The sequence below is a fragment of the Sphingomonas sp. NFR04 genome (assembly GCF_900114095.1).
In the GTDB taxonomy this organism is placed as follows: domain Bacteria; phylum Pseudomonadota; class Alphaproteobacteria; order Sphingomonadales; family Sphingomonadaceae; genus Sphingomonas.
Map to the genome: position 1 here is coordinate 171,077 of NZ_FORV01000009.1, position 57,671 is coordinate 228,747.

Consider the following 57,671-nt stretch of genomic DNA (forward strand, 5'->3'; position numbering starts at 1 on the left):
ATCAACTCCTGCTCGATCCGCTTGCGTTCGCTGATGTCGAACATGAAGCCGATCAGGCTGTCCACCTCTCCATCGGCGTTGCGAACCACGTGGACGACATCGCGAATCCAGACGAACCCCCGGTCCTGCGTGAGCGCGCGATAATCCGCCTCGTGATCGAGCCCCGCAATGGACTGCGCCACACAATAATTGACGATATGCTCCCGCTCGTCCGGGTGTATGCGAGATGCCCAGTCTTCCACCGAGACCCAGCTGTCCTGCGGCCAGCCGAGCAGTGATTCGATCTGCGGCCCGATATATTCGAACCGCATGGTGGCCCAGTCGATTTTCCACGGGATCGCGCGCGTGGATTCGAGGAGGGTACGGTAAACGGCGTTCTCTGCGCTCGCGCCCGTCCGCGCCGATGCGTCTCCACTGAGGTTTTCCGAAAGATCGATATGCGGTTTTTGCTGGGCCATGGGAACAGTCCTGGAAGAGATACGGTACGCCTGAGCGGAGGGTCGTATGCTCTAGCTGCGCCATGAGGGTTAGAGAACCGTAACCGGCGACAGCGCTGCGCGCGATCGCAGGTCGATCGGCGATGTACAACAGGGCCGGACGTTCAGCGGGAATGGGAGGAACGACCGGATGTGGTCGACTGCGCTAGCGGACCGAAGCGCAACGCAACCAAGTCACTTGGTCGGCAGCGCCTGGGCGCAACAGCGGGAGATTTCTTTGAGTTCCGCATGCAATCCGTGAAGATTGCGCCGAGCAGCTTCCAGCACGGCCACGCTCGCGCGATTTTGCTTCTGCTCGCCATCGGGGGTGAACAGGTCTGCTGGCGCCTTCGCGTTCCTGCGGCTGGCATGTTCCACCGCTGCCCTTTCGGCGCGTGTCAGCGAAAGCCCGAAATGTGGGGCTATTCTATCCGTCAGCGCGTCCGGCAGGTCATCATAGTCGATCACCATGCCATGCGGCTTGGCAAGCGCGTGGATCGCGGCCTCGTGATGCCTCGCAAAGATGCGAGCGCACAGATCCTCGGGGCCAGCCAGATCTTCGCCTATGCCGTACAGCCCGCTCGGCACCAGCGAAGGCACGGTCTGATACCCCCGCATCCGCATCTGCGAGACGAGCACCTCCGCCGGTTCCCGGAACAAATACACCCATGGTACGCGCGGCATGGCGGCATGGATCAGCGGGAACGCGAGGATGTGCCAGCTGTCCAGTTTGATGAAACATTGCCGTTCCCCGTTTCGCGCCCGCGCTAATGCCGATAGCATCGCGCGAAGCAATGCGGTGCCGCGCTCGCTCCCGAGGTCGGCCCTGGCCAGGGCGAGACGCACTGCTGCGTCGAAGGGTCCGGGTTCGGACAAGGACAGTGTTGCAGGAAGTGCACCCAGCATCTGCGCGACCAGCGTCGAGCCACAGCGCGACATGTGAAAGACGAGCCCGCGCAACGGAATCGCTTCCTCGCGCGGCGCGTTGTCGATGAAGTCGTCGAGCCTGGTAGCGTGGCGGAAAACGCGATTGAACGGCCGCGCCAACGCGCGCTGCACCGAATCTTCGAAAAAGCTGTCCTTCAGCGGATCGTCGCCGAAATAGGCCCAGTCGATCAAGGGCCCGTCATCGGACTCGATGATTCGCACGGGCAGCCAGTCCGGCGGTGGCCAGGCCGGGGTTGGCGTGACCGGCGCAGCGCGGCTGCGGGGAGCCAATGCGTCCGGTGGCACGCTCAGTCCCAACTGACCGGCCGCCGCGGTAGCGCGTGCCAGGAAGATTTCGTGGCGCTCGCACGTCCCGAGCTGCCGTTGCAGCCCGGAGTCCGCCATCACTGCCTGTTGAAAGGCGTGCAATGCGTTGCGCATTCTTCTCCCCCGTTTCATGATCGCACGCGCCGGCGCTTTTGCAAGCGGCGCCGCGCATTGCCGGGAGGGGATCGTCGGGTGGAAGCGGAAGTGCGCTACGTCTATCCCGATCAGGTGCGGTTGCCGCTGGCGTTCGATCCGGCGCGGCTCCGCGCCGACCTCGCGGCGCTCGCCCCGGAAGCATGGACACCTCATTTCGTGCCGCAAAATCACAGCGGCGAATGGGATGTGATGCCGCTCCGCGCGCCCGTCGGCGCCAACCATCCCATTTCGATGATCGCCGCGCATCCGGACGCGCGCGACTTTGTCGATGCGCCACCCTTGTACCGCGCGCCCTATCTGCGCGCGGTGCTCGCCCAGTTCGACTGCGTGTTGCGCTCCGTGCGCCTGATGCGGCTGGGCCCTCGATCTTGCATCCGGGAGCATCGCGACCTGGACCTTTGCGCAGAGGACGGGCTGGCGCGGCTGCACCTGCCCATCGTCACCAACCCCCAGGTGCGCTTCGAGGTCAATCGCCGCCCCGTGGTCATGTCGCCGGGAGAGGTCTGGTATCTTCGGCTGAGCGATCCGCACCTCGTCGACAATGCCGGCGATACCGCGCGTATCCATCTGGTGATCGACGCGGAAATGAGCCCCTGGCTTGCAGCGCAGCTAGGCGGGAAAGGCTGAAGGCACACGCCACCGCATTGGCTGGTGGAGGCCGTCGCCTGCGTCCGCGTCGCGAAAGCCAAGGCGTGCATAGAGCGCGTGCGCACCGCGGTTGTCGACCGCGACCGCCAGCGCGATGTCGCGTGCACCGGCGGAGGCCGCGCTCTGCTGGACCCAGGTGATCAGCCCTGTACCGACTCCCTGACCGCGCCAAGCGGGGGCGAGCAGGATGTCGACGATGCGCCATTCTGGCCTGCTGCGATCGAGATACAGGCGGCCGATCGGCGCGTCCTCACGCAGCACGATCCAGAAGTCCGCACGCGGATGGCGCCGAACGAAATGACAATGCTGGAGGCAGAACTGCTCGTCGACAAAGGCTTGTTTTTGCGCCTGCGGCCAAGGGTGAAACAATAGTTCCGGCATGCGAAGCTGTGTGTACAAACTGGCGAGCGCGGGAAGGTCCTCCGGCGAGGCGGCGCGCAGCGTGATTCCGCAGCATTGCAGCGCGCTGGTGTCGATCGCCACACGACGATGGCGCGGAAAGGGTGGAAGGCGTAGAAGTGTACTGGTCAACGCCGCGCCCCTGTTACGAAATTCAGCCGTTCTTGTACTTCACACCGACTACGCTTCACGGCAGGATAGTATCGCTCTCGCAAAAAGAGCTGACAGAGGAGAGGAAATTGATGCGCCTGCTCACACCGCAAGACTTTGCGCCTTGGCTTGGCCAGAAGGTGCGCGTGGCGACGCTTCCGGAGCCTGTAGAAATCACGCTCGAGCGTATCGAACGGCGCAGCCCTATGCGCGGCTTCGATATGCGCGAACCCTTCTCGCTGTTCTTCGAATCGCCGCTACACGTCTTCTTGATCGACGGCACCTATGATCTCGATTGCGGCAAGGGCGGCCCGCACTTCATCCTGCTGACGCAGCTGCAACCTGCCGACCGTCGCTTCTACGAAGCCGTTTTTGCCTGACGGCGAAGATCCGGCCCTGGCCATCCCACCCCCGCGCCGAGGCAATTGATCCATCGGATCAATTGCGTGCGGGATAGATGCCCCTCAGCGCGATGTTGGTCTGTACGGCCAGGAAGGGGCTCATGATCGAAAATGGGGTGTTACTTCCCGTTACTCCGACTTGAACGGCCCCTTGCGGCGTGAAGGTGCCGCCCGTGATGTTGACGCCGCCGAGGTTCACCGGGGTGCCGGTGGTGCCCGCCGGCACGTAAATTTTCACCTGGCTTGGGCCCGCATTGGCGCAATTTGCGAGGAACGAGCCATCCCCAGGCGTACTCACCTGCGCCGTGGTTTGCCCGGTATACGCCTGCAACGAGCCGGTCGCCGTTGTCTGCCCCGCGGTGCCGGTGAAGGTAGCGCTGTGATTGTGTTGAGGCAGGTTGGCGGTGGTCAACGTCTCTTCCTCGGCGCCCCCGACCTCGCCCGCGACATAGGTCTGGCCGCTCGCCGTACTCAGTCCGAGCCCAAGAAACGACCGGCCCGCAGCGTTGGGCAAGGCGAAGGTGCTCACGCCGTTGCCACCAAAGGTGGTTCCCAGCAGCGCGAACAACGCATTGTTCTGGCTGATCGCGAGGATCTGACCGTTGCATGACGACCAGCCGGCCGGCGCAAAATTAAAGCCGGTGTGCATGATTTGACCAACAAATGGATCAGACAAGGCTCCACCCCCCAGACTTTTATTATTACGGGTTCGTATCAATCATGATCGAACTTACGGTAATAATGTAGATACGCGATCAGCAAGATTCGCAAGCGCATTTTTCATGCGCCACTCACGCGGCGAAAAGGGTAGCACCTTTCACCGATGAAACGCCCACGATCAGGCTGCCTCGTCTCCGATAGACAAATGGTGCAACGCACAATTGTCTACGGCTTCTTGCGGTTGATTCACCTTAAATGACTTTATCATAACGAGAGTTTTACCTTTTTAGGATATTCGGTTGCAGGCAAATAAATTGTTAGATAATAATTTGGCGCCCTGCAGGGGCAGCTGGGGGTTTTGTACATGGTTTGGGGCTTGGAGAAGCTGCAGTCCGCCTGTGGTCGAGTCGCGGCTGCTGTTTTCAGCGATATGCATGGCAAGGGGGCTTCAGAAGCGCCTCGTGGTAGCGCACGTCCATACCGGATAACGCAGCGACAACTTCATTCCATGGCCGCGGGCGGCCTTTTTCTCTTCGCGCCCGCCCAGGCATTTGCCGCATCGGCTGCGTGCAACGAGATAAACACCTTCAGCCGCACCTACACGGTCGATACTGCCGGCAATAGCGACTACAGCTTTACTACCCAGCCGCTCATTAATGGGGAGACCGTCACCTTCTCTTGGACGGGCAACACCCAGGGCGCGCATGTCTTCGTGATCTACACGCAGAATGGCGGCTCCACGATCGCCCCCGACTCGTTACCGGACTCCACCGCATCGAGCGGGAGTGGCTCGTTCACCTTCACCGGCACCAGCGGGGATGATTTTTTGCAAATGGGCGCGGCGAGCTATGCGCCCTATGGCAATAACACGACGCCCGTGCCCTTCGGCAATGCCAGAAACATCCAGATCACGGTAAGCTGTTCGGCGAGTACCTCGCTGGCCGTTACGATGAACCATAGCGGCAATGCCATTCAGGGCGGTTCGCTCGCGTACACCATCGTTCCCAGTGTGTCGGGCGGCGCCACGACCAGCGCGACGCTCACCGCCGCCTTCACCCTGCCGAGCGGGATGACCTATTCAAGCGCTTCCGGCTCGGGGTGGAGCTGCAGCGGATCGGGCCAGACCGGGTCGTGCACGCGTACGAGCGGCTTCAGCGCCGGCGCGGGGCCGTCGATCACGTTGAACGCCAATTTCGCCAGTAACGCTACCAGTCCGCTCACCCCGTCGGTCCAGCTTTCCGGCGGCGGTGCATCGAACACCGCCAGCGCATCCGATGCCACGGTGGTGCTGGCCACCCCGACGGTGACCTCGATCACGCCCACCTCCGGATCCGCGGCGGGCGGGACCAGCGTCGTGATCACCGGCACGAACCTGAGCGGCGCGACCGGCGTCGCCTTCGGGGCGACGGCGGCGAGCTACACCGTCAACAGCGCCACGCAGATCACGGCGACGGCACCAGCCGGCACCGGCACGGTCGATGTACGGGTCACGACCGCGAGCGGCACGAGCCCTGCCACCGCGGCGGACCAATTCACCTACGTGACGGCACCCACGGCGTCCTCCTACACCGCTCCGGCCGTTGCTTATGGTGCAACGGGGGCGACCTTCAGTCTCGCGGGGCAGGTGTCAAACAGCCCCACCAGCTTCGCGGTCGGATCGGCGACCACCGCCAATGGTGGCACGGTTTCGATCAACAATGCGGGCCTCGTCACTTATTCGGCACCGGCCGGATATCGCGGGAACGACAGCTTCACCTACACCGCCAGCAATGGCGGCGGCACCTCGGCGCCGGCCACGGTCACGGTACCGGTCAGCAACCCCACGCTTTCCACCAGCCTGACCGGCAGCGGCACGCGCGGCACGGCGCTGAGCGGCGTGCAGATCGTCGCAACCGGCGGCACCGCGCCCTATAACTGCAGCACCACGCTCGCCTCGGGCGCGCTTCCCGCCGGAACGCAGCTCAATACTAATTGTACGATTACCGGCACGCCGACGTCGAGCGGCACGTTCAGCTTCACCGCGAACGTGACGGACAGCTCGGTGCCGTCCGGCTTCACCCAGGCGACCGGCAGCCTTTCGCTCGTCATCGCCTCGCCAGCCCTGACGCTGTCGCCGGCGGCCGGTGCGCTTCCCGCCGCTACCGATGGCACGAGCTATTCGCAAAGCTTCACTGCCGGTGGCGGCACTGCGCCCTATACCTATGGCATCACTGCGGGCACACTCCCCACAGGGCTGCTCCTTTCCGGGAGCACGGTCGCCGGCACCCCGACCCAGACCGGCACGTTCAACTTCACCGTCACGGCGACGGACAGCGCCTCCGCCGGCAGCGGCGGACCTTATTCGGTGTCGAATAGCTATTCGATCACCGTCGGCGGCCAGGCGGCACCCACCGTCGCGAACCGCAGCGGCGTGGCCATCCCGTATAACAGCGGCGGCACCCCGATCGACCTCTCGGCGTCGATTTCGGGTACCCACAGCAGCATCGCCGTCGCGACGCCTCCCGCGCACGGCACGACGAGCGTGGCGGGTGACGTGGTCACCTACACGCCGGCTGCCGGCTATCAGGGTGCGGACAGCTTCACCTATACGGCCACCGGCCCGGGCGGCACCTCGTCCGCCGCAACGGTGAGCGTGGTTGTCGCAACGCCCACAGCACCGACAGCCGCCGATCGCAGCGGGGTCACGGTACCGAGTGGCGGAACCGGTACCGCTATCGATCTCAGCAGTTCGATCACGGGCGTGCACACCAGCATCGCCGTCGCGACGCCTCCCGCGCACGGCACCACGAGCGTGGCGGGTGACGTGGTCACCTATACGCCAGCCACGGGCTATTCCGGGACGGACAGCTTCACCTACACGGCCACGGGCCCGGGCGGCACCTCGGCGCCGGGAACGGTGAGCATCACCGTTGCTGCGCCCGCGCCGCCAACTGCGGCCGATCGCAGCGGCGTGGCGGTGGACTTCAACAGCCCCGGCACGCCGATCGATCTTACGACGTCCGTGACCGGCGTTTACTCCAGCATCGCGGTCGCCGGCGCGCCGGCCCATGGCACCACGACCGTGTCGGGCAGCGTGATCACCTATATTCCGGCGAAGGACTCGTTCGGAGCGGACAGCTTTACCTACACGGCGACCGGGCCCGGGGGCACATCGGCGCCCGCTACGGTCTCCGTGAGCGTCGCGACACCGCCTCCGCCGGCCGCAGAACCGGGCAGCAGCACCGTTCCGGCGGCTACGGCGGTGCAGCCCGGCAGCAATGCCGAGATCAATCTGTCCGCGCTGGTCAACGGCAGCTTCACCTCGATCGAGATCCAGACGCCGCCGGCCCATGGCACGCTGACGTTGCGGACCATCGGTGCTTCGCCGGCCGGCGGCGTACGCCCGCTTGCGGTAGCGGCCGTCACGGCGATCTACACGCCGAACACGAACTATGTCGGCGCCGACAGCTTCAGCTTTGTCGCGGTCGGCCCGGGCGGCCGGTCTGCCCCCGCTGAGGTGACGATCCAGGTGGTTGGCGCCGTGCCGCAGGCGTTGCCGAAGACCGCGGAGACCGGTGACGGCCAGCGCGTCTCGGTCGACCTGACCGCCGGCGCCGTCAACGGGCCGTTCACCGGCGCGGCGGTGGTGGGAATGACGCCGGCAGACGCGGCGGTGACCCAGGTGGTCGCCATTGGCTCGGGCCCGAGCCAAGCCTATCGCCTCGACATCGTCCCGGCGGCCCGCTTCGGCGGCAAGATCGTCATCCAATATACGTTGAGCAACGCCGTCGGCACCTCGGCGCCGGCGACGATCACGGTGACGGTCACGGCACGCCCCGATCCGACGCTCGACCCGATTGTGCGCGGCGTCAGCGACGCACAGGCGGAAGCGGCGCGGCGCTTCGGACGGGCGCAAGTGGCGAACTTCATGCGCCGGACGGAGCAGCTGCATAACGGCGGCGGTTCGAGCAAGCCGCAGATGGGCGTCAGCCTCGCCTCGCGCGACCAGCGCCCGGTGATGCGCAACAACCCCGCCTTCGATGCGTACGCCGCGACCATCACCGAGCGGATGCGCATCTCGGGTGAGGATCCCGCGCTGGGCACCATCGCTCGTGGCAGGCCTTCAGCCCTGAACGGCGACGGTGCGCTCGACACGGCTCCTGAAAATCCGCGGCGGGCGGCGATGGCCGGCTCGTCGGCGGCAACCGCTCCCACGGCTGGCAGGACTGCCCGAGCCAGGGACGATGCGAACGATGGTGACGGCACGCGCCGCAAGGGCTCGGTGGCCCTTTGGAGCGGCGGGGCCATCGATATCGGCACCCAGGATGCGACCAGCGATCGTGCGAAGATTACCGCCACCACCTCCGGCCTGAGCACAGGCGTCGACCTCAAGGTGGCGGAAGGCGTCCTCATCGGCATCGGCGGCGGCTACAGCAACGATGTCAGCCGTATTGGCGGCAGCAAGGCACGGGTGCGCAGCGAGAGTCGATTGGCCGCTGCCTATGCCAGCCTGATGCCCGCGCAGGGCGCCTTCGTCGACGGCATGGTGGGCTTCGGCGATCTGAGCTTCAACACCCGCCGGCTGGAGGGGACGACGAATGCCACCGCGCTCGGCAGTCGCGACGGCAACTTCACCCTTGGCGCGCTGGCGCTCGGAATCGATCAAGAAGGTGGGCCGCTGCGGTGGTCGCTCTATGCGCGCGGGGAATTCGTCAGGGCCAATCTCGACGGCTATACGGAGAGCGGCGCCGGGCGCATGGATCTGCGGTTCGACAGTCGCGAGGTCCATTCGCTGACGGGCACGCTCGGCGCGCGGCTCGAGACGGAACGCCGCTATGGCGACGTCACGATGACGCCGAGACTTCGCTTCGAATGGAACCACGAGCTGCAGGATGCCGCTGCGCAGCGGCTGGATTATGCCGACATCCCAGGCCAGGCACTCTACAGCATCAGCACCTTTGGCTGGTCGCGCAACCAGTACCAGCTCACCTTGGGCACGCGCATGCTGCTGCCGCGCAGCTGGACGGTCGATTTGGAAGGCGGCTATCGCGGCGGCGGGCACGAGACCGCGGGCACGCTACGGGTTCTGGTCGGGAAGGAGTTCTGAAGCGGTATCCCGCTTCCCGATCAACGCGCCGATGCGCCGACTGCCAGCATGGCCGGTCGGCCTGGGCTGCACCTGGCTACCGGGCAGGGGATTCAGCCACTCCCCTGCCCCCTTGCTCGCCTTTTCAAAACAGATGTGGGGGCAATGGCCAGATTGCTCGGGTCCGCGCTCGCGAATTGCCAAGGCGCGTAGCCGGCGGCGTCTGAATACGAGGGTGCCGGCAGTGCCAGACCAAGTTGTCGGCTACAGGGCAGCACCAGTATCTTTCGGGGTCCTCGCCACCGTGTTCAGTTATGACGAAAGTGACGCATGGAAGGCTAGTCGCCCGCGAAACGACAGGAATCCACTCGCTCAGGTACGACGTGAACCCTCAAGCTCACCGTTACGTCTCGACCGACAATGAGCGGATATGCCGTCATCCCGAATTGGGTCCGATCCAGCTGCATCTCTCCCCTGATGTCGAGGGTATCCGCGCGCCGGACCGCGACAATCTGCTTCGAAAAAGTGAGCTTCAGCGTGACCGGCCTGGACACGCCTCGCGCGGTGAGGGTGCCGACGACCTGCGCAGCGCTCGCTCCGGTTCGGACGAAGTTCTCGCCATGCAACCTGACCTCCGGAAACTGCTCAACATCAAAGAAGCTGACGCCCCTCAGCCGGGCAGTTGTCAACCCATCTGCCGCTTTCAGCATCGATGCATCGATGCATCGATCGCGACGTCTAGACGGATGCCGTCGGAGCGTCCGTTTGGGAGGATGATTCGACCGGCCACCATCGGGAAGGATGCTGTCTTCGTTGCGAATCCGAAGAACCTCACTTTTGCTGCAACGTGGCTTTGGCTTGAGTCGATCAGGAAGATCTCGTCGGCAGCATCGGCCTGGCAGCTGCTTCCGAAAGCTGCGGACGGAAACGCCCCGGTGGCTACCATGATTGTCATGATCGAGAAGCACCAGGCGGCGGCTGCACCGCTCAGGCTTCCCAAGCTCGAAAATGGACGGCGAAATTCGCGCACGGAGCTAATCCTCTCGATGGCTTAGTGCCTATGTTCGAGGCTTCGGTTCACTTCCGAATCTGCGCGGCGCTCGCCCATGCTTCAGCGGTCGGGAGGCTGTGCCAATGCGGCGGCAGTGGACTTTGCGACCCGCGAACCCCTCCCTCTCGACACGGACTGAAACCGGCACAACGTCGGCTGCACGATTTCAGCGCACCCCCGTGCCGCCGCGTGCGAGATCCGGCGCCGTGCCTTCCGCATAGCGCGAGCGAGACGTTCGAATCGCGTCGTGACTATGTTCTGCCCAGGCAATCAGCGCAGCCAGGGGCGCAAGCATCGACCGCCCCAGGGGAGACAGTCGGTATTCGACCGACGGCGGCTTGGTGGGAAACACGTGGCGCGTGAGAATGCCGTCTTCTTCGAGGTTGCGTAGCGCCTGCGCCAGCGATCGCTTCGAAATATCCGGAACCAGCCGCTGCAGGTCGCTGAACCGTCGCGGGCGTTCCGCGAGTGCCATGATGAGCAGGGTCGCCCATTTCTGGCCCAGTCGATCCAGCACATCCCGCACCGGGCACCGGGCCTGTTCGACCGGCATGGCGACCCAGCGTCGGAAGCTGTCGACCACGTCGTCGGCTGGCTCCTTCATCAAACCCTCCACTATCAGGTAACGAATGTAGACCTTCTATCGGCTTGATACCACCCCGGGGCAGGTGCAGCCGAGGTTACCAAGCGCAGGAAATCTCCCTCCTTACGCGCTCCACGGGCGGTCTCTATATGAGACCATGTAGCAAGTGGAGAGTTCATGCAGCGTCCATCCATCCTGGTAACCGGCGCAAGCGGTGCCCTCGGCAGCCTCGTCGTACGCGCGCTCGGTGACGGAACCGCGCGGGTCATCCCGGGCTCCCGTACGCCAGCCCCTGATGACGGGCGCCGCATCGACTTCGATGATCCCGCATCGCTTCGCGTCGGCTTCGCGGGCATCGATCGGCTGCTGCTGGTCTCGACGGACGAACTGGCCGTCCCTGGCAAGCGGGAGCAACAGCACCGCGCGGCAATCGAGGCAGCCCATCGGGCCGGGATCGGCTATGTCGCCTACACCTCGATGCCGAACCCCGCGACGAGCCCGGCGATCTTCTTCGCCGCCGACCATGTCGCGACCGAACGGATGCTGGCGGAAAGCCGCATCCCCACCGGCATCCTCCGCAACGGGTGGTACCAGGAAAACCTGCTGGCGTATCTGCCCCACATCATCGCCGATGGTAGCTGGTTCACGGCAGCGGGTGCCGGCCGCATTCCGCATGTCGCCCGCGAGGACGCGGCACGTGCCGCTGCGTCGCTGCTGCAGAGCGCCGAACCCGGCATCTTCGACATTGCCGGACCGCATCCCCTGACCATCGAGGAGATCGCCACCGCCGTCGAAACGGTGCTCGGTCGCGCGCTGCGCGTGGTCCAGGTCGACAGCGTCCGCCTTGCGGTGGAACTCGCCCGCCAGGGTGTCGCCGCATCGATGATCCCGATGGTGGTGGCGACCGAGCAGAACCAGCACGCCGGTCGCTTCGAGATCGGCCCGGAAACGACCCGCAGGCTGATCGGCCGCGCGCCCCGGCCGCTCCACGATTTCCTTCGAAACTATGCCGAGGCGCTGCTCGCCCTCGTCCGCTAGCCCTTCCCCACGAAGAAAGAACGTCCAATGTCCGATATTCTGTTCAGCCCGTTCACGATCAACGGCCTTACCCTCCCGAACCGCATCGCCATGTCCGCAATGACCCGCGGCTTCAGTACGGGCGGCGTGCCCGGCCCCGACGTCGCCGCCTATTATCGGGCGCGCGCCACGGGCGGCGTCGGGCTGATCATCACCGAGGCGGTGGCCGTCGATCGACCCGGTGCGTCCGAGCTGCCGGGTATTCCCACCTTCCACGCGCCCGGCGCCGTTGCTGGCTGGAAGGCCGTCGTCACCGCGGTGCACGAGGCCGGCGGCAGGATCGCGGCGCAGCTCCATCATGCCGGCGCCCTCCGAAAGGCCGAAACCTCGGCGCACCCGGACGCGCTCAACGACGAGCCTGCGACCATGTCCGAAACCGATATCGCGGATACGATTGCGGCGTTCGGCACCGCCGCAGCGGCGGCGCGCCGCCTGGGTTTCGACGGACTCGAGATCCACGGCGCCAATGGCAACCTGATCAACCAGTTCCTGTGGAGCGGCCGCAATACGCGCAGTGACGCCTGGGGCGGCGACGTCGAGCGCCGCACCCGCTTCGCCGTCGCGGTGACGCAAGCCGTCCGTGCGGCGGTGGGTCCGGACTTTCCGATCCTGTTCCGCATCTCGCAGTTCAGCCAGGAGGACTATGCCGCCAAGATCGCCGAAACGCCGGACGAACTCGCCACCATCCTGCGAGCGCTGGTCGATGCCGGCGCCGACGCGTTCCACGCCTCGCAGCGCCGCTTCTGGGAGCCGCAGTTCGCAGGCTCCGATCTGAACCTCGCGGGCTGGGCAAAGAAGCTTTCCGGCAAGCCCGCCATCACGGTCGGCTCGGTCGGTCTGAAGGGACCGGATGTCGGCGACCTCATCGCCGGCCAGGGCGGCAATGCAGGACCTGCCGGCCTTTCCGAATTGCGGGCGCGGATCGAGCGCGGCGAGTTCGACATGATCGCGGTCGGCCGCGCGTTGCTGACCGACCCGCAATGGCCGAACAAGGTACGCGAGGACCGGCTGGACGAACTGCGCGGCTTCGACCTCGCCTCGCTCGGGCGCCTCGTGATCGAGGATGCACCGGCAACGGCTGCGGCCTGATTTCAGCAAGGAAAGACGGACATGACCGTACCTCAGCGACATCCTTTCCTCGACGACCTCGCCGAAGACGTCGTCCTCCATTCCAGCATCCTGCCCGCGCCGGTTTCCGGCCGGGCAGAGGTACTCCGCGTCGTCAAGGCAGGCGGCAGCCTGTATCGACGGCAGATTCCCACCTTTCTCGGCAACATCGAGGGCCGGGGGATCTTCGAGTACGATATCGAACTCACCGACGGATCGGCGGCGCGCGGCCTAGTGTCGATGGTCCGCAACGGCAGCGGCGAGGTGACCCAGCTGCACATCACCTTCAGCCCGCAGGGCGCCGTGCTGGCAATGGCGCAGGCACTGGCGGCGCCGCCTGTCCTTCCCTGAAAAGAACGGCGCGAGGTGGAGTCCGGGCGCGACCTGGATTTCACCCGCAGCCAGGGCGGGTGCTTGAAGGGCGTTCAGCCCCGGACCTGTGCACGCACCCGGATCAAGACGTCCGCCAGCTGTACGACATCGCTATCCTCGGTCCGCCACGAAGACAGGCTCAGGCGAAACGCCGGACGCCCCTGCCAGACCGTAGGGCCGAACCAGACTTCGCCGGACCGTTCGGCGCCGAGGCGGATCGCGGCGGTCTCGGCATCGTCGCGGCCGCGCACGACCAGCTGGTTCAGCACGACCCGGTTGAGCACCTCGAACCCCTCGCCTCGCAGGCGGTCCGCGAGCCACTGCGCCTGCGCGACATGCCGCTCCACCATCGCGGCGACGCCGTCGCGTCCCAGCGTCCGCAGCGCCGCCCAGACCGGAATGCCACGCGCGCGGCGGGAGAATTCAAGCGTCAGGTTCTTCTGCGCGTGCCGGGATCCTTCGGCATAGGCGGCATCGCTGTTCATCGCGCGCGCCAGCGCCTCGGGATCGCGGCAGATCGCCATGGCACAATCATAGGGCGTGTTGAGCCATTTGTGTCCGTCGACGGTCCAGCTGTCCGCCCCCTCGATACCCTCGGTCAGGTCGCGATGTGCCGAGGCGCGTGCCCAGAGTCCGAAGGCGCCGTCGACATGGACCCAGGCACCCGCGGCCTTTGCCAGCGGGATGATCTCGGCGAAGCGATCGAACTCGCCGGTGTTTACCTCGCCGGCCTGAATGATCACAAGCGTGCGCGCATCGAGCGGCGGCAGTGCCGCGGGATCGATCCGCCCATGGGCATCGGTCGCCGCACGGACCAATTGTTCCGTGCCGAAGCCGAGGACACGCAGCGCCTTGAGGATGGTCACATGCACCGTTTCCGGCACCACGACGCGGATGGGCGGCGCACCGAAGACACCGCGCGCGGCGACGTCCCACCCCGCGTTCGCGAGCAGGCGATCCCGTGCAGCCGTGAGCAGGGTCAGGCTGCATGCGGTGGCCGAGGTGCCGAAGCCGACCGCGCTCCCACGCGGGAGATCGAGAATGTCGAGCAGCCATTCGGCCGCGACCTGCTCGATCCTCGCAGCCGCCGGCGAGGTCATGGCGAGCGCGGCGCCTTGGTCCCAGGCGAGCATCAGCCGCTCGGCGGCCGCCGCCACCGGCAGCGCCGCGCCCACGACGAAGCCAAAATAGCGTGGTCCGTTGGTCGCGACGGTCGCCGGCGTGCCCGCCTCGTCCAACAGCGCGAGCGTCTCGGTGCCGGGCCTTCCATAGTCGGGAATCCGCTCGTCGAAGCGTTCCAGCCCGTCCAGCGCCCGTTGATCCGGATAGACCCGGCGCTGTTCGATGCCGCGCAGATAGTCGGTCGCGCGCCGGTCCGCATCCGCGACGAGCGCGGCTTCTTCCACGTCCATGGTAACCTCGTCAAAAGGGATCGTTGGTGGGCTCGAAGCGCCAGAAGGGAGCGGTGAGCCCCACCGCCTCGAAGATCGCCGCGGCTTGCGCGCCGGTCCATTTCTGCCAGTCCGGATCGGCATGGCGGGCATACCAGCGGCGGCCCAGCTCCCACGCCTGCCGTATCGGAATCGCTTCGCCGCGGGGAAGCGCATGGCGGGCGGACCAGCGGTCCACATCCGCCGCACTGCGGAACGGCAGCACCGTGCTGCAGAAGCGGTGCACGTTGTTCCAGGCATTGCGCGGTGGAAGGGCGAAATGCACCTGGAGATCGTCCTCGATCACGTTCCCCTCCGTGACGTGGATCGTGATCGGCTCGGCCTCGCCGCCCAGACGGGTGTGCACGGCCGCGCTGCCGCCGATCAGCCCGACGATACCGGACGCACACCAGAGGCACGGCGCCCACCATCCGCGCTCGTCCTGCGCCACCCAGGTTCCCGTCGGCGTAAGCGAGAAGGGATGCAGCACCCATGGTTCGCCGCTATGCGGGTCGAGCACGGCGCCATGGGTGGCTTCAAGCGCGGCAAGCGCGGTGTCGACCCGTGCCACGTCCACCGCCAAGGCAGCGGCGACCTCCATCCGCGTTGGCGCCTTGCCCTGCCGCAGCAGCGGATCGACGAAGGCGTGGTGCACGCAACCCATGCCGCGTGGCGTGGCATCGGTCATTGCATCGCTTCCAAGGCGAGGGCGATGCCCTGACCGCCGCCGATGCACAAAGTCACGATGCCGCGCCGCACGCCGTCCCGCCGCATCGCGTGCAGCAGGCGCGTGACCAGCACCGCACCGGTGGCACCGATCGGATGGCCATGCGCGATCGCGCCGCCCTCGACATTGACGATGTCGAGCGGCAGCCCGAGCCCCTGCGCGACCGCCAGCGGCACCACGGCAAAGGCCTCGTTGATCTCGACCCGCTCGATATCCCCCAGCGTCCAGCCGGCACGCTCGAGCGCCTGCGTTACCGCCGGGACGGGCGCCATTCCGAAGCGTGCCGGTTCGACCGCGCACAGTCCGTGCGCGACAAGGCGGCCGATCGGCGCCAGCCCGGCAGCCTCGGCGGCCCTGCGATCGGCGACCAGCATCGCCGCCGCACCGCTGTTAAGGCCGGGCGCGTTGCCGGCGGTGATCGTGCCATCCGGCCGGAAGGCGGGCTTCAATCGCGCCAGCGCCTCGATCGTTGTCGCAGGCCGCGGCGCCTCGTCCCAGTCGAAGCGGGTGACGCCCTTGCGGCCGGCAACCTCCACGGCGACGATCTCGGCGTCGAAGCGCCCGGCGCCTTGCGCGGCTGCGAACCTTGCCTGCGAACGGGCCGCCCAGGCGTCCTGCGCCTCGCGGTCGACCTCGGCCTCGCGCGCCAGATCCTTAGTGTGCCAGCCCGAATGCTCGCCTGAAAAGGCGTCGACCAGGCCGTCGCGCAGCATCGCGTCGTAGATCTCCGCCGGACCCATCCGATAGCCCCAGCGTCCGCCGTCCATCAGGTAGGGCGCGCGGTCCATATTCTCCATTCCGCCGGCGATGGCGAAGGCGTGGCGGCCAAGCAGGATGTCGTCCGCGGCGGAGACGATGGCCTGCGCCCCGGATCCGCAGACCCGGTTGACGGTCAGCGCCGGGACCGCGACCGGCAGGCCGCCGCCGATCGCCGCCTGGCGGGCCGGATTCATGCGATTGCCGGCCTGGATGACGTTGCCCAGCACGACCGCCCCGACCCGCGCGGGATCGAGCGCCGTGCGGCGCAGCGTTTCGCAGACGACAGCGGCGCCAAGCTCCGTCGCGGGCACCTCCTTCAACGAACCGCCATAGCTGCCGATCGCGGTCCGGACCGGCTCGCAGATCACGATGTCTCGTGGCATTGCCTTTGCTCCACCATCGAATTCTGAAAGCTGACAGCGGCCGGCAGCGCGGATATGCGCGGCGGCCGCTGCGATCCTTTAGTTCAGGCCGCGACGCTCTCCGCGCTCGCCCGATAGCGCGGGGCCACCTCGCGGCTGGAAAGTTCGGACGCCATGGCGAGCCGCGCATCCTGCATCGCCTGCCACTTGCCCTCGTCCGCCAGCGGCGGGATAGTGACGGTCTCGCCACGATCGAAGCCGACCAGCGCGGCATCGACCAGGTCGCCCGCGTCCATCACCCACTCGGCCGGGAAGGAGTCGACGTCCTTGCCCGAACGTGCCCAGATCTCGGTGCGGGTCGCGCCCGGCAGCACCGCCTGAACGCGGATGCCCTTGCCGCCGACTTCCTTGGCGAGACCCTGGGTGAGGTTGAGGACGAAAGCCTTGGTGGCGCTGTAGGTGCCGTCGAACATCTCGGGCGCGAGCGCCAGCACCGACGACAGGTTGATGATGCCGCCCTTGCCGCGCGGCGCGAACGCGCGCACCGCGGCCCCTGCCAGCAGCGTCGGCGCGGTGACGTTGATCGCGATCAGCTGCTCGATCGTCGCCACCGGCGTGTCGATCAGCGTGCCTTCCAGCGAAATGCCAGCATTGTTGACGAGCAGGGTCAGCGTCTCGTCGGCGGCGATCCGCGCCTCCACCTTGGCGAGTTGCGCGCGATCGCTCAGGTCGGCAGGCAGCACGTCGACGCGCACGCCGGCTTCTGCGCGGAGGCGCGTGGCGAGCGCGTCGAGCCGGGCCACATCGCGCGCGACGAGCACGAGGTCATAGCCGCGACGGGCGAGGCGATCGGCATAGATCGCGCCGATGCCGGTCGAGGCGCCGGTGATGAGGGCAGTTCCGTGGGACATTGCTAATCTCCTTGTTTGAAGCGGGATCAGTGGGACAGCCGCACCTTGGCGGTGACGGACAGGCCGGGGCGCAGCGCCTGATCGATGGCCTGGCCGGGGTCGAAGCGGATGCGCACGGGCACGCGCTGGACGATCTTGGTGAAATTGCCGGTGCCGGGCTCGAACGGCAGCAGCGAGAAGCTGGAGCCCGTGCCCGGCGCGAAGCTCTCGACATGGCCGGTCAGCGGATGGTCGAGCGCGTCGATGCGGATCGTTGCGCGTTGGCCGACCCGCATGTCGCGGGTCTGCGTCTCCTTGAAATTCGCGGTGACGTAGAGCGCGTGCATCGGCACCAGCGTGAGCAGCCGTGAGCCGGGCTGGACATAGTCTCCCACCCGCACCTGCCGGTTGCCCACCACGCCGTCCACCGCCGCGCGGATCAGCGCATGCCCCTGGTCCTGCCGGGCGAGATCGAGCGCTGCGACCGCGCGCAGCCGCGCTGCCTCCGCCTGTTCGAGCGTGGCCAGCAAGCCGGGCCGACGCGCCGCCGTGACCGCCGCCTGCTGCTGCGCCACGGCGAGCAGGGCCTGCGCCTTCGCCGCCTCCTGGGCGCCACCAATGGCTCTGGTGCGGTAGGTCTCGGCATCGCGAGCGGCCACCGCGCCGGTTGCGACCAGTGCATCGTAGCGGCGACCATCGGCTTCGGCGCGCGCCGCCTCGGCCGCGGTCGAGCGGATCGTGGTGCGCGCAGCGGTCACCTGCGCCGCGGCGAGCCGCTCTTCCGCATCCAGGCTCGAGAGCGCCGCACGCGCCGCGGCGATGTTGGCATCGGCATCGGCCAGATCGGCGCGAGCGCTCGCCGCCTTGGCGTCGAACTCCTCCGGGTCGATCCGCACCAGCGGATCGCCGGCATGCACAAGCTGATTGTCGCGCACATACACCGCGCCGACCAAGCCGCGGACCTTGGGTGCAACGGTGGTCGAATCGGCCGCCACGTAGGCATCGTCGGTCGCTTCGACGGAGGGGGTGGCCGTGATCCACAGCGCGCCGCCGCCCGCAACAACCAGTGCGAGCGCCGATACGAAGAGCACGCGCCTGCCGGGCAGGCGCCGACTCCGACGGTTGGCAGATGCCGACGATGCTTCCGCCGGTCCGCTTGCCATGTCCGGGCGCCGCAGCTCCACCACCTGTTCCCCGATCGGCTCTGCGCTCATCTCGCGCCTCCTTGCAGAAATGCCTTGCCCATATGACGATCATCATATTATATGACGTCCATCATATGTCGAGTCCCAATTTTGCCGGATCGAAAGGAATCGCGTTGGCCGGATGGTTGCAGGCACTGGGGCAGGACTGGTCGGCAGACCCGTCGGCCATGCCGACCGCGCGCAAGTTCCTGATCTTCGGCGTGATGGCGTTCGGCCAGTTCATGGCGCTGTTCGACATCCAGATCGTCTCCGCGTCCCTCAGCGACGTCCAGGCGGGACTCGCCGCCGGGCCGGACGAAGTCAGCTGGGTGCAGACGGCCTATCTGATGGCCGAGCTCGTGATGATTCCGCTCTCCGGCTATCTCGCCGGCGCGATGTCGACGCGGTGGCTGTTCGTCCTGTCGGCCGGCATGTTCACCTTCTCCAGCCTGATGTGCGGGCTGTCGTGGAACATGGAATCGATGATCGCCTTCCGCGCGCTGCAGGGCTTTACCGGCGGCGCGATGGTGCCGCTGGTCTTCGCTGTCGGCTTCACGATCTTTTCCGGCAAGCAGCGCGCGCTGATCCCCGCCATCCTCGGCACGGTGAGCGTGCTGGCGCCCACGCTGGGGCCGAGCGCGGGCGGCGCGATCACCCAGGCGCTCGACTGGCGCTGGCTGTTCTTCATCAACATCCTGCCCGGGGTGATCGTGACGCTGCTCGCCTCGCAGATCCTGCGGGTCGACCGGGCGACGCCGTCGATGTTCGCCCGAATCGACTGGAGCCATTTCGTCGCGATGGCGGTGTTCCTGGCCGGCCTCGAATATGTGCTGGAGGAAGGGCCGCGAAAGGACTGGTTCGGCGATCCGGGGATCGCCGTGGCGGCGTGGTGCTCGGCGGTGGCGTTCGTGCTGTTCCTCGAGCGGTCCTTCCGCTCGACCAACCCGCTGGTGCGGCTGCAGCCCTTCCGCCGCCCGACCTTCGCCTTTGCCTGCACCTTCAACTTCGTGATCGGCATCGGCATGTATTCGGCGATCTATCTGGTGCCGGTCTATCTCGCCCGCATCCGAGGCTATGACTCGCTCCAGATCGGCACCACGGTATTCGTCGTCGGCATCACCCAGCTGCTCAGCGTGGTTATCAGCGCCTATCTGAGCCAGCGGGTCGACATGCGCTGGATGATCACCGTCGGCCTGTCGCTCTTCGCCTGGAGCCTGTGGCTCACCTCCAGCATGACGAGCAGCTGGGGCTTCTGGGAGTTCTTCGTGCCGCAGGCGGTGCGGGGGCTGGCGCTGATGCTGTGCATCGTACCCAGCGTGACCATGGCGCTGGCCGGTTTCCCGCCGGCCGAGCTGCGCTACGCCTCCGGCCTGTTCAACCTGATGCGCAACCTGGGCGGGGCGATCGGCATCGCCGTCGTCAACACGCTGCTGCGCGACCATGCCCGCATCGCCTCGACGCGGCTTGGCGAGTCGCTCGGCACGCACCCAGGCGCCGCGACCGACGCAGTGGCGACCATCGCGCGCCGCCTCGGCCAGATCGCCCCCGATCCGCGCGAAGCCGCGGCGATGGCGCAGGGCCTGTTCGCCCAGCTGGTGGGCCGAGAGGCACTGACGATCGCCTTCGACGACGTGTTTCGCCTGCTTGCCTGGATGTTCATCGCCGCGCTGGTGATGGTGCCCTTCTGCCGCCCGCCCGCCAATGCCGCCCCGCCGCCGCCGGATGCGGCGCACTGAGGAGTCCGCGCCATGCGCCTTGCCCCTGCCCTGCTCGCCGTCTCCACGCTATCCGGCTGCGCCGCCGGACGGGACTATACCCGCCCCGAGATCGCGCTGTCCGCCACCTATCACGCGCCCGTGCCCATCGCCGCGTCCGACGCGCAGTGGTGGCGCCGCTTCGGCGATCCCGTCCTCGATACGCTGGTGGAAGCGGCACTGGCGCAGAATCTCGACATCGCCGCCGCCGCCGCGCGCGTGGAGCAGGCCCGCGCAGCCGCGGGCGCAAGCGGTGCCGCCCTGCTGCCCCAGCTGGACCTCGCCGCCTCAGGCGAGCGGACCCGCCAATCGCTGCGCACCCCCGTCGGCACGGTGGCGGACCGGCTGGATCTGCCGCGCGACTATTCGCTCTACACGGTCGGGCCGCAGGCATCCTGGGAACTGGACCTGTTCGGCGGGCTACGGCGCGGGCGCGAAGCAGCACGCGCCGACTATGCCGCGAGTGCTGCGGACGCGGCCGCGGTGCGGCTGAGCGTGGCCGCGGAAGCCGCCGACGCCTATCTGCAGCTCCGCGGCCTGCAGGCCCGATACGAGGTGGTCACGCAACAGCTGGAAACGGAACGCCAACTGGCCGCGCTGGTCCGCCTGCAGGCCGAGCAGGGCCTGGTCGCAGAGCGCGAACTGCACCGCGTGCTGGGCGAAAGCGCCGGGATCGAGGCCAGCCTCGCCCCGCTGCGCGCCGCGATCGCCGGGCAGATCCATCGCCTCGACGTGCTGACCGGGCTGCAGGCAGGATCGGACCCGCTCCATCTGGCCACCGCCAGGGCGACGCCCGACGCGCCTGATCCCGGCGGCAGTGCCGTGCCGGGCGAACTGATGCGTCGTCGCCCGGATCTCGTAGCCGCGGAACGCCGGCTCGCCGCGAGTAGTGCGCGGACCGGGGCCGCCCTCGCCGACTATTACCCCCATCTGGCGCTGAACGGGCTGCTCGGCTTCGCCAGCATCGGCACGGGCGGCCTCTTTACCAGCGCCGGCCTGCAGGCGAGCGGCGGGGCAGGACTTCGCTGGCGTCTGTTCGACTTCGGTCGGGTGGATGCCGAAGTAGCGCAGGCTCGCGGTCGCGAGGCGGAGGCGCTGGCCCAGTTCCGCGGGTCGGTGCTACGGGCCACGGAAGACGTGGAAACCGCGATCACCCGCCTTGCCGAAGCGCGGGCGGAGATTACCTTGCGCGAACAGCAGGTCGCGTCGCTCACCCGCGCGCGCGACCAGGCACGGCAGGGCTATGCGGGCGGCGCGCTGGCGCTGGTCGACGTGCTAGATGCAGACCGTGCGCTGCTGGAGGCCCAGGATCGCCTCGCCGGTGCTCGCGCCGATGCCGCCCGCGCATCCGTCGCGGCGGTTCGTGCATTGGGCGGAGGATGGGAAACGAGGAGTTGATGAGCGAAGCGATGACCCCCAAGGAGCGCACGCGCGCCCGCATCCTCGACGAGGCGGCGAAGGCGATGCGCGAAAAAGGCGCCGACGGCATCGGCGTCGCCGCGCTGATGAAGCGGGCAGGCCTGACGCATGGCGGGTTCTACGCTCATTTCGAGAATCGCGACGATCTGGTGGCGCATGCCGTCGACCGGATGTTCCAAGACAGCGCGTTCGTGCTGCAGCGTCATCTCGGCGGGAATGCGGCGGCCAAGGGCCTGTCCGAACTCATCGACTATTATCTGTCCGAAGACACGCGGAGGCGCACCGACGGCGGCTGCCCGCTGCCCAGCCTGGGTGGCGAAGCATGCCGGATGCCCGCCGCAGCGCGCGCGCGCTTTGCCGACGGCATCACCGCGTTCCGTGCAGCCTTGGCCAAGGCGCTCACCGCGTTCGGTGCACCGGACCCGGAGGCGTTGGCAGCCTCGGTCCTGGCCGAGATGGTCGGCGCGATGACGCTGGCTCGTGCCCTTGATGACGATGCCGCAAAGGATGCGTTGCATGCATCGAGGGCGCAATTGAAGCGCCGGATTGGCCTGCCCACTCCCTCCTGACGAGATGCGACAGATCGTTGGGAAAGCGGTTGCAGCCCGGGGCGCCGCTCTCCGGCGGAGGGACACCGGGCAACCTGAAGGGGCTGGTATCGGACGCTAATGGTCCGGTGTCGCCTCTCCACCCTGCTCGTCAAGGCGGGATCACCCGCAAGCGCGGTGGGTGCAGGCCGAGGGTGCCGATGCGTGCCGCTCTCGCTCCACGCGTTGTTACAAAGGGGCGGGTTAGCTGCTATGGCACCGTTCGATGCACCGGCTGTCCGCCCTGTTCCTCTGTCTCCTGCTTGCGCTGTCGCTCGGGCTGGGATCGGTCGCGCACGCGACCGAGGGCGTCGCGTGCGTCGATGGCACCGAGGCCAGCGCGCTCGAACACAGCGATGGGGACGCTGACCAGGTGCAGGGAGACGGTGACAAGGCCTACCCGCATCATCATGGCGGCTGTCATGGGCACCATATCGGCATTCCATTCATGGCCGATGCCGGCGCACCTTTAGGCAGGCTGCACATGGCGCCCCTGGCATGGAGCCATGACCCGATGGCGCCTGTGCCGTCCGACCCGGCACTACGGCCTCCACAAGCCTGACGAACGCCTAGCGCCGCCGGGACCCCTCCCCGTGCGGGTTCTTGCCGTTCGTCAGGAGTATGTTTCCCATGCACCGTTTCATCGCGGCCCTTCTTGCCGTGGCGTCGTGCGCGTCGATCGCGCAGGCGCAGTCGTCCGTCCCGACATCAACCAATCCACCACTCACGCTCGAGCAGGCGTTGACCCTTGCCGGTGCGACCGCCCCCAGCATCGAAGCGGCGACAGCGGGCATTCGCGCGGCCGAGGCAAGTCGTACTGTCGCGGGCTATCGCCCCAACCCCTCTATCGTTGCCGAAATCGAGAACATCGCCGGGAATGGGCAGTATCGCGGCATCCGCAGCGCCGAGACGACGGCAGGCCTTGCCTTTCCAATCGAGCTGGGTGGCAAGCGTTCGGCGCGCATCGCCGTCGCCAATGCCGTGACCGACCGGGCGCGGATCGACACGGCGCTGGCCGAGGCCGATCTGCGGCTTGCCATCACCCGACTCTACATCGAGGCGGCAGCGGCCGAGCGCCGATTCGTGACGGCGCGAGAGCAGGCCGCAACAGCCGGCGAAGCGGTACGCGCGGCCGGCATAAGGGTGCAGGCGGGACGTGCCTCGCCGCTGGAGCAGCAGCGCGCGGACGTGCTGCGCATCAACGCGGAAGCAGCCGTTGCGCGGGCCCAGCGCCTCGCCGAGGTTTCGCGCGCCAATCTCGCGCGGCGCATCGGGCGGCCCATAACCGGATCGCTCGACCTTGCCTGGTACGATCGCGTGGAGGGCTATGGTCCGGCCCGGCCGATTGAGCCGGCCGGCACGCTCGCGCTGGCAGCGGCGCGCGCGGACGTGACCACGGCCGAGGCACAGGTGCGGCTCGCCCGCTCCCAGCGGGTTCCCGACGTGACGCTCAGCGCCAGCGCGCGTCGGCTTGAGGCCACCAACGACGTGGCTGCGGTGTTCGGTGTTTCAGTGCCCTTTCCGCTGTTCAACAACGGCAAGGCTGCCATCTCGCAGGCGCGCGCCCGGAGCGATCAGGCCCAGGCCCTGCGCCGAGCCGCCGAGCTGGACAGCGCACAGGCGATTGCCAGCGCCCAGGCTGAGGTAGCGAACGCCGCCACGACCGCGCGCAACGCGAGCGGCCCGGCACTGGCCTCCGCGACGGAGGCCGCTCGCATCGCCCGGATCGGCTACCGCGAGGGCAAGTTCGGCCAACTCGACCTGCTCGATGCCGAGCGCACCCTTTCCGAGACGCGCACCGCCGCGATCGACGCGCTCGCCACCTATCACGACGCCAAGGCACGCCTGGACCGGCTCGTCGCCGCGGCGCCCTCGTCCGAGGACAATGATCAATGAAGAAGACCATCATGCGCGCGCTTGCGCCCGTGACCCTGGCCGCCCTCCTAGCCGGCTGCGGCCGAGGAGCCGGCAGCGAGAAGGCCGGAGCGGAGAAGACCGAAGCGGCCGAAGGCGGCGAAACCAGGCAAGGCCCGAAGGATATCGTCACGGTTTCCGAGCAGCAGATCGCCGATGCCGGCATCGAGGTGACGCGCCCGACGATGGGCGGGGTTGCCGGTGCGATCGAGTTGTCGGCGACGATCGAGGGCGATCCGCAGGGCGTGCAGGTGGTGTCGGCTGCCGTGGGTGGCCGGCTCGTTTCCCTGACCCGCAATCTCGGTCAATCGATCGGGCGTGGCGACCCGCTTGCCATCATCGAGAGCCGGGAAGCGGCTTCCCTCAAGGCGGAAGTGGAGGCCGCCCGCGCGCGCGCCGCGCTCGCGCAATCCAACCTGCGCCGCGAACAGCGCCTGTTCGCCGAGCGTGTGTCGCCCGAACAGGATCTGGTCGCCGCCCGAACCGCCGCCGCGGAAGCCGGCATCGCTCTGCGCCTGGCGCAGCAGCAATTGTCGGCGACCGGAAGCGGCGGCGGATCGCTCAACCGCATCGCGGTACGCTCCCCGATCGCCGGGCAGGTCGTCGCGCGTTCGGCAACGCTCGGGCAGACGGTCGCGGCCGATGCCGAGCTGTTCCGCGTCGCGAATTTGTCGAAGGTGACGGTAACGACGTCGCTTGTTCCGTCCGATGCAGGTCGGGTCAGGCCCGGCGCTCGCGTGGAGGTCACGGCTGCCGGTCGCCGTCAGGAGGGTCGCGTCACCTTCGTCTCGCCGGTTCTGGACGAAACCACCCGGTTGGTGCCGGTGATCGTCAGCCTCGACAATGCCGGTGCCCCATGGCGCATCGGCGAGACGGTCAACCTATCGATCCTTGTTCCGGCGAGCGGCGACCGAACCGTCGCAGTGCCATCGGCCGCGGTCCAGATGATCGAGGACAAGCCTTTCGTCTTCGTGCGTACCGCGACCGGTTTCCGCGCCACTCCGGTGACGCTTGGCCGCACCAACGGCGGTCAGGTCGTCGTCACGTCCGGCCTTGGCGGGCCCGAACGGATCGCCTCCACCAACAGCTTCACGCTCAAGGCCGAACTCGGCAAGGGTGAGGGTGGGGATGAGGACTGAGCCATGATCGGTCGCATCGTCACCCTGTCCGTCGAGAAACGCTGGCTGGTCCTGCTTCTCACGCTCGCCGCGGCGCTGGTCGGGGCCGGCGCGCTGCGCCAGCTCCCGATCGACGCCGTTCCCGACATCACCAACAACCAGGTGCAGATCAACATCGTCGCGCCCGCCCTCCCCCCCGATCAGGTCGAGAAGCAGGTCGCGTTCACCGTCGAAACTGCGCTCGCCGGTATCCCCGGCCTTGAATACACGCGCTCGCTCAGCCGCAACGGCTTCGCCCAAGTCACCGCCGTCTTCACCGAGAAGACCGATATCTACTTTGCCAGGGCGCAGGTCGCAGAGCGGCTGCGGACCGCGGAGGAAGACCTGCCGGAAGGCGTGAACCCGGAAATGGGGCCGATCGCGACCGGGCTCGGCGATATCTTCATGTGGACCGTCGAATACCGCGAGCTGGACCAGGTAAACCACCGCAACGGCGAACCGGGCCTGCAACGTGACGGCAGTTACATCACGCCCGAAGGCGATCACCTCGTCGGCGCGGCCGACAAGGCAACCTATCTGCGCACGGTCCAGGACTGGATCGTCACGCCCCAGCTCAAGAGTACCGAAGGGCTGGCGGGGGTCGATTCCCTTGGCGGCTACACCAAGGAGTATCTCGTCGTCCCCGACCTGCAGCGCATGGCGGCGATGCGCCTCACGCTTCAGGACCTCGCCACGGCATTGGAGCGCAACAACACCAGCGCAGGGGCGGGCGTCGTCAACCGTAACGGCGAGGGGCTGGCGGTGCGCGCCGATGGCCGCGTCCGCAATGCCGACGAGCTGGCACGGACGGTCGTCGCAACCCGCGAGGGCGTGCCGATCCTGCTCAACCAGATCGCGACCGTGCGCACGGGTCAGGCGCTGCGCATGGGATCGGCATCGGAGAACGGGCATGAGGTGGTGGTCGGCACCGCCGTCATGCGGATCGGCGAGAACAGTCGCACCGTTTCCACCGGGGTTGCAGAGCGCCTCACACAAATCGGCCGCTCGTTGCCGGTGGATGTCATCGTCAAGCCGGTGCTCAACCGCACCGAACTGGTGAACGCCACCATCTCGACGGTCGCCCGCAATCTCGCCGAGGGCGCGGTGCTGGTCATCGTCGTCCTGTTCGCGTTGCTCGGGAACTTCCGCGCCGCGCTGATCGCCGCTTTCGTGATCCCGATCACCATGCTCCTCACCAGCATCGGCATGCTGAAGGCCGGCGTCTCGGCCAACCTCATGAGCCTTGGCGCGCTCGACTTCGGCCTGATCGTCGACGGCGCGGTCATCATCGTGGAGAATGCCCTGCGTCGTCTCGCCCAGGCACAGCATGGCCGTGAGGACGCGCTGACCTTGCAACAGCGGCTCGGTCTGGTTGCTGCGTCCGCGCGCGAGATGATCCGCCCCTCGGTCTATGGGTAGGCGATTATCATCCTCGTCTATGCGCCACTGCTCACCTTCACCGGCACCGAGGGCAAGATGTTCGAGCCGATGGCGCTCACCGTCATCATCGCCCTCGTGTTCGCCTTCATCCTGTCGCTGACCTTCGTGCCGGCGGCGATCGCCATCGCGCTCAGCAAGCGGGTCGAGGAGAAGGAGAGCTGGGCGGTGACGTTCCTGCGGCAACGCTACGGACCGGGCCTGGACAAGGCGATGCGTCGCCCCAGCCTCACCATTGGCGTCGCGATCGGCGCGCTGGCCCTTGCCGCGGCCGCCTTCAGCACCTTGGGCCAGGAGTTCTTGCCCCAGCTCGACGAGGGCAACGTGCTTGTCCAGGCGGTGCGCATCCCGGGCACATCGGTCGATCAGAGCCAAGCGATGCAGTTCCAGGTGGAAAAGGCACTCGCCAAGGCGCCCGAGGTCCGCTTCGCCTTCTCGCGCACCGGTACGTCGGAGATCGCGTCCGACCCGATGCCAGCGAATGCCACGGACACGTTCGTCATCCTGAAGCCGAAAAGGGAATGGCCCGATCCTGGCCTGAGCAAGGAGGAACTGGTGGAGCGGCTGGAGAAGCGTCTCTCCTCGCTGCCCGGCAACACCTATGAAATCACCCAGCCCATCCAGATGCGATTCAACGAGCTGATCGCGGGCGTGCGGGGCGACATCGCCATCAAGGTGTTCGGCGACGACTTCGGCGAGATGAACGCAACCGCCGAGCGCATCGCGGCCATTCTCCGCAAGACCCGGGGCGCGGCCGATGTGAGGGTCGAGCAGACCGCGGGCTTGCCGATGCTCGACATCCGCCCGAACCGCACCGCCATGGCCCGGGTTGGGGTGACGGCCGGCGACGTGCAGGACACGGTCGCCGCGGCGATCGGGGGCCGGCAGGCGGGCGTCATCTTCGAGGGCGACCGACGCTTTCCCGTCGTGATCCGGATGGCCGAGAGCGCGCGATCGAACCCGACGGCAGTCGGTCAGGTGCCGGTGCCGCTCGCGGGCGGTGGCTTCGTGCCGCTATCGACCGTGGCGGACATCGCGGTGGTGGACGGGCCGAACCAGATCAGCCGCGAGAACGGCAAGCGGCGTGTCGTGGTACAGGCGAACGTCCGCGACCGCGACGTGGCGGGCGTGGTTGCCGATGCCCGCGAAGCGATCGACGACCAGGTGAAGCTGCCGGCAGGCACCTATCTGGAATGGGGTGGCCAGTTCGAGAACCTGGCGTCGGCGCGTGATCGTCTCGCGCTCGTGGTGCCGATCTGTTTCGTCGTCATCCTGCTGCTGCTCTATGGGGCGCTCGGTTCGGTGCGGGACGCGGCTATCGTCTTTACCGGCGTTCCGCTGGCGCTGGTCGGCGGGGTTCTGGCGCTGGTCCTGCGCGGGATGCCCTTCTCCATTTCCGCGGCAGTCGGCTTCATCGCCTTGTCCGGTATCGCCGTCCTCAACGGCCTCGTCATGGTGTCGTCCATCCATGACCTGATGCGTGCCGGCATGGATCGCGCGCTGGCGGCTCATCAGGGGGCATTGGCACGGCTCAGGCCAGTCGCGATGACCGCGCTGGTCGCCTCGCTCGGCTTCGTGCCGATGGCGCTGGGGCATGGCGCGGGAGCGGAGGTGCAGAAGCCGCTCGCGACCGTCGTCATCGGCGGGCTGATCTCCGCGACGTTGCTCACCCTGTTCGTCCTGCCGACGCTCTACGCCCGCTTCGGCCGGCGCGAGCTGCCGGCTCGATGACGGCGAGCGGCAGTCGCACCTGAAATGGATCGACTGTTGGGGTTCTGACGGTCGGCCGGCCGGCCGACCGCCATTCGCAGACAAAAGCTACTGGCCCGACGATACACTGTCATCGCTGTGACCAGCGTGGAATGGCATATCCCGGTCGGTTGCTGCCTAGGCCAAGAGCATCATCGCTGGCGGAGGCCCATTTTCTCTGCCGCAAAGGTCGCGAGGATTAGGACCCCGGCATTGAGGGATTGCAGCACCACAACAACGCCGGGTTCACGCACCACGCCGGTAATCAGTAGCAGCATCCCGAAGATCAGGATCGCGTGGACCATCACGCCGATGCCAACAACGGCCGCCAGTTCCCGCTTGGCCAGCGCCCCCGTCCCGATCAGCGTCCATCCGGCCAGCGGCAGAAAGATGAGGATCGCGGTTAGCAGGCCAGGATTGTACTGCCCCCCTGAAACCAGCGCCCGCCCGACATGCGCCGCCAGGTTGACCACAATCACGCTGTAGATCGCGAGCCCCATGAAGCGGTATCGCCGGCTCATCCAGGCGCCCAGCGGAGCGGCAAGCCAGAACATGGGAATGTTGACGGCGGTGAACACCTCACCAGGCACGGGGCATTGTGGATAGAGCGCGGCATAGCCGAACATGCCGCAGAACGCCTTCGGGAAGGCGTAGGCCTGGCCGTGGAAGTCGAACCCATATTCTTCGACGTTGTGGATCAGATAGGCTGCCACACCGGCCCATGAAAGCCAGCTGAGGTCACGCCAGCGCGGGATCCGCAAATCGGCGCGCAAGCTATCCATGCTCAGCAGGACAAGCAGGACCGCGGCGGCGACCAAGCCTATCCATGGGAACCATGTGTCGAGCACCAATATGCGCTCTGCCGCCATAGAGGAACCTGACAGCGGCATACCAAGCCTCAAAGGCTAGATATGCCTCGGACAACGTGCAAGAACAGGGGCGATATCTATGCCCATGTCGGGTCCAATTTGGCTTAACCGCGCGCGCTCGGCAATAGGTGGCATCTTTTGCGGTATCGTCGGACGGGATGCGCAGTACTCCATCCAGCTTGTCGGGATGGCTTGGGTCTTGGGCAGTCCATTCCGCGCTTCTAGGCGGGCGATAGCGCCGGCAAAGCTTCCGCCGCTCGCGCGATGTTCGCTCTCAACGCCGTCAGTTGGCGTAGATTCTCTTGGGCCTCGATCCCTTCGATCAAGGGGTTATGATCACCGGGCCGCTCTCCTTGGCCATCGAGCACCGCGAACCAGCTCGCGTCACGGAACAGCTCATCGCTGGACAAGACGATCCGGCCTGAGCTCCGGAAATGGGCAAGGCGTTCGGTGAGCGTGTCGGGGATCGCCATCGACTGCCGCTCGCGCCACATCGGCTCCTCCCGCCCCGCCGTCGCATGATAATGGAGGATCAGGAAGTCGCGTATATCAAGCATCTCCTGCCCGAACACGCGGTTGAATTGCCGTGCCAGCAGGGGCGAACAGTCGGCTGCCGGAAAGAGCGACAGCAGCTTGGCGAGGCCGCTCTGGATCAAATGGATGCTGGTTGATTCGAGCGGCTCGAGAAATCCGCTCGACAGGCCGATCGCCACCACATTGGCACGCCATGCCTCGCGCCGCATGCCTGGCGTGAAGCGGATCAGGCGCGGATCGGCAAGCGGCGGTCCCTCCATCGCAGCCAGCAGCGAGGCGCGCGCCGCTGCCTCGTCCTGGAAGCGGCTGGCGAAGACATAGCCATTGCCGACCCGGTGCTGGAGCGGAATGCGCCAGCGCCACCCTGCCTCGGCCGCCGTCGCGCGGGTGAACGGGGTGAGATGCGTTTCCGCGGCGCTCGGCGCCGCCCATGCGCGGTCGCAGGGCAGCCAGTGCGACCAGATGTCATAGCCGACGCCCAGCGTCTCCCCGATCAGCAAGCCGCGCAGCCCCGAACAGTCGAGGAAGAGATCGCCCTCGACGACGCGCCCGTCGTCCAGCGTCAGCGACCGGACGAAACCGCCTTCGCCGTCCTGCTGGACTGAACCGACCATGCCCTCCACCCGGGTCACGCCTGCCCGCTCTGCCAGCCCGCGCAGGTAGCGTGCGTACAGGCCTGCGTCGAAGTGATAGGCATAACCCAAGGTTGACAGGAGCGAGCGGCGATCGGGCACCGGCCGGGCGAAGCGGCCCGAGCGCGCTGCCTGCGCCGTCAGCGAATAAACCTCGGTCGGCGCTGTATCGCCGTCCATACGTCCACGGATGAGGCGGTGGAGAAACATCGTGCCGTCGCCCGGCGGCCCAAATGTGCCGAAGGGGTGGAAATATCGGCTCCCCTCGCCGTTCCAGCCGACGAACTCGATGCCGAGCTTCACCGTCGCCTTGGTCTCAGCCATGAACTGGCGCTCGTCCAGGCCGATGATCTGGTTGAACCAGTGGATGGTGGGGATGGTCGCCTCGCCCACCCCGATCGTTCCGATCGCGTCGGATTCGACCAGCGTGATGGCGACGCGTTGCCCCGCCAGCGCGCGCGACAGGGCGGCCGCGCTCATCCAGCCCGCCGTTCCGCCACCCAGTATCACGATCCGGCGAATGCGATTGTCGGTCATAGCGCTCCGTCTAGCCACTCTCACGCGTGCCCGCGAGCGTCATCCGCCTGTGCAGGCGATTGCCGGGCCTGCCGGCCGGCGCAGTGCCAGATAAACGGTGCTCCACAGCTGCGCAGCGTTGGACTCGTCGACATCCGCCCCCGCAGCACCGAAGGGCACGACCTGGTAGCGGCCATCAGCATAGCGCCATGACCAGAGCTCGGAACTCTGCACGCTGCGCGTCTTCTCGATCCCGTCCCAAAGGCAGGATTGCGCGCGGGCGATCCGGTGGCGGACATTGGCGGGCAGGTCCTTGCGATCGAGCTGTCGCGCCAGCCCGGCGGCGACGAGCGCCTGCTGCCAGCTCCAGATCACCGTGCCGTGATAGGCATTAGGCGAGAATTTCCGCTGTATCCCCGCCCCGGCAAAGGCCGGGTTGGCGACCAGCATGCCCGCACCGGTGCGCAGCCCGGCCGGAAAGGCGTCGATGAGGCTCGCCGTCATGACCTCCAGTGCCTCTGCGGAAGGCTTTTCGAACAGCAGCGCGAAGCCGGGATCGCTGTTCTGCACCGGTATCGGATTGCCTTGCGCATCCAGCGCAATGGCCGGGAAGCGTATGGGCTGGGCGCCGATCGCGGCCAGCGCGGGCGCGTCCGGCACCCCGACAGTGCGCGCATAGTCGCTGACCGCGCGCCGTGCGTCTGCCGCCGGCAGAGTCACGTCGAACAAGGGCGGCGCCTTGGCACGCCAGACATCGGCTACCGCCCGGGCTTGCGTGAAGGCAGCCGGATCGCCGTCAGCCAGATAGGGACGGAGCAATCCGCTCGCGTGCAACGCCGCGGCGGAATCGAGCGCCGCAGGAATGAGTACGGCGTTGACGTCATAGGGCAGGCGGCCGCCTGCCAGCCCGTCATTGCTGTCGCGCCACTCGCCCGCATCCATGCCGGGCTTGAGTGCGACCAGATGCGCGGCCACCGGATCACGCGCGAAGGGCGCTGCCGTTTGCAAGACGAAGCGCAGGTTGCGGACAAGCCGCGCCCCCATGGTTTCGCCGCCGATTCGCTGCGCCAGAAAGGCCTGTGCTCGCGCCCTCCCGCGTGGATCGTCGAGCAGCCACGCCCGCGCGACCGGCGCCAGCATATAGTGGCTGTCGACCATGTTGTAGTTGTAGACCGGCGCGTCGGACAGGGTGCCGTCGGTCCGTTGGTGGTCGAGGATGGCGAATTCGCCGATATCCTCCTCATGCGCGACCTCGCCTTGCGGAGACAGGCGGGTGAGCACCGATTCCAGCCCGGTCTCCACCGCCGCGGGCTGCAGCGCGGGCATCAGCAAACGGACCGACATCAGCGTATCGCGCCCGAAATAGGTGTCGAACCGCCACGATCCGGCCAGATACTTCTCGGCATAGCTGAGGAAGGTGAGCGCGTTGCGCGCGCCCGGATCGGCTTGCGCGGTAGCGGTGAGGAGTTCCGCACCGCCGCGCGGCGAGAGCGGCGTCTCGCCCGTTACCGCCGTTACGGCCATGCGGATCCGGCCGTCCCGGCCGGCGAGAATGGCACCGCCCGCGATGCGGCCGCCGACGACCGTCACCGCCAAGTCATAGCCCGCCGCGCCGTCGAGCCGATCGCGCGACCAGCGGATCCCGTCGCCCGTCACCCGTGGCGCGGTCAGCACCGCGGCAGGCGCCTTCCCCAGCGCCTGGTAGTCGCGGAGGACGCGAATGCTCGACAAAACCGCCTGGTGGGGCACCAGGCGATCCGCGTTGATCGTCGCGACGAACCGGACGCCGTGGAGCGGCCGTCCCTTGGCGTCGCGCAGCGTGATCGGTTGGGGGACGCCCTCCAGACGCCATTCGGCGTCCCTGGCGAGCGGCTCGAACCATAGCGCCGTGCCGCTGTTGCCCGCGGGAAAGGCGACGAGCAGCCGCGGCTGCCGGCCCGATCGCAGCACGACATGCGCCGCGACCGGACCCGCACGCGTGAAGCTGTTGAGGTTCAGTCCCTCGCGCACCGCATATTGCTCGACCGGTGCGGCGCCGGGGGCGGCACCGGTCAACAACAACCCCGCCGCCAGCCCCAGCGACCGCCGCAGCGCCACCTTCACCCTCACAGCTTGAGCGTCGCGCTGATCAGCGCGTTACGCCCGACGATGGCACGGCCGTAGAAATAGCCGTCGACGATCGACTGAGTCTGGCCTTGGCGCGGGTTGCCCTCGGTAAAGCCCTTCACGTCGGTCAGGTTGTCGACGCTGACCGACAGGTTCAGGCGCGGCGTGACATCCAGGCTCGCGCCGATCGAGAACACTCCGTAGGCGGGCAGCGCGATGCCGTTGCCGCTGTCGGCGAAGATCTTGCCGACATATTTGTAGCGACCATAGATCTCGCCCAACCCGCCCGGCAAGATGAAGGACGGGGTGACGGTAAGCAGCTTCTTGGGCGTGCGCTCGGGCGTGTTGCCGTCATATTGCGGCTGCGCGACCCCGTCGAAGCGCAGATTGCCGAGCTTTGGCTCCTGGTACACGCCCTGCACGCTCAGGCTGAAGAACCGTACCGGCCGCAAGGTGGCATCGAGCTGCACGCCATTGGTGGTGTTGTCTGCCAGCGCGTTGCTCGCCTGCGCCGCGTTCGCCGGGTTGACGAACTGATAGGACTGGTCGCGAAATTCGGTGCGGAAGCCAATGATCGAGGCGTTGAAGGCGGACGCCTTGAACCGAACGCCGCCTTCATACAGCGTCAGCTCTGTCGGCTTATGGGTCCCGCCGGTGTCGCCGCCATTGGTCTGGAACCCGCGCGCACCGCGGACATAAAGCGCGACATGGTCGGTCAGTTCGTAGTTGACGCCGCCCGTAAAGGCCCAGTCGGAATAATTGGCACTCTGGCGCGCATAGGTGCCGTCGAACGTACTGCCGACATTGTCATACAGACCCACCGTGCCTGCCGGCACCGGCGCGTTGTCTCTCGCCGTGTTGCCGATATCGACCCGCACATGCTGGTGCTCGTACCGCGCACCGAAGTCGATATGCAGCCGATCCCCGATGGTCAGCTCGTCGTTGAAATAGGCGGAGAGCGATGTGACCTCGTCGTTGAACAGCCCTTGGCCCCAATTGCCGTAATTGACCATGCCGTTGTTGGTCAGCGACCCCAGCACGCCCCCTGCCGCGTTCAGCGCGACCATGTCGTACACGTTGGAGTCGTTGCGCACGTCGTTGAGAACGGTCGCCACCGCAGACTGATCGTTCCGCCGGCGAACATTATAGACCATGCCGCCCACGGTGAGCGAATTGTCCAGGTTGCTGCCGCTCGCATCCCATTTCACCCCGAAGTCGCTACCGAAATCCTTGGTCGCGAGCGTCTGGTGGTTGAGAACGGTCTGCTGGAGCAGGCCATTGCCGTTCAGGCTGTTCAGCGCAGCGGTGTTCGACGCGGCGATCACCTGGCCCGTGCGGATGTTGCGCAGTCCATATTGGGCAACCCCGGGGAAGCGCTGCGCCGCGACCTGGAAGTAGGTCTGCGACGATCCCTGGAGCGGGGTCAGCCCGGCGAGCGGCGAGATGGCGGGCGTCAGGTAGCTGAGCGCGGGTGTCAGCCCCGCGGTGCCCGACCCGCTGCCGGGAAAGATGCCGTTGAAGTCATAGGAGCCGTCCAGATAGCGCGCCCGGGCGAACAGGCGCACGCTCGGCGTGACCGGCATTTCCAGGTCGACGCGATAGGTGGTCGACTTGACATGGACGCCGTCTGCGGAGCTGAAACGGCGCAGGCTCGTGCCGGTTGCAGGCGCGTCAGGGACCATGAACTCGGTGAAGCCTCGCCCACCGACATCGTCGCGCTTGAGGTTTAGTCCGGGCACGCTGCTGATCGTGCCATCGGCGGCCACCCGGAACGGCATGTCGGCGTAATAAGGAAAATGCTTGTCGCCATTCTTGATGGTGAAGCGGAGCAGGCCGCCATTGGAGAATTTCTTCTCCAGCATCGCCTTCACGTCATAGGCGTTAAAGGTGAAGGGGGTGCGCCGCACGCCCTTTTGCGAAGTGACATAACCGCCGACATTGAACGCCCAGCCATCCGCGATCGGTGCCGAGAAATAGCCGTCGGCGCGAAGATCGCCATAGGTCGCGCCGGTGAAGCGGACCATCGCCGTCGCCCGGTCGTGATTGGGCTTCATCGAGATGAAGTTGATCGTCGCTCCGGCGCCATTGGGGGCGAGCACGCCCGAGGTCCCGCCCTCGACCGCTTCGAGGCGATTGATGGTGATGTCGTTCTGAAAATAAAAGTCCGCGCCGCCGCCGCCATAGAGGATCGGCATGCCGTCTTCCTCCAGCGTGATGAAGGTCTGACCGCCGCCACGCAGGCCACGTACCGAATAATTGTTGGAGATCGGCCCTGCCGTACCCTCCACGAACACCCCGGGAACCAGTTCCAGCGTATCCGCCGTGGAGCGCGGCGCTTTCCGCTGCAGGTCGGCGGCACTCGCCAGGGTGACGTTAGACGAGGAGTTGAACAGCGTGCGCTTGTCGGAGGTGTTGCCGGTGACGATAATTTCGTTCTCCGGGCTGTCCTCGGCCTGGGCCATCTCGGTCGCTGGAACGCTCGACTGCGCGCCGGCAGCCGCATCGCGCGGCGCCCGACGGCCGAGGCTGCGCGCAGCCACCGGATCGGCCGCGGCAATCACGGCGGTGCGGCCGTCGAAGGAGATCAGTCGCAAATGGCTGCGCGCGATCAGCCTGCGCAGCCCTTCCTCGATGCTGAACTGGCCCTTCACCTCCGAAACGGTGTGGCCGTTCGTAGCGTCGCCAGGCGCGATGATCTGGATGTTCGCCTGCTGCGCGAACCGGACGAGCCCGGCGGCGGCGGGCTGGCGCGGCACATCAAAGTCGCGAACGGTCTGGACGGCTGCGGCGGGGGTCGCGAGCATGACGACGATAGCCGCCATCGAGACGCTGTAAATCTGGCTGTGGCGCAAGGCACCTCTCCCTGGAATGTCGAACGCGCTTCGTTCGGCGCTGATCCAAGGATGCACGGCCCCGCAACTTCCGTCGTCGCTTCAAATATTTTAAGGCAGGATCCGGGTAATGGATCCCTCGCCTGGCCGATCGACCCGTTCCACGCGCCCGCCCACCATTGCCGCGCTGGAAGCCGCAAAACCGTCCACATCATCGATGCGGAACCAGCCGACTACGCGCCTGCCGACAAGCTGCGGCGCAACCTCCAGCCGGGTGACGTTATAGCGGTTGAACTCGGCCGCCGCCTCGCCCAGCGTCATGTTGTCCAGCACGATCCTTCGCTCGCGCCAGGCCAGTTGCTGATCCGATGTCTGGGGACGCATCGCCCTTGTCGCGATCGTCTTCCCGGCCTGCAGCACCGCCCATTCGCCCGCCGCGACACGCCGCGCCGGTTCGTCGCTGTCGACCGACCAGATCTTCACCACGCCGGTGGTCACCACGACTCGCGCGGCTTCCCCCTCCCGCCGCACATCAAAGGCGGTGCCGACCGCCTGCACGCGATAGGGGCCGCTCGCAACCACGAACGGCCGTGCCTTGTTGTGCGCGACCTCGAACCACGCCTCGCCCTTGGTCATCTCGACATGACGCTCGGCGCGGGTGAACGCCACGCGGAGCTTCGTCCCGCTGTTGACGACCGCAACCGATCCGTCGGCCAATTGCAGGCTGCGGATCTCACCCACCCGCGTGTCGATCACTTCCCCGCGGTCGAGCCACAAGCCGGTGCCCCAGGCGGCGACCAGCACCGCCGCGACCGCGCCGGCGCTGACCGTCAACCAGTGCCGGCGACGCGATCGAACCGGCGACAGCCCTTCCCAGTCAGGCAGCGCATGTCGCTGATCGAGCAGGCTCATCGCCGCCCTGGTGCGCAGCAGCGCGCCGCGATGCCGGCGATCCTGTGCCAACCAGGTCTCGAGCTCGGTCTCTTCCGCCTCGCTCAGCCCGCGATCGATCGCGGCGGCCCAGCGGCAGGCGATCTCATCGATCATAGCCGCCCTCCAGTTTCCCGCCTTTTGCCGTGCCGCGCGGCCCGGCGCCGGATCGGCAGCTCGGCCTTCTCCTCCTCGCTCAGTTGGCCGAGGATCCGGAGCAGGCCGCGGGCGACGTCGTTCTCGACCGCGGTTTCGGGGATGCGCAGCCGCAAGGCGATGTCGCGTTGTGCCATGCCTTCGATCTTGCGGAGCCGGAACACCTGCCGCGCGCGATCGGGCAGCGCGTCGATCAATCGCTCGATCCGGGTGATCATGTGGCGGCCGGCGACGATCTCTTCGGGCGACTGGGCGGGATCGGGGGCATTGTCCAGGTCGGCAAGGCCGCTGGCGGCACCGATGCTGACCACGCGCTCGCGCCGAATCTGCTCCAGCACGACGTTGCGCGCGGCACGGAAGAAATAGCTGCGCGGGTCGTCGATATGGTCGAAGTGTTCGAGGCCGCTGATTCGGCAATAGGCTTCCTGCACGACATCATCCACGTCCACCGCCGGAAACGCCGCACGCAACCAGACACGCAACTGTCGCTCGTGCGGCAGGATGTGGCGACCGACCCAAACAGCTAGCTGATCTGAACTCACAGTTTTCCCTCGCCCCTTAGATGCATCAGCACCGCGGTTCCGTCGAGTTGCCAGTCATATTTCGGCGTTGATCGTGATCTGTCGCGGACGCTTCTCGGCAAGAGCGACGGTCACCGCGCTGAGGCAGCCAGCTCCTGGAGGTTGGTGCCGAGCGGAATGTCGATCAGGCGGATGCCCGGCCTGCGTGGTCGCGGTACGGATGGGCTTGAGGTAGGAGACCGGCCACTCCGGCCCCGCTCGGCGATATCGCTTACGCGCGTGACCCGTACCTCAAACCATCAAACTTCGCTTCGGAAAACGAGGTTGCGACCGCTGCCAGAGCTTGATGCGTTTCGCGCTGGCCTACCGGCAGCTTTGCCCAGAAGCTGCCGTTTGCAGCCCATAATGGGAACGAGGCATCTTGGTCGACTGCTGCCGAGTCCGCGACCGACGTGTCCTGGGACTTACCGGTCGTTCAATCGCGCCCTGCTCAACGGCAGCTCTCGCCAAAACCGGCGACTCTGGTTTCGCACGGGCCGGCTTCGCAACGCGGCTGCAACCTGCCAAGCAGCTTCCGGGCACGAATGGGCGGAAGCGGAGATAGACACTGAGGCGCAGACCCGTGCTATCAGTTATCGTCACAAGTGCTTTCTCGAGCAGGTACCGACCATGTGGCTATAGGTCCGACTTCCGGAGAAAAGCCATCATTCGGGGATCGGGATTCGCCTAGCGTTCCGAATTAACAGACATCCTCCACGCCAGACGCTTTGATGTCTCAAAAGGGCCCTTGTTCGCTGCGTACCAGACCCGGCTATCAGAAGCCGAAGGGCAGGCTGAGGTTATCGATCCGTGACTAGGCGTCGTCCATCGGCGTCCGATTGAGGGCAGAGCGGTCGGCCGGCTGAACGGCGGCGGGTCGGCGCACCGCCGACGCAAGTCCCACCTCGCCGACTACGAATTCGGCAAAAGCTGCCCGCCGATACGCTGAAGCTGCGTTGCGCGAACATCCTCGAAACCCGATTTCACTCCGCACCTCTTTCCCGCAGCTCCTCCTCGGCAGCGTCACCGGTGCGTCTCAGGGCTTCAAGCTCCTCCTCCGTTTTTGTTTCAATGCCAGCGATCTCGTTGCGGGCTCCCCGGATCGCGTAGACGAGCTCATCCATCTTGAGATGTAACGCCTGCTCGCTCCGCCGCTGGCCGTTCAACACCATCTGCGTGAGGGTGATCGAAGCTACTGACAGGATCAACGTTAGCGTGTTCTCTCCCGCCTGCCCGGCGCGCAGGAACCAGACGGCACAGAAGACCGCCACCAGGAGTATCGCAAGAGGCGAGCCCGACAGGTTCGCCGTGCGGCTGGCCATCCGGCTCGCCCATTCATTTGCTCGCTTCCACATGGGCTCGCCATACAGCGCATCAAATGGGTGAGCTAGGCGGAGGCGCCGTAAAGGGACTTCGAAGCTGCGGTTGTGGTCAGGAGCTATGATCGCGGGGAAAGTCGCTGCCACCTTCCATTTTTCCGTCCTCCGCTCGCGCACCGCCACCGGCGGCCCGGGAGCAATTCAGGAACAGGCCGTCGCGCAATGTCCGCCCTTGAGAACTGCGCCTAGGCGTACTGATGACGGGAAGTTGGCGCGGAGCTGCCTAGCTCCTCTGCCCCTGCTCGCTCCGTTCTCATCAGCCGCCTCATCAACTCGGGGGCGAGGCGTTATCCTCGACATGAATCGGCGGCAGCAGCCTGGTCCGGCCTTGGCCGGACCGAAGCCGCAACGCGGTGACGTTAAGCAGCCGACGCGATAACAGCCTGCTCCAGCCTGCCAGCCTTGGCGATCGCGACGTCGATCGCGGTACGACGCGCTTCGTCACCTCGGCCAAGCCCTTCTGCAACGATCACCTCCACGTCCGCGCCCACAAAGCCGAAGACGGAGCGGAGTAGCGTTTCCGCATGTTCGTAAGCCGCGAACGGAGAGCCGTCGCTGTAGACGTTGCCTCGCGCCAGCGCGATGATCACGCGCTTCCCCTTCGCAAGGCCGACCGGGCCGCTTTCACTGTAGCCGAAGGTTTTGCCGCGCACGGCGATGCGGTCGATCCACGACTTAAGCTGGCTCGGAATCGTGAAGTTGTAGAAGCCGGCACCGATTACGACGACATCCGCGGCGAGGAACTGCTCAACGTCCTCTCCCTTGTCGAGGGACATGAACGTCTCGAACGTCAGGTGAGTGAGCGGCTCGGCAACGAGATCCCGATATGTGACTACGGCGTCGGGTCGGGTCTCCAGAAGCCGTTCCACAATTGCATTAGAGATCGCGCGGCTGGCCGAGGCATCACCTGTGATGCTGGAATCGAGATGCAAGATCTTCACTGTGGACCTCCGGTCTGGATTTGTGACCTGGACCAGTTATGTGACTGCAGCTAATGCGCCAAGAACGCATATTTTTAGGACCAGGTCACATGGATATGCCTGCCTCAGCCGGGGTGAGTGAACGTTGCCGGAAGATGAGCGGCGTGCTGACGATCATCGGCGACAAATGGACCGTCATGATCGTGATGGTACTGAGCGAGCGTCCCCGCCGCTTCAATGACATAAAACGCACGATCGGCGGCATCTCGCAGCAGATGCTTACCCGCACGCTGAAGGCGCTCGAACGGGACGGCATGGTGAGCCGTACGGTACATCCAACGGTTCCGCCCCAAGTCGAATACGCTTTGACAGAGCTGGGCCATTCGCTTTCCCGCCCGCTTCGCGATCTTGGCACCTGGGCGGGAGCAAACCTGGAGCAGATCCACGCCAACCGCTTGCGTTACGATGGCGAGAGGGCGGACTAGCCTCCCCGCCTTAGGCCAGCGGCCCGTAAACGAGTTCCATCAGCAACAATCCCACGCTGGTTCAGGCGTCCCTCACCAGCGACCGGCTCCCGGGAGCGCCCCGGAGCCTCTCAAGAGAAAATTTGGCCGCTGTCCGGCTGATTCAGTAAGGGCGCGCGACTTCGACTTTCCGCCGGATTTCCTCGTCACCACCGGAACGGCCGAGTGGCGATGGCGTTGCTGCGGTCTGAGGGAGACGGATGTAATGGACGTAAACGCGCGGCTACGGAGCTTGACTCGCCTGGGCTTTGCAGTGCGTGGACTGCTATACATCGTCATTGCTCTGCTCGTCATCACCACCGGGCGTGCCGAGGATCCCGGCGGTGCGTTGGAGTACCTCGGAGAAGGCGGCGGTAAGCTGTTGCTGATTGTTCTCACTGCAGGCTTGCTCGCCTACAGCATCTGGCGGCTTAGTGATGCAGCATTCGACATCGAGCGTCACGGTTCGAACCGGAAGGGTGTGATGCAGCGCATCGGCGCCGCTGCGAGTGGAATCGTGCACCTTCTGCTCTCCTGGCAGGCAATACGCCTGATCCAAGGCGTAGCCTCGGCAGGCGACGGGACGCGCGACGGCGCTCGAACAGCATTGCACCTTCCGGGTGGCGGAGCGCTGGTGGTTGCTGGTGGAGTCATCCTTCTCGGAGCTGGGATCGTTCAACTGGTCAATGCCGCGAGAGCCAGATTCCTGCGACATCTGGAACAACGGGTAGCTCGCAAACCTTGGGCGTTGTGGAGTGGGCGTGCAGGATACGCGGCCCGAGGCTGCGTCTTCGTCATTTCAGGCTTTTTTCTAGTTCTAGCAGGCCTGGACGAGAGAGCGAGCGAAGCTGGCGGAACTGCGCAGGCTTTGACCTGGCTCAAGAGCCCGTTCGATGTCTTTGTAGCGTTTGGTCTGTTGGCCTTTGGTGCGTTCGGCCTGATCGAAGCCCGCTACAGGGTTCTAAATGAGGTGCCCGTCGAACAATTAATGCATGGCGCCATGAGCCGCCGTTAAGCGGCGGGCGATCGGAAGTTTCGGCACCGTACGGGTGCGTCCGGTTCTGAGAAGTAGATGGTGCTGCTGAACGGAGGGCGCTGCTCGGGCACCCGCAAACGGCTGGCCATATCCGAGAAATCCGCCGCGTTATCCTTCTTTGTTTATCGGCCTCTATGCAAAACGCAGGACAATGCATCCGCGAAAGGGGATCAGTATGAGCGCTAGCACAACGGACGAGGACATCAGATCTGAACGGGCAGAATTGCACTTTCTCGCCGCTCTGGTTGAGGAGCTGATGCGCAAGATGCGCGTCGCTGGGGTGCTCAGCCAAGCGGAGCTCAACGAGATCGAGCAAGCCGTTGCGCAACGCCTTGGCGGTACGCCTCGAGCTTGGTGAGACCGCCGGTGATGCCGGCGACGAAGCACGCGCCTGCCGACCCACTGGGCCACCCGGCCGTCCGCATCCAGAAAGCGCCTTCGACGTTCTGAACGGCCGGATCCGCGCGCGCGGCATTGGCAGCATGGCTAGCCGCGTACGAAGTCGAGGAACGCGCGAAGCGGCGGCGGCACGAGACGACGGCCAGAGTAATAAAGAAAAGGCCCTGAAAAGGATTGCCACCAGTCCGGCAGCACGGGCTCAAGCGATCCGCTATCCAGCGCCGGACGCAGCCAATCTTCGAACAAGTGAAGGATGCCGCCTCCTGCGACTGCCACATCCACCAGCAGATCAATCGCTCCGGCGACGCTGGCGATGAGCGGGCCGTGCGGCTCGATCCGGATGATCTCGGCATCACGCTCGAACTCCCAAGGACTCGTCAGCGCACCACTGGTGAAGCGACCGCACAAGCAGGCATGGCCGAGCAGGTCGCGCGGATGGTCCGGTCGCCCACGTGCGTCTAGATAGGACGGCGCCGCCGCCGTGGCGAAACGCTGCAAACGCGGGCCGATCGGCACCGCAATCATGTCCTGCTCCAGCCGCTCGTCATAGCGGATACCCGCGTCGCAGCCCGACGCCACCAGATCGACGAAGCCGTCCTCGGCGACGACCTCGATACGAATATCTGGATAGGCCGCAAGGAAGCCCGGGAGGATCGGCGGTAGCACCAACCGCGCCGCGCTGACCGGTACGTTGAGTCGCAGTGTGCCCGCCGGTCGATCGCGAAACAGGTTCACGACGTCGAGCGCGGCCTCGACCTCGCCCAGTGCCGGGGCCAGGCGCTCCATCAAGCGCGCGCCCGCCTCGGTTGGCGTCACGCTTCGCGTGCTGCGGTGGAGCAGCCGGACGCCCAGCCGCGCTTCCAGCCGCCGTACAGCCTCGCTCAGCGTCGACGCACTCGATCCGATGACGCGAGCAGCATCGCGAAAGCCCCGCGCCTGCGCGACCGCAAGGAAGGCATTGAGATCGGCAAGGTCGGCCTTCATCGTTCGGTTATCCGTACAGCCCGTGCGGATCCCTCCAACTTATCCCAATCGTCCGCAAGCCGTATCTGGACGCCAGTAAAGGAGAATTCGGATGATCGACCAAGCTGGCACCTGTGCTTTCGCCGGGCGCAACGTGAAGCGTCTAGGCTATGGCGCGATGCAACTCGCCGGGCCCGGCGTGTTCGGGCCGCCGCGTGACCGTGATCAGGCGCTGGCCGTGCTTCGCGCCGCAGTGGAGGCGGGTGTGAACCACATCGACACCAGCGACTTCTACGGTCCACACATCACCAACCGACTGATCCGCGAAGCGCTGTCCCCCTACCCACAGGACTTGCTGATCGTCACCAAGATCGGCGCACGGCGGGGTGACGATGCGTCCTGGCTGCCCGCTTTCGCGCCGGACGAACTGGCGCATGCTGTCGACGAAAACCTCGCAAACCTCGGCCTGGAGGCGCTGGACGTCGTGAATCTCCGGCTGATGTTCGACGTCCACGGTCCGGCGGAAGGATCGCTGTCAGTCCCACTGAAAGCCGTAGCGGACCTGCAGCGGCAAGGGCTGGTTCGCCATATCGGGCTCAGCAACGTGACGCCGAAGCAGTTTGAGGAGGCGCGGGACATTGCCGAGATCATCTGCGTCCAAAACCAGTACAACCTCGCCCATCGCGACGACGATGCCTTCGTGGACGCTCTCGCGGCGGAAGGCGTCGCCTATGTGCCCTTCTTCCCGCTCGGCGGCTTCAGCCCCCTCCAATCGGCGGCACTGTCCGACGTGGCGGCGCAACTCGACGCGACGCCGATGCAGGTCGCGCTCGCCTGGTTGCTCCAGCGATCGCCCAACATCCTGCTCATCCCGGGCACCTCGACGGTGGCGCATCTCCACGAGAACCTGGCAGCGGCATCGCTGACGCTACCCAAGGAGGCTGTGGCCAGGCTCGACCAGATCGGCAGGTGATCAGGCAGCTCGATCGGCTAGTACCGCATCGAGCAGGCCCGCAAAGCGGCGATCGAACTCCGATCGCCGCAGGGCATCAACCATTTTCACGGCAGGCCTGAGCCGTCTTGATCACCCCGCAAGCGCGGCGCAGCTTGAGTGATCGCAAAGCGTGCCAATGCTATGATGCTCGCCCCCATATCGCGCGGCGCCGAACGGCAAGTTCGCCCGCACGGATCCGGCTTTCGGCCAGTTGATCGGCCGAGTACCGATCTCACTGTCCATATGCTCGCCCGTGTCGCCGGCGTCAGGCTACCGTTACTTTCGCATCTTGCTCGCCGGCTCGATACTGTAGCCCGCGCGGCATGCACCTGGATCAGCGCGATAGCCGGCGTGTCGATGCCCTGCGTGAACCAGCGTTCGAGATCGCCCGTCCCATGTTTGGTGAAGGTCGACTTGCTGCGCAGGATGCTCGTCCGACGATCTGGCGCTGCTTACTTCCTGCGCCGCCGCACGCGCAGTGCTCATCGTGCGGTCGACGACTCTTTTCATCCCGGCGCGAAAGCGTAGGCGCCCGTGCTAGAGGTACTGAAGCGCTCGATCCGAAGTTCCCCAAGACCGTAGTAAGGGCGGCACGCGACTGCCGCCCTAAAAGATCACTTCGACAGTGACTTGGCCATGTTGAGGTGCGCAGTGACTGTCGGGATCAGCTTTGCCGAAAAGTTCCGAAGTGCCTCTGGCACCTCTTGGTTCGAAGAATTTGCCTTCAGCGCATCGAGCGTTTGCTGATGAGCTTCTACCTGAGCAGATGCATATGCAGTGTCAAAGGCTGCACCGTTCAACGACTTGAGCGCGTCTAGCTTCTGCTGCTGTGCTGCGGTCAAGGCCGGATTCGGCGTGATCGCCGGGTTGGCGGCTGCAGCTGCGGACTTCAATTTCGCCGAAGACTCGGTGTGCGCCTTGATCATGCCGTCAGCAAATTTCTTGATGGCGGTGCTGCTTGCCTGTTGCTGCGCAAGACGCGAGCTCGCAATCTCGAACGCGTCGCCGGCCGCCGCCATGTCGGCGAAGGATTTTCCTGCCGAACCAGGCACCGTGACGCTGCTATTGGAAACGGCTCCGACACTCGCATCAGAATTGCCGGCGGCGGTCAGCGAATCGGACGTATGAGTTTCCGTCTTCGACCCACAGCCGGCGAGTGCGACTGCCGCCATGCCCAGCATCGTCCAGCGAAAAGCGCGCATTCTTCTCTCCCATGTCTGGCCTGAAGCAAGCAGGCGGCTAGGGAACGCCACCAAGAACGCACCGTTCCGACGAACCCCGTGTTCACCGGAACGTTGTGCGCTGGGGCGCATCCGCGTCGTGAGGAGAAGAGCATGAGCATTTTCAGCAGTATCCGAGATCGGATCTTCGGCCACAAACGCACTGAAGCCTCGGCATCGCCCACCCCGATGGCTCCGAACCCGTCGACTGCTCAAGCCCCCACACCCGTTGCGCCTGCGCCTGCGGTACAGCCTGACGCTGCTGTTGATGTGGGCGCTGTCCTATCAGAGATGGCTTCAATAAAAGGCGGAGGTGGCAATTACCAGCAATCGATCGTGGATCTGCTCAAGCTCTTAGACCTCGATTCGAGCCTGGCCGCACGCAAAGAGCTTGCCCAGGAGCTAGACATACACGTGGGCGCGGACGGGAGTGCCGAGCAAAATATCGCGCTGCATAAAGCGGTGATGGCCAAACTGGCGGAGAATGGCGGCGTGGTACCCGACAGCCTCCTCAACGGCTGAAGGTGAGCGCGGAGGCGAGTTTTGCCTCCGCGCTCAACAGAGCCCAAGATCGATGGCGAAGCGTTTGCGGCCCACTTCGATCGCGAAGCCCAACGATTAACGAATGCCTGTTCACCATCGACGCTTTTCGGGATTGGCGGTGGAAAACCCAAGCTCGTCTACGGTGCCTAATTCCCCCCTACGGCGCCTCTCACACGCCATGGTATCGGGGACCTTCATCGAACGCCGAGTCATCTGTAAGAGTTGCAAGCTGAGGTGATGTCCCCGAGGCAACCTCCGAAAGCACAGCGGCCAACTTGTCGCGTGTGAATGGCTTCGCCACTACGCCATCTGCAAGGCCGTCGCCGATCACGTCGCGGACATCGGCGTTCCCGCTGATGATGATCGAAGGCAGTCGCGGCGCCACGGACCGCACCTGCCGGATTAACTCCGCTCCGGAGATTTTCGGCATCGCGAAGTCGGTGATCAGGAGGTCGAAACCGCCAGGATCCTGCCGGATGATGTTTAGAGCGGAGGCTGCGTCACCACTGTGCACGACGCTATTACCCAGATCCTCGAGCATCGCGGCAGTTGTCAGCCGGACCGCATGGTGATCGTCCACCAAGATGACCCGCAACGGCCTGCCATCGTCGATGCGTGTTTCGGTTGTCGGAAGGACCTGCAAGCGGGGTTCGCCAGCCTCCGGAAGCCAGAGCTGAATGCAGGTTCCGACACCCACTTCGCTTTGGACCCGCACGATCCCCCCGGACTGCTTGACGAACCCATAGACCATGCTGAGACCCAGGCCTGTCCCCTTGCCGACCGGCTTCGTCGTGAAGAATGGCTCCAGCACCTGATCGAGCTGGTCGGGAGGAATGCCACACCCCGTATCGCGGACGCTCAGGATCACGTAGCGGCCGGGCGCCAGGCTCGTATCCTCGGCCGCAGCCACATCTCCGGTTTGCGCGGAAACCGTAATCATACCGCCGTCCGGCATAGCGTCGCGCGCGTTGATGATGAGGTTCATCAGCGCCAGTTCGAGCTGTGCGGAGTCTGCATAGACCGCCGAAACACCGGGCTCGATCTCCCATACGAGCTCGACCAGGCCGCCTAGCGTATGCGCCAGTAGTTCGGTGACCGTCGCAGACAGAGTGGAGAGGTCGATCCCCGCCGGGGCAAGCTTTTGACGCCGGCTGAATGCCAGCAGGTGCTTCACGAGCTCGGCGCCCTGTTCTGCGGCATGCCGGGTCATGCCCACCACCTTGCGCTGTCCATCGTCGAGGGAGATGCGTCGCTCGATCATCGTCAATCCTCCCAGCACCGCAGCGAGGAGATTGTTGAAATCGTGCGCGATGCCGCCGGTCAGTTGGCCAATCGCATCCATCTTGCGCGCCTGGACCAGCTGACTTTCCAGTTCCTTGCGCTCGGTCACGTCCAATAGGGTGCCCGCGAACTCCATGGGACTGCCGAACGCATCGCGCAGCAGCACGGCCTGATCGAGGAAATGCTTGTACTGGCCATCGGCGCATTGCCATCGATATTCGACGGCCAGCGAGCGGCCCTCAGGGCGCTCCATGAGTGCCGTGGCGACGCGCTCGCGGTCCTCCGGGTGCAGTCGATCGACCCACAGGGCCGGCCTTGCCTGGATCTCCTCGAAGGAAAAGCCTGTCAGCGCGGCAAAATTGCCGCTGACGAATTTGGGGATACGCGGCGATGCGTTCACCTCTTCCAGGTACAGGATAATCGGCAAGGACTCGATGATCGCCGCTTGGCGCTGCTCGGCGAGCCGCAGGGCCTGCTCGGCCCGCAGCAGCTCGGCGTTGGCACGAAGGTTTGCATCGAGCAGCGCCTGTTCCTGACGAGCCTTCCGCTGGATCTCCTTGGTCATGGTGAACAGGTCGACGAACACTGCCACCTTGGAGCGGAGTACCACCGGATCCACCGGCTTGAAGACATAGTCGACCGCGCCCATCGAATAGCCGCGGAGCAGGTGCTGGTCTTCCTTGTTGACTGCAGAGAGGAAAACGATTGGCACACGCTTGGTCTGCTCGCGCGAGCGAATGATCTGCGCGGTCTCGTAGCCATCCATGCCGGGCATGAACACGTCGAGCAGGATCACCGCGAACTCGCCCTTGAGGAGATGGCGCAATGCCGCCTCCCCCGAATTCGCGACGACGATCTCCGCCACATCCTCAAGCACCGTTGAGATCGCCAGCAAGTTCCGCTCGTCGTCGTCGACAAGCAAGACGCGCGCCCGGGCCAGCGGCGCGTCCTCTCCTCCCGCCGAGAGCAGCGAATCCGCCAGCAACATGGACGGTGCAGGCGTCATGTTCGAACTCGCGCGCACCTCACTTCGACTCCGCAACGAGGACTTCGACGGCGTGTGACGCTTCGCGCGAGCGCGCGATCCACACGCGGAGCAGCGCCATCAGCAGATCGATATCGACGGGCTTGGCGATGTAATCCGATGCGCCTGCATCGAGGCACTTCTGCCGGTCGCCCTTCATCGCCTTTGCGGTGACGGCGATCAGCGGCAGGTCCATCAGCTGCGGACGCTGGCGGATCTGTTGCATTGTCTCATAGCCGTCCATCTCCGGCATCATGATGTCGATCAGCGCGATATCGATGCCGTCGGTCGCCTCGAGAATATCGATGCCCTCGCGACCGCCCTCAGCGTGGAGCACCTGGACGCCATAGCTCTCCAGCACGCTGGTAAGCGAATAGATGTTCCGAATATCGTCGTCGACGATCAGGACCTTCGCGCCTGCCAGCTCGGGCACCGCACGCGTGGACTGCGGCAGCGGTTCGATGGTTTCGGGCAGCAGATCGATTACCTTGGGCTGCTTGCCGATCTGCGCGGCGAGATCGTTGAAGACGGCCGCCAGCACCGCCTTGTCGGCCGGCTTCTCCGTCACCCCGTGCGCACCCAGATCGAGTGCCTTCGTCACCTTGTCGGCGCCAGAGATGACGTGGATCGGCACGTGCGCCGTAGCAGGATCATGCTTTAGCAGATCGAGGAGCACGAACCCGTCGATGTCGGACAGACCGAGGTCGAGGGTGATGGCGTGCGGCTGCAGCTTTCGTACCATCGTCAGCGTGCCGGCACCCGCGGCAGAGACTACGCCCTTCAGGCCTGCCGTGCGCGCGATGTCCAGCAAGATCGAAGCGAAGGTGGAATCGTCCTCGACGATCAGCACGAACGGCTCCCCGCCCAGATTGTCGCGGTCGTCAGAAAGATCGAAGGCGTTGGGCAGCGCGGTCGGCACCAGGGCGCCCGAGTTGTCGTAGCGCGCCGTGGCGCCCGGCAATGCCGTGGTGGCAGGCGCCACTGCGTTGAAGGGCGCGAACAGCGTGAAGGTCGACCCCTCGCCCGGCTTGGAGCGTACCTGCAGTTCGCCGCCGAGCAGGCGGGCGATCTCGCGGCTGATCGAAAGGCCTAGGCCCGTGCCGCCGTATTTGCGGCTCGTGGTGCCGTCGGCCTGCTGGAAGGCCTCGAAGATCAGCTTCTGCTTGTCCTCGGGGATGCCGATGCCCGTATCGGTCACAGCGATTTCCATTGCGCTGTCGACGCCACGCAGCACCGGGTGGTTGGTGCTCCAACCGCTCGTGGCGGCGCGAACCCGCAGGGTGACCGAACCGCGATCGGTGAACTTGAACGCGTTCGACAGGAGGTTGAGCACGATCTGCTGCAGCCGCTTCTCGTCGGTGCGGATGGTGGCGGGCAAGCTCGCATCGAACTCGACGTTGAAGTCCAGGTTCTTGTCTGCCGCGAGCTGGCGGAAGGTGCGCTCCATATGCTGCTTCATGCTGGCCAGCGGCATCTCGCCGACCTCAATCGACACCGTGCCGGATTCGATCTTGGACAGGTCGAGGATGTCGTTGATCAAGTTCAGCAGGTCCGAGCCGGCGCCGTTGATCGTCCGGGCGAATTCGACCTGCTTGTCGTTCAGATTGCCCTGCGGGTTGTCCGACAGCAGCTTGGACAGGATCAGCAGCGAGTTGAGCGGGGTGCGTAGCTCGTGGCTCATGTTTGCCAGGAATTCGGACTTGTACTTGGAGGTCAGCGCCAGCTGCTCGGCCTTCTCCTCGAGCGCGCGGCGCGCCATTTCGATTTCGAGATTCTTAGCTTCGACCTGCTTCTTTTCGTTCTCGAGCAGCTGTGCCTTTTCCTGCAGCTCCTCGTTGGTGGCATGTAGCTCTTCCTGCTTGGTGGTGAGCTCGGTCTGGCGCGCCTGCAGCTCTTGGGTGAGCAACTGCGACTGCTTGAGCAGGCCCTCCGTACGCATGGTGGCGGCGATCGTGTTGAGCACGATGCCGACCGATTCCATCAGCTGGTCGAGGAAGCTCTGGTGAGTCTCATTGAACTCGCCGAACGACGCGAGTTCAATGACCGCCTTCACATCATCTTCAAACAACGCCGGAAGGATCGCCACGTTCGCCGGTGCGGCATGCCCGAGCCCGGACCCGATACGAAGGAAGTCGGAGGGGACCTTCTCCAGCACGATCGGGCGCTTGTCGGCAGCCGCCTGGCCGACCAGGCCCTCACGCAGCGCGAATTTCGGCTTGAGTGCTTCCCTCCGCTCGGCGCCGTAGCTCGCCGCCAGCTCGAGGGTGGTCTCGTCGCCGTCGCGGGTGGTGACGTAGAACACGCCGTACTGCGCGTTCACCAGCGGCGCCAGTTCCGACATGATCAGGTTGGACACGGTGGTGAGATCGCGCTCGCCCTGCAGCATGCGGCTGAAGCGCGCGAGGTTGGTCTTGAGCCAGTCCTGCTCCGCATTCTTCAAGGTCTGTTCCTTGAGGTTGCGGATCATCTCGTTGATGTTGTCCTTTAGCGCCGCCATCTCGCCGGAGGCTTCCACGGCGATTGAGCGGGTGAGGTCACCCTTGGTCACGGCGGTCGCCACGTCGGCGATCGAGCGCACCTGGTTGGTGAGGTTTGCAGCGAGCTGGTTCACATTGTCGGTAAGGTCGCGCCACAGGCCGGCGGCGCCCGGCACGCGCGCCTGACCGCCCAGCCGGCCTTCGATGCCCACCTCGCGGGCCATGTTGGTCACCTGGTCGCCAAAGGTCGACAGCGTGTCGATCATGAAGTTGATCGTCTCCGCCAGCGCGGCGATCTCGCCCTTGGCGTCCACGGTCAGCTTGCGCTTGAGGTTGCCCTGCGCCACCGCGGTCACCACGTCGGCGATGCCGCGCACCTGATTGGTGAGGTTGGTCGCCATGAGATTGACGTTGTCGGTCAGGTCCTTCCAGGTACCACCGACGCCCGGCACCTGCGCCTGGCCGCCCAGCTTGCCCTCGGTGCCCACTTCGCGCGCCACGCGAGTCACTTCCGAGGCGAAGCCGTTGAGTTGGTCCACCATCACGTTGATGGTGTTCTTGAGCGCGAGAATCTCGCCCTTCACGTCCACCGTAATCTTCTTCGACAAGTCGCCGCGGGCGACGGCGGTGGTCACGTCGGCAATGTTGCGCACCTGACCGGTCAGGTTCGCGGCCATCAGGTTCACATTATCTGTCAGGTCGGCCCAGGTCCCGGCGACGCCGCGCACCTGCGCCTGGCCACCAAGCTTGCCCTCGGTCCCGACCTCGCGTGCGACGCGTGTCACCTCGGAAGCGAAACCGTTGAGCTGGTCCACCATGGTGTTGATGGTGTTCTTCAGCTCCAGGATCTCGCCCTTAACGTCGACGGTGATCTTTTTGGAAAGGTCGCCCTTCGCCACCGCCGTCGTCACGTCGGCGATGTTGCGCACCTGGCCGGTGAGGTTCGCGGCCATCGCGTTCACATTGTCGGTCAGATCCTTCCAGGTACCGCCCACGCCCGGCACCTGCGCCTGACCGCCCAGCTTACCCTCCGAGCCCACCTCGCGCGCAACGCGGGTCACTTCGGAAGCGAAGCCGTTGAGCTGGTCCACCATGGTGTTGATGGTGTTCTTCAGCTCCAGGATCTCGCCCTTAACGTCGACAGTGATCTTCTTGGAGAGATCGCCTTTTGCAACGGCGGTGGTCACCTCGGCGATGTTGCGCACCTGGCCGGTGAGATTGCCTGCCATCAGGTTGACGTTGTCGGTCAGATCCTTCCAGGTACCGCCGACACCTTCCACCTGCGCCTGGCCGCCGAGCTTGCCTTCCGAGCCGACTTCGCGCGCCACGCGGGTCACTTCCGATGCAAAGCCATTAAGCTGATCCACCATGACGTTGATGGTGTTCTTCAGCTCAAGAATCTCGCCGCGAACCTCAACGGTGATCTTTTTCGACAAGTCGCCCTTCGCGACCGCCGTCGTCACGTCGGCGATATTGCGCACCTGCCCCGTGAGGTTCGCCGCCATCAGGTTGACGTTGTCCGTAAGATCCTTCCATGTGCCAGCGACGCCCGGCACCTGCGCCTGGCCGCCGAGCTTGCCTTCGGTACCCACTTCCCGCGCCACGCGGGTCACCTCCGAGGCGAAGCCGTTGAGCTGGTCCACCATCACATTAATGGTGTTCTTCAGCTCCAGGATCTCACCCTTCACGTCGACGGTGATCTTCTTCGACAAGTCCCCCGACGCCACTGCGGTGGTCACCTCGGCGATGTTACGCACCTGACCGGTCAGGTTATCCGCCATCAGGTTGACGTTGTCGGTAAGGTCCTTCCAGGTGCCGGCGACGCCCGGCACCTGCGCCTGGCCGCCCAGCTTGCCTTCGGTACCCACTTCACGCGCCACGCGCGTCACTTCCGAGGCAAAGCCGTTAAGCTGGTCCACCATCACATTGATGGTGTTCTTCAGCTCGAGAATTTCGCCCTTCACGTCCACCGTGATCTTTTTGGACAAGTCGCCCGAGGCCACGGCGGTCGTGACCTCGGCGATGTTGCGCACCTGGCCGGTGAGGTTGTCGGCCATGAGGTTGACGTTGTCGGTCAGATCCTTCCAGGTACCAGCGACGCCGTCCACCCGTGCCTGACCGCCCAGTTTGCCCTCGGTACCCACCTCGCGCGCAACGCGCGTCACTTCCGAGGCGAACGAGTTCAGCTGGTCCACCATGGTGTTGATGGTGTTCTTCAGCTCGAGAATCTCGCCCTTCACCTCCACGGTGATCTTCTTGGACAAATCGCCTGAGGCCACTGCAGTGGTCACCTCGGCAATGTTGCGCACCTGGCCGGTAAGATTGGTGGCCATCGCGTTCACGTTGTCCGTCAGGTCCTTCCAGGTACCAGCAACGCCTTCCACTCGCGCCTGGCCGCCGAGCTTGCCTTCGGTACCCACTTCGCGCGCCACGCGGGTCACTTCCGACGCGAAAGAGGCGAGCTGCTCGACCATGGTGTTCACGACCTTGCCGATGCGGAGGAATTCGCCGCGCAACGGTCGCCCGTCGATCTCCACCGTCATCGACTGGGAGAGATCGCCCTTTGCAACGGCGCCGATGACGCGGCTGACCTCGGCGGTCGGCTGCACCATGTCGTCGATCAGCTCGTTGACCGCCCGCAGCTTCGTGTCCCAGCCGCCCGTAGCCCCGCGCACATTGCCCCGCTGGGTGATCTTGCCTTCCTTGCCGACAACTCGCGACAGCCGTTCGAACTCGTCCGACATCTCGGCCTCGAGGCCGACGACTTCGTTGAACAGCGTTGCGATCTCGCCATCCACCCCCGGAAGATCCTCGGGCAGGCGAACCGAAAAGTCCCCGCGGCGGAAGCTGCGGAGCGCGGCGACGAGTTGGCGACGATCCAGTGCGTCACGAGACAGTTCAGCGTTCACCAGTCACTCCTGGCACATTGCCCTCCCCAGGGCGAAGATGTGCGATGGAAAGCCCCCCGGCATGAAGCAGACACATAGCAGCAGCGAAACGTTAGGAAAAGCGAACGTTATCTGAAGCTTGCATAAGGTTGCAGCAATCCTCCGAGGCGGTGAGGGGTGGTCCGGAGTGCAAGAGGGTATAAAGGTGGGAGGCGACGCAGGAGATGCCGGGCGAAGAAGTAGTTGCAAGCTTCATCCGATCTACGTTCTCGTCGGTTTGGGCCTTGGAGTTGCTGTGCTTCCTGCGCACGCATCGCGCGGAAGGATGGACGCAGATTACGCTGGTGGCAGCGATGCGGAGTAGTGAGCTGGTTGTCGCGCAAAGCGTGCGATCGCTCCTCGCCGCGGGCCTCGTGATCATCGATGGGGATGAAGGGGTGCGGTACCAGCCGGCAAGTCAGTCGCTCGACGATCTGGCCGAAGCGGCGGAACGCCTGTACGCCCAACGACCCGACTTCGTGCGGCGGACTATCGTATCCGCGGCATCATCGCCGGTCCGACGCTTTGCCGACGCTTTCAAGCTAAGGAAGGATTGAGAGTGGAATCGATCTTTCCGCCGATAGTGTACCTGCTGTGCTTCGCGACGAGCGCGATGTGCGCAGCCCTGCTAGGACGCAGCTATGCACGAACCGGTACGCGACTGCTGCTGTGGAGCACGGCCTGCTTTGCACTTCTGGCCGCAAACAACCTGGTGCTGATCATCGACCTGGTCCTAATCGATTGGATCGACCTGCGGGTGTTGCGTCTGATGCTCTCCCTTGCGGCAGTCAGCGTTCTCCTTTTCGGCTTCATTTGGGACTTGGAGGAGCGGACGTGACGCTGACCAGCTTCCTGGCGGGCGCCGTTTGCTTGGGATTCGCCTTGTGCGCACTGTTCTTCCTGCGGTTCTGGCGGGATACACGCGACGCGCTGTTCCTCTCGTTCTCGGCCGCGTTTGTGCTTCTTGGCGTCGGACAGGGAATCTTCGCGGTCACCGGCATTCCCGATGAACAGCGGACATGGATCTATGTCTTGCGCCTCTGCGCCTTTCTTTTGCTTCTCACCGCGATCTTGCAGAAAAATCGACGAGATTAGGTGCATCGTTCAAGGGATACAGCTAGCTGTTTGCCGCTGCCGAGTGGCTCCATTGGAATAGTAGCAGCGGGTCAACGCCGCCTTGCCGCCGGGATTCCATCCTCACACCTCTTGTCCATTCAAGGCTGAAGCCGCCTTCTCGCAGCGTCTCTCACCAGGTTTGCCCATGTCCGCTTCGAGAAGCGTGCGTACGGCGTGGAACGGCTGGAGGTGAGCGCGTTGTAGCCCTGTGTCATCGATTGAGCGATCTTGCCCATGCCGCGGCGTTGCTGAGCACCCCAACAAAATCAGCAACATGCGCGACGCCGGACATAGCCAAGCTGGCGCGCTCTAGTTAAGCGCGCCGACGTGATTCCGATTTCAGATCTCGTCGAGAGGCCGTTCGCTCGCGTTCACGCTCAGCGTGGGCTTCCCTATTTTCTTACCGAAGATGGGGCGCCCTGGACACCGATCGGGCACAATGATGCGGTCATCTGGCCCGAATTGTCGCCGCTGTTCCGCCGCCGTGATCCGGCCGCTGTTGAGCGTCACCTCATCTGGTTGAGGGAGCACGGTGTCACTGTAATCCGGCTGATGCTGGAGTATTGCCACGGCGAACACCGGTACCTGGAGCGTCCCGTGGGGTGCTTCGTGCCCAATATGGTGCAATTCTGGGATGACCTGTTTCAATTACTCGAGAAGGTCGGTTTGCGGGTATTGCTGACGCCGTACGACACGTTCTTCATGTGGATCCGATGGCGCCATCATCCCTACAATCGCGCGAATGGGGGCGTCTGTGCGACGCAAGCCGAGTGGCTGACCTCACCGGGCATGCGAGCGGCGATGAAGCACCGGCTTGCATTCGCAAGCGCCCGCTGGGGCAGCAGCTCTGCCCTGTTCGCCTGGGATATCTGGAACGAAATTCATCCTGCGCATGGAGGGGATGACCCAGCAACCGCTGCTCCATTCATCGCTGACGTAGCGGCCTGGTTGCGGACATATGAGAAGGAGCGGCACGGCTTCGCTAACCTCCAGACGGTGTCGGTATTCGGTCCGGAACTTATCAACCATCCAATGCTGGCCGAGGCGATCTTCCGGCACCCTGCACTCGATTTCGCGAACACGCATCTTTATGAGACCGGCACGATCGACCTCCCCCGAGACACCGTCAACCCAGCGCTCGCTGTTGCCCGCCTGATGGGGACCGCCGTTGAGGAAGCTGGCGACCGGCCGGTGTTCGATTCTGAGCATGGGCCAATCCACAGCTTCAAGGACAAGAAGCGCACCTTGCCTGCCGCGTTCGACGACGAGTACTTCCGCCACATCCAGTGGGCACACCTGGCGAGCGGGGGTGCTGGTGGAGGCATGCGATGGCCCAACCGCCATCCGCACGTGCTAACACCCGGAATGCGCGCGGCCCAGCGGGCGCTGGCCGACTTCCTACCGCTGATCGACTGGACATGCTTCCGTCGCCGCAATCTCTCGGACGAGCTCCGCTGCAACGATCCTGGTCTCGCTTTGGTTGGATGCGGGGATGAGCGCCAAGCGCTGGTTTGGACTGTTCGAACCGACAGCCTTTCTTCAGAGGGTATGATCGAACCGCGGCGGGACGCCCCGGCAGCTAGGCTAATCGTCCCGGGACTGCACGACGGCGAATATGTGGTGACCACCTACGACACCAGGGCGGGATTGATCACAGCGCGCTTACGGGCGCCAAGCGCCGACAGCGTGTTGGAGGCAACGGTGGAGCCCGTGCACTCTACGCTTGCCGTATCCATACGAGCAGCCGGGGACGCCGAAGTGAGTGCTGGCAAGTAGCGATGGCCGCTCAAGATTCTCTCCGCATCAGCTTGCCCGCGCGAGTTCCCCGCATCGCCGAAACAGCCTTGTACCGACCAGTGAAAGCGTTTCTGGAGGCGGAAGGCTATGACGTGAAGGGAGAGGTATGCGGATGCGACGTGGTCGCCGTTCGCGGTGATAAGCCGCCCGTGCTTATCATCGCTGAACTGAAGCTCTCATTCACCTTGGAGCTCGTTCTGCAAGCAGTCGACCGCCTACGCTGCGCGGACCTGATCTACCTCGCGGTGATCTCCAGCCGGAAAGGACGTGATCGCGACGGACGCGTGACGAGATTGTGCCGTTTGCTGGGGGTCGGCCTGCTCGTGGTCGATCTGAAGCTCAGCACCGTCTCCGTTCTGACCGAGCCGTCACCCTACCGACCTCGGCCCGATCTGCCGCGGCGGAAGCGGATTCTCAAGGAGCACGCGAGCCGTAGAGGCGATCCTGCGGAAGGAGGCTCCGCGAGCCGACCGCTCATGACCGCCTATCGGCAACGAGCGATTGCCTGCGCCGAGGCCATCGGTAGCGGCGTAGCTCGACCGCGCGACCTGAAGCACCTCGCGGAAGACGCGGGCCAGGTCCTGCTGCGAAATGTGTACGGCTGGTTCTTTAGAGAGAAACCGGGCTTTTACAGATTATCTGAGGCTGGTGCGGCGATGTTGAAGGATCTCAAAATCAAGAGCCACCGATAAGGCTTCGGCGATGCCGCGCATTATGAATTGCATATCGAGCGCCTCGCACGCGATGAGGTGCCGTTATCGCTGCACCTTGGGCTGCACATGTTCCTGATGCTCGGTTACTCGACAGCGACCGCGATTCCGGGTCAAGTAAGCGACTGCTTTTTGGGAGCATGTCTCTAAGCTACGGAACGCTTGGCGGTGGACGCATAGCCGCTGAGATGGATTAGGCGCGGACGCTGCGAGCGGTTGTGCGCATCCGCTGCAGACTAGGAATCGCATGGAACCGTGCACGTCCAAGCTACTTTCGAGCGCATCAGATCTCCCGCTCGCGCCGACGGCTGGCGACCAACATGCGCCGTTCCGATCGGCGAGCGGGAATGATGACTCGCGCCGAAAGCTGCCAACTCGCCCCAAGAGCGCGACGCGGCGCTAACGTCGGACCGCGACTACGTTCCTTGCCAATAATTCTTCAGCGAACCGGCTTGATAGTGCACATCGCTGAACCGGGCT

The 57,671-nt window shown here is 65.4% G+C and carries 46 protein-coding genes and 1 pseudogene (1 of these 47 cut by a window edge); 23 read left to right on the plus strand and 24 right to left on the minus strand.

Translation table 11 applies throughout. The annotated features are described in order from the left end of the window. Positions 1-458, minus strand: the 5' portion of a protein-coding gene (locus BM009_RS20695) for a GGDEF domain-containing protein (RefSeq protein WP_217644238.1). It extends 526 nt beyond the left edge of the window; 458 of the gene's 984 nt are visible here — the first part of the coding sequence; the start codon lies at positions 456-458; the stop codon falls past the left edge of the window. Positions 459-671: 213 nt separating this feature from the next. Next, complete coding sequence (locus tag BM009_RS20700; protein WP_175488151.1) at positions 672-1,808, minus strand: sulfotransferase family protein; 1,137 nt, start codon at positions 1,806-1,808, stop codon at positions 672-674. Between BM009_RS20700 and BM009_RS20705 the strand changes: the two genes are divergently transcribed. Continuing rightward, complete coding sequence (locus BM009_RS20705) at positions 1,761-2,513, plus strand: aspartyl/asparaginyl beta-hydroxylase domain-containing protein (RefSeq protein ID WP_217644239.1); 753 nt, start codon at positions 1,761-1,763, stop codon at positions 2,511-2,513. The genes BM009_RS20700 and BM009_RS20705 overlap by 48 nt on opposite strands. Here the strand turns inward: BM009_RS20705 and BM009_RS20710 are convergent. Continuing rightward, complete coding sequence (locus tag BM009_RS20710; protein ID WP_093299145.1) at positions 2,496-3,065, minus strand: GNAT family N-acetyltransferase; 570 nt, start codon at positions 3,063-3,065, stop codon at positions 2,496-2,498. The genes BM009_RS20705 and BM009_RS20710 overlap by 18 nt on opposite strands. A 110-nt stretch (positions 3,066-3,175) precedes the next feature. On the opposite strand from BM009_RS20710, the gene BM009_RS20715 reads away from it, so the two are divergent. Beyond that, positions 3,176-3,463 (plus strand): DUF6916 family protein, encoded by a 288-nt coding sequence (locus BM009_RS20715; protein WP_093299147.1) that lies wholly within the window; start codon positions 3,176-3,178, stop codon positions 3,461-3,463. Positions 3,464-3,521: 58 nt separating this feature from the next. Here the strand turns inward: BM009_RS20715 and BM009_RS20720 are convergent, their stop codons facing one another. Then, positions 3,522-4,160: a phage tail protein gene (locus tag BM009_RS20720; RefSeq protein ID WP_139216699.1), complete on the minus strand. Its 639-nt coding sequence runs from the start codon at positions 4,158-4,160 to the stop codon at positions 3,522-3,524. Between the two features lie 492 nt (positions 4,161-4,652). On the opposite strand from BM009_RS20720, the gene BM009_RS20725 reads away from it, so the two are divergent. Further along, entirely contained in the window at positions 4,653-9,230 is a 4,578-nt protein-coding gene (locus BM009_RS20725; protein ID WP_175488152.1) for an autotransporter domain-containing protein, read from the plus strand. Positions 9,231-9,547: 317 nt separating this feature from the next. Here BM009_RS20725 and BM009_RS20730 read toward each other — a convergent pair whose 3' ends face one another. The 3 genes from BM009_RS20730 to BM009_RS20740 form a co-directional block, all read right to left on the minus strand. Further along, positions 9,548-9,919 (minus strand): YceI family protein, encoded by a 372-nt coding sequence (locus tag BM009_RS20730; RefSeq protein ID WP_093299154.1) that lies wholly within the window; start codon positions 9,917-9,919, stop codon positions 9,548-9,550. Next, the gene (locus tag BM009_RS22415; protein WP_139216700.1) at positions 9,913-10,239 is read right to left on the minus strand and encodes a hypothetical protein; all 327 of its coding nucleotides are present in this window, start codon (positions 10,237-10,239) and stop codon (positions 9,913-9,915) included. The genes BM009_RS20730 and BM009_RS22415 overlap by 7 nt, the downstream gene beginning before the upstream one ends. A gap of 187 nt (positions 10,240-10,426) precedes the next feature. Next, positions 10,427-10,864: a winged helix-turn-helix transcriptional regulator gene (locus BM009_RS20740; RefSeq protein ID WP_093299158.1), complete on the minus strand. Its 438-nt coding sequence runs from the start codon at positions 10,862-10,864 to the stop codon at positions 10,427-10,429. A 156-nt stretch (positions 10,865-11,020) separates the two neighbouring features. Here BM009_RS20740 and BM009_RS20745 point away from each other — a divergent pair, with 156 nt between their 5' ends. Genes BM009_RS20745 through BM009_RS20755 form a run of 3 tightly spaced genes read left to right on the plus strand, consistent with a single transcriptional unit; the run spans position 11,021 to position 13,378 of the window. After that, entirely contained in the window at positions 11,021-11,881 is an 861-nt protein-coding gene (locus BM009_RS20745; RefSeq protein WP_093299161.1) for a Rossmann-fold NAD(P)-binding domain-containing protein, read from the plus strand. A 27-nt stretch (positions 11,882-11,908) separates the two neighbouring features. Continuing rightward, the gene (locus BM009_RS20750; protein ID WP_093299164.1) at positions 11,909-13,009 is read left to right on the plus strand and encodes an oxidoreductase; all 1,101 of its coding nucleotides are present in this window, start codon (positions 11,909-11,911) and stop codon (positions 13,007-13,009) included. A gap of 21 nt (positions 13,010-13,030) precedes the next feature. Beyond that, positions 13,031-13,378, plus strand: a complete 348-nt coding sequence (locus BM009_RS20755) for a hypothetical protein (RefSeq protein WP_093299166.1) — start codon at positions 13,031-13,033, stop codon at positions 13,376-13,378. Between the two features lie 74 nt (positions 13,379-13,452). On the opposite strand, the gene BM009_RS20760 is transcribed toward BM009_RS20755, so the two are convergent. The 5 genes from BM009_RS20760 to BM009_RS20780 form a co-directional block, all read right to left on the minus strand. Beyond that, complete coding sequence (locus tag BM009_RS20760) at positions 13,453-14,811, minus strand: pyridoxal phosphate-dependent decarboxylase family protein (protein ID WP_217644240.1); 1,359 nt, start codon at positions 14,809-14,811, stop codon at positions 13,453-13,455. A 10-nt stretch (positions 14,812-14,821) separates the two neighbouring features. Further along, positions 14,822-15,517: an alkylmercury lyase family protein gene (locus BM009_RS20765; protein ID WP_093299168.1), complete on the minus strand. Its 696-nt coding sequence runs from the start codon at positions 15,515-15,517 to the stop codon at positions 14,822-14,824. Continuing rightward, on the minus strand, positions 15,514-16,698 hold the full coding sequence (locus BM009_RS20770; protein WP_093299170.1) for a thiolase family protein: 1,185 nt from the start codon (positions 16,696-16,698) through the stop codon (positions 15,514-15,516). The genes BM009_RS20765 and BM009_RS20770 overlap by 4 nt, the downstream gene beginning before the upstream one ends. A gap of 83 nt (positions 16,699-16,781) precedes the next feature. Further along, positions 16,782-17,588, minus strand: a complete 807-nt coding sequence (locus BM009_RS20775) for an SDR family NAD(P)-dependent oxidoreductase (protein ID WP_093299174.1) — start codon at positions 17,586-17,588, stop codon at positions 16,782-16,784. 26 nt (positions 17,589-17,614) lie between these two features. Continuing rightward, positions 17,615-18,781 (minus strand): HlyD family secretion protein, encoded by a 1,167-nt coding sequence (locus BM009_RS20780; RefSeq protein ID WP_217644241.1) that lies wholly within the window; start codon positions 18,779-18,781, stop codon positions 17,615-17,617. Between the two features lie 104 nt (positions 18,782-18,885). Here BM009_RS20780 and BM009_RS20785 point away from each other — a divergent pair, with 104 nt between their 5' ends. The 7 genes and pseudogenes from BM009_RS20785 to BM009_RS20815 all read left to right on the plus strand — a co-directional run bounded on the left by BM009_RS20785 (position 18,886) and on the right by BM009_RS20815 (position 28,750). Continuing rightward, complete coding sequence (locus BM009_RS20785) at positions 18,886-20,487, plus strand: DHA2 family efflux MFS transporter permease subunit (protein WP_254772390.1); 1,602 nt, start codon at positions 18,886-18,888, stop codon at positions 20,485-20,487. A gap of 12 nt (positions 20,488-20,499) precedes the next feature. Next, positions 20,500-21,903, plus strand: coding sequence for an efflux transporter outer membrane subunit (locus BM009_RS20790; RefSeq protein ID WP_093299176.1), 1,404 nt, complete (start codon positions 20,500-20,502; stop codon positions 21,901-21,903). Further along, positions 21,903-22,493: a TetR/AcrR family transcriptional regulator gene (locus tag BM009_RS20795; protein WP_093299179.1), complete on the plus strand. Its 591-nt coding sequence runs from the start codon at positions 21,903-21,905 to the stop codon at positions 22,491-22,493. Before BM009_RS20790 ends, BM009_RS20795 begins: the two co-directional genes overlap by 1 nt. 244 nt (positions 22,494-22,737) lie before the next feature. Continuing rightward, positions 22,738-23,073, plus strand: coding sequence for a hypothetical protein (locus BM009_RS22420; protein WP_139216701.1), 336 nt, complete (start codon positions 22,738-22,740; stop codon positions 23,071-23,073). Between the two features lie 68 nt (positions 23,074-23,141). Next, entirely contained in the window at positions 23,142-24,407 is a 1,266-nt protein-coding gene (locus BM009_RS20805; RefSeq protein ID WP_093299184.1) for a TolC family protein, read from the plus strand. Next, a complete protein-coding gene (locus BM009_RS20810; RefSeq protein ID WP_093299187.1) occupies positions 24,404-25,564 on the plus strand; it encodes an efflux RND transporter periplasmic adaptor subunit in 1,161 nt (386 codons plus the stop codon). The genes BM009_RS20805 and BM009_RS20810 overlap by 4 nt, the downstream gene beginning before the upstream one ends. A 3-nt stretch (positions 25,565-25,567) precedes the next feature. After that, positions 25,568-28,750 (plus strand): annotated as a pseudogene (locus BM009_RS20815) (efflux RND transporter permease subunit). Positions 28,751-28,920: 170 nt separating this feature from the next. Here the strand turns inward: BM009_RS20815 and BM009_RS20820 are convergent. The 8 genes from BM009_RS20820 to BM009_RS20855 all read right to left on the minus strand — a co-directional run bounded on the left by BM009_RS20820 (position 28,921) and on the right by BM009_RS20855 (position 40,222). Beyond that, complete coding sequence (locus BM009_RS20820) at positions 28,921-29,637, minus strand: HXXEE domain-containing protein (protein ID WP_175488153.1); 717 nt, start codon at positions 29,635-29,637, stop codon at positions 28,921-28,923. A gap of 221 nt (positions 29,638-29,858) precedes the next feature. Next, positions 29,859-31,340, minus strand: a complete 1,482-nt coding sequence (locus BM009_RS20825; protein WP_093299192.1) for a tryptophan halogenase family protein — start codon at positions 31,338-31,340, stop codon at positions 29,859-29,861. A gap of 39 nt (positions 31,341-31,379) precedes the next feature. After that, positions 31,380-33,422 (minus strand): hypothetical protein, encoded by a 2,043-nt coding sequence (locus tag BM009_RS20830; protein WP_254772391.1) that lies wholly within the window; start codon positions 33,420-33,422, stop codon positions 31,380-31,382. A gap of 2 nt (positions 33,423-33,424) precedes the next feature. Beyond that, entirely contained in the window at positions 33,425-36,277 is a 2,853-nt protein-coding gene (locus BM009_RS20835) for a TonB-dependent receptor (RefSeq protein ID WP_093299198.1), read from the minus strand. Positions 36,278-36,367: 90 nt separating this feature from the next. Next, entirely contained in the window at positions 36,368-37,303 is a 936-nt protein-coding gene (locus tag BM009_RS20840) for a FecR family protein (protein ID WP_093299200.1), read from the minus strand. Then, complete coding sequence (locus tag BM009_RS20845) at positions 37,300-37,824, minus strand: RNA polymerase sigma factor (protein ID WP_093299202.1); 525 nt, start codon at positions 37,822-37,824, stop codon at positions 37,300-37,302. Before BM009_RS20845 ends, BM009_RS20840 begins: the two co-directional genes overlap by 4 nt. A gap of 1,061 nt (positions 37,825-38,885) precedes the next feature. Next, positions 38,886-39,224, minus strand: a complete 339-nt coding sequence (locus BM009_RS20850) for a low affinity iron permease family protein (protein ID WP_175488154.1) — start codon at positions 39,222-39,224, stop codon at positions 38,886-38,888. A gap of 416 nt (positions 39,225-39,640) precedes the next feature. Next, positions 39,641-40,222 carry an FMN-dependent NADH-azoreductase gene (locus BM009_RS20855; protein WP_093299206.1) on the minus strand — a complete coding sequence of 194 codons (582 nt, stop codon included), beginning with the start codon at positions 40,220-40,222 and terminating at the stop codon, positions 39,641-39,643. 134 nt (positions 40,223-40,356) lie between these two features. Here BM009_RS20855 and BM009_RS20860 point away from each other — a divergent pair, with 134 nt between their 5' ends. From BM009_RS20860 to BM009_RS20870, 3 genes are all read left to right on the plus strand, one after another. Then, positions 40,357-40,686, plus strand: coding sequence for a winged helix-turn-helix transcriptional regulator (locus BM009_RS20860; RefSeq protein WP_093299209.1), 330 nt, complete (start codon positions 40,357-40,359; stop codon positions 40,684-40,686). A 244-nt stretch (positions 40,687-40,930) separates the two neighbouring features. Further along, positions 40,931-41,719 carry a DUF1206 domain-containing protein gene (locus BM009_RS20865; RefSeq protein WP_175488156.1) on the plus strand — a complete coding sequence of 263 codons (789 nt, stop codon included), beginning with the start codon at positions 40,931-40,933 and terminating at the stop codon, positions 41,717-41,719. 196 nt (positions 41,720-41,915) lie between these two features. Next, positions 41,916-42,098 carry a hypothetical protein gene (locus tag BM009_RS20870; protein ID WP_093299213.1) on the plus strand — a complete coding sequence of 61 codons (183 nt, stop codon included), beginning with the start codon at positions 41,916-41,918 and terminating at the stop codon, positions 42,096-42,098. A gap of 128 nt (positions 42,099-42,226) precedes the next feature. On the opposite strand, the gene BM009_RS20875 is transcribed toward BM009_RS20870, so the two are convergent. Beyond that, positions 42,227-43,123 (minus strand): LysR family transcriptional regulator, encoded by an 897-nt coding sequence (locus tag BM009_RS20875; RefSeq protein WP_093299216.1) that lies wholly within the window; start codon positions 43,121-43,123, stop codon positions 42,227-42,229. Positions 43,124-43,214: 91 nt separating this feature from the next. Here BM009_RS20875 and BM009_RS20880 point away from each other — a divergent pair, with 91 nt between their 5' ends. Beyond that, a complete protein-coding gene (locus BM009_RS20880) occupies positions 43,215-44,075 on the plus strand; it encodes an aldo/keto reductase family oxidoreductase (RefSeq protein WP_093299219.1) in 861 nt (286 codons plus the stop codon). A 635-nt stretch (positions 44,076-44,710) separates the two neighbouring features. Here BM009_RS20880 and BM009_RS20885 read toward each other — a convergent pair. Beyond that, positions 44,711-45,298 carry a DUF4142 domain-containing protein gene (locus BM009_RS20885; protein ID WP_093299221.1) on the minus strand — a complete coding sequence of 196 codons (588 nt, stop codon included), beginning with the start codon at positions 45,296-45,298 and terminating at the stop codon, positions 44,711-44,713. 132 nt (positions 45,299-45,430) lie between these two features. Here BM009_RS20885 and BM009_RS20890 point away from each other — a divergent pair, with 132 nt between their 5' ends. Then, on the plus strand, positions 45,431-45,838 hold the full coding sequence (locus BM009_RS20890) for a DUF3597 domain-containing protein (protein WP_093299224.1): 408 nt from the start codon (positions 45,431-45,433) through the stop codon (positions 45,836-45,838). A 190-nt stretch (positions 45,839-46,028) separates the two neighbouring features. Here the strand turns inward: BM009_RS20890 and BM009_RS20895 are convergent, their stop codons facing one another. Further along, positions 46,029-48,146: a response regulator gene (locus BM009_RS20895; RefSeq protein ID WP_217644243.1), complete on the minus strand. Its 2,118-nt coding sequence runs from the start codon at positions 48,144-48,146 to the stop codon at positions 46,029-46,031. Between the two features lie 19 nt (positions 48,147-48,165). Continuing rightward, complete coding sequence (locus tag BM009_RS20900) at positions 48,166-53,550, minus strand: hybrid sensor histidine kinase/response regulator (protein WP_254772392.1); 5,385 nt, start codon at positions 53,548-53,550, stop codon at positions 48,166-48,168. A 203-nt stretch (positions 53,551-53,753) separates the two neighbouring features. Between BM009_RS20900 and BM009_RS20905 the strand changes: the two genes are divergently transcribed. The 5 genes from BM009_RS20905 to BM009_RS20925 all read left to right on the plus strand — a co-directional run bounded on the left by BM009_RS20905 (position 53,754) and on the right by BM009_RS20925 (position 57,173). Next, a complete protein-coding gene (locus BM009_RS20905; protein WP_139216702.1) occupies positions 53,754-54,125 on the plus strand; it encodes a hypothetical protein in 372 nt (123 codons plus the stop codon). 2 nt (positions 54,126-54,127) lie between these two features. Beyond that, on the plus strand, positions 54,128-54,406 hold the full coding sequence (locus BM009_RS20910; RefSeq protein WP_254772393.1) for a DUF5985 family protein: 279 nt from the start codon (positions 54,128-54,130) through the stop codon (positions 54,404-54,406). Further along, positions 54,403-54,663, plus strand: a complete 261-nt coding sequence (locus BM009_RS20915; RefSeq protein ID WP_217644244.1) for a DUF5985 family protein — start codon at positions 54,403-54,405, stop codon at positions 54,661-54,663. The genes BM009_RS20910 and BM009_RS20915 overlap by 4 nt, the downstream gene beginning before the upstream one ends. A 348-nt stretch (positions 54,664-55,011) precedes the next feature. Beyond that, a complete protein-coding gene (locus tag BM009_RS20920; RefSeq protein ID WP_139216703.1) occupies positions 55,012-56,460 on the plus strand; it encodes a glycoside hydrolase 5 family protein in 1,449 nt (482 codons plus the stop codon). Between the two features lie 2 nt (positions 56,461-56,462). Next, a complete protein-coding gene (locus tag BM009_RS20925) occupies positions 56,463-57,173 on the plus strand; it encodes a DUF2161 family putative PD-(D/E)XK-type phosphodiesterase (protein WP_093299237.1) in 711 nt (236 codons plus the stop codon). Positions 57,174-57,671 lie beyond the last annotated feature (498 nt).

Coding starts and splice junctions, on each gene's coding strand:
- BM009_RS22420 (WP_139216701.1), top strand. CDS start 22,738: ATGCACCGGCTGTCCGCCCTGTTCCTCTGTCTCCTGCTTGCGCTGTCG.
- BM009_RS20730 (WP_093299154.1), bottom strand. CDS start 9,919: ATGCTGAAAGCGGCAGATGGGTTGACAACTGCCCGGCTGAGGGGCGTC.
- BM009_RS20880 (WP_093299219.1), top strand. CDS start 43,215: ATGATCGACCAAGCTGGCACCTGTGCTTTCGCCGGGCGCAACGTGAAG.
- BM009_RS20810 (WP_093299187.1), top strand. CDS start 24,404: ATGAAGAAGACCATCATGCGCGCGCTTGCGCCCGTGACCCTGGCCGCC.
- BM009_RS20760 (WP_217644240.1), bottom strand. CDS start 14,811: ATGGACGTGGAAGAAGCCGCGCTCGTCGCGGATGCGGACCGGCGCGCG.
- BM009_RS20885 (WP_093299221.1), bottom strand. CDS start 45,298: ATGCGCGCTTTTCGCTGGACGATGCTGGGCATGGCGGCAGTCGCACTC.
- BM009_RS20770 (WP_093299170.1), bottom strand. CDS start 16,698: ATGCCACGAGACATCGTGATCTGCGAGCCGGTCCGGACCGCGATCGGC.
- BM009_RS20875 (WP_093299216.1), bottom strand. CDS start 43,123: ATGAAGGCCGACCTTGCCGATCTCAATGCCTTCCTTGCGGTCGCGCAG.
- BM009_RS20765 (WP_093299168.1), bottom strand. CDS start 15,517: ATGACCGATGCCACGCCACGCGGCATGGGTTGCGTGCACCACGCCTTC.
- BM009_RS20700 (WP_175488151.1), bottom strand. CDS start 1,808: ATGGCGGACTCCGGGCTGCAACGGCAGCTCGGGACGTGCGAGCGCCAC.
- BM009_RS20820 (WP_175488153.1), bottom strand. CDS start 29,637: ATGGCGGCAGAGCGCATATTGGTGCTCGACACATGGTTCCCATGGATA.
- BM009_RS20780 (WP_217644241.1), bottom strand. CDS start 18,781: ATGAGCGCAGAGCCGATCGGGGAACAGGTGGTGGAGCTGCGGCGCCCG.
- BM009_RS20825 (WP_093299192.1), bottom strand. CDS start 31,340: ATGACCGACAATCGCATTCGCCGGATCGTGATACTGGGTGGCGGAACG.
- BM009_RS20715 (WP_093299147.1), top strand. CDS start 3,176: ATGCGCCTGCTCACACCGCAAGACTTTGCGCCTTGGCTTGGCCAGAAG.
- BM009_RS20805 (WP_093299184.1), top strand. CDS start 23,142: ATGCACCGTTTCATCGCGGCCCTTCTTGCCGTGGCGTCGTGCGCGTCG.
- BM009_RS20790 (WP_093299176.1), top strand. CDS start 20,500: ATGCGCCTTGCCCCTGCCCTGCTCGCCGTCTCCACGCTATCCGGCTGC.
- BM009_RS20795 (WP_093299179.1), top strand. CDS start 21,903: ATGAGCGAAGCGATGACCCCCAAGGAGCGCACGCGCGCCCGCATCCTC.
- BM009_RS20745 (WP_093299161.1), top strand. CDS start 11,021: ATGCAGCGTCCATCCATCCTGGTAACCGGCGCAAGCGGTGCCCTCGGC.
- BM009_RS20895 (WP_217644243.1), bottom strand. CDS start 48,146: ATGACGCCTGCACCGTCCATGTTGCTGGCGGATTCGCTGCTCTCGGCG.
- BM009_RS20870 (WP_093299213.1), top strand. CDS start 41,916: ATGAGCGCTAGCACAACGGACGAGGACATCAGATCTGAACGGGCAGAA.
- BM009_RS20905 (WP_139216702.1), top strand. CDS start 53,754: ATGCCGGGCGAAGAAGTAGTTGCAAGCTTCATCCGATCTACGTTCTCG.
- BM009_RS20725 (WP_175488152.1), top strand. CDS start 4,653: ATGGCCGCGGGCGGCCTTTTTCTCTTCGCGCCCGCCCAGGCATTTGCC.
- BM009_RS20925 (WP_093299237.1), top strand. CDS start 56,463: ATGGCCGCTCAAGATTCTCTCCGCATCAGCTTGCCCGCGCGAGTTCCC.
- BM009_RS20865 (WP_175488156.1), top strand. CDS start 40,931: ATGGACGTAAACGCGCGGCTACGGAGCTTGACTCGCCTGGGCTTTGCA.
- BM009_RS20755 (WP_093299166.1), top strand. CDS start 13,031: ATGACCGTACCTCAGCGACATCCTTTCCTCGACGACCTCGCCGAAGAC.
- BM009_RS20775 (WP_093299174.1), bottom strand. CDS start 17,588: ATGTCCCACGGAACTGCCCTCATCACCGGCGCCTCGACCGGCATCGGC.
- BM009_RS20860 (WP_093299209.1), top strand. CDS start 40,357: ATGAGCGGCGTGCTGACGATCATCGGCGACAAATGGACCGTCATGATC.
- BM009_RS20890 (WP_093299224.1), top strand. CDS start 45,431: ATGAGCATTTTCAGCAGTATCCGAGATCGGATCTTCGGCCACAAACGC.
- BM009_RS20840 (WP_093299200.1), bottom strand. CDS start 37,303: ATGATCGATGAGATCGCCTGCCGCTGGGCCGCCGCGATCGATCGCGGG.
- BM009_RS20740 (WP_093299158.1), bottom strand. CDS start 10,864: ATGAAGGAGCCAGCCGACGACGTGGTCGACAGCTTCCGACGCTGGGTC.
- BM009_RS20750 (WP_093299164.1), top strand. CDS start 11,909: ATGTCCGATATTCTGTTCAGCCCGTTCACGATCAACGGCCTTACCCTC.
- BM009_RS20850 (WP_175488154.1), bottom strand. CDS start 39,224: ATGGCCAGCCGCACGGCGAACCTGTCGGGCTCGCCTCTTGCGATACTC.